Consider the following 56,184-nt stretch of genomic DNA (forward strand, 5'->3'; position numbering starts at 1 on the left):
ACAAAGCCGGTGCAGAAGCCCCGGCTTGCACTTTTTTACGCGAAAACTCAGCTGAACTGGCGGATGCGCGCGATAAAGGATTCCACATCACTGATGTGCGGTGCCGTCAGAATCAGCCATTTTCCGAGACTCAGCGCGTGGCGCTGGCAGTCAGCACGCATTGCGTCGTCTTTGATGGAATCAAGATCGGCCACGTGCGCCAGCCCGATGGTGCGACGGATTAATTCCGCGCCGCAATATCCGACCGCATCGTGCCAGACTTCCTGCAAGAAAATACCGGCGTAACCCGCTTCGGCCAGCGCCGGATCCTGTGATTTTTCACGCGCCAGTTGCAGGAAACGTTCGGAAAAGCTCAGCCACAGTTCGCGCACATCTTTCAGGCGCTGCTCGCGACCGTCAGCCGCTTCACGCACGCCCACCAGCCCCGGCAAACCGCAATAGTTCAGCAGCAAATTACCGATAGCCGAACCCGGGTCAAAACCGACAGGACCGTAATAACCGAACTCGGCATCAATGGCTTTCAGCTTGCCTTCGGCCACAAAAATCGAACCGCTGTGAATATCGCCGTGCAGCAACGCTTCGGCTTTGCTCAGGAAACGATGCTTGAGCGCCGCCACCGCCAGTCGCAAAGGTTTATCGGCACGCAGCGCATCGACTTCAGGCTGCAAAACCGGATCATAATTATTCCGTTCATGATCGACATAAGGATCGGTGAAGAACAGATCTTCGGTGATCTGGCAAAGTTCCGGGTTGGTAAAGCGTGAAACTTCGGCTTTCTTGGTCTGCGCGTTCTGATAGAAATCGGAGGTATGGAAAAGTGTCTGCGCCAGATATTCACCCAGCTGGCTGGCGGCCTGCGGGAAGTATTTGCCCTGCACCAGCTCGCTGCGCCAGATCTGATGATCCGACAAATCTTCCTGAACCATCACCGCCAGTTCGGCGTCGTGATGCAACACTTTCACCGTATGCTGCGGGCAATACTGACCGTGAATAATCAGCGTTTCGGCTTCGATGCGCGCGCGGTCAAGCGTCAGCGGCCAGGATTCCCCGACGCAACGCACATAAGGCAACGCCTGTTTCACGATCACCCGGCTTTTGCCCGTGGTATCACGAATTTTAAACACCAGATTCAGGTTTCCGTCACCGATTTCATCGGCAGTGACCAGAGATTGCGGATCTGCTACGCCACCGTATTTACGGGCATATTCAACAGCATCTTCGGCGGTAAATGTGTAGTAGCGCGACATCCTGACCTCTCGAAATTTTCTTTTAGCCTTAAAAGTGTTTAGACGTCTATACATCCATAAAACATGTTGGCAGAATAAGTGAACAGATGCAACCGGGCAACAAGGATTTAACCAACAATGCAAAGCCTCACAACCACCAGTTTACGTATTCGCGAAAACCAACTGTGGATCCTCGATCAACAGGCCCTGCCACAACGTTCCGACTGGCGCGAATGTCGCGATGTCAGCGATCTGGTGGATCACATCCGTACCCTGCGCGTGCGCGGTGCGCCGCTGATTGGTTTATCCGCCAGCCTGCTACTGGCGTTGCTGGCTGAACAGGGCATGAAGCAGGATGAACTGTCGCATTCGCTGAACATCCTTCGCGCCTCACGCCCGACGGCGGTGAATCTGATGAACAATCTCGACCGCATGAAAATCGCGTTACAGCAGCCCGATTTCGTCACCGCGCTAACGGCCGAGGCGCTGCGCCTGGTGGATGAAGACCGCGCGCTGTGTGAAAGCATTGCAACGCACGGCGCAACGCTTGTGACGCCGGGCAGCCGTTTGCTGACCCACTGCAACACCGGCGGGCTGGCGACAGCGGGCGTCGGCACGGCCATTGGCGTGATCCGCCGTGCGCATGAGCAGGGAAATGTTGAACAGGTTTGGGTCGATGAAACGCGCCCGTTATTGCAGGGAGGCCGCCTCACGGCGTGGGAGCTTGGCGAACTGGGCATTCCCTATCAGCTGATTTGCGACTCGATGGCCGCCAGCCTGATGGCACAAAAACGCGTTGACGCCGTCTGGGTCGGCGCTGACCGCATCGCTGCCAACGGCGACGTGGCCAACAAGATCGGCACTTACAGCCTGGCGGTTCTGGCGAAATACCACGGCATCCCGTTCTACGTCGCCGCGCCGCACACCACGCACGATCCGCTTTGCCCGAACGGCGCAGACATTCCTATCGAACAACGCGACGCCCGCGAAGTCACCGGCGTTTCCGGCAGTTTTGGTTCCGTGCAGTGGGCTCCGGAGGATGCAAAAGTTTATAACCCGGCGTTTGATGTGACACCGGCAGAGCTCATCAGTGGATGGGTACTGGATGTGGGGGTGGTGACGCCTGCGCAGGTGCGCGAAGGGGTCTTCGCGGCTTCCTTGGCGGCTGGGCTGAGCCGCGGGCAGCGCTAAAGGCGGTATTGCGGAAATTTCGGTTTTTCATGTGCAGCATGTAGCGCTAAAGGCGGTACTGCGGAAGTTTCGGTTTTTCATGTGCAGTGATCGCTCAGCGGCTTGCGCCGAAACCGACCAAAGAGGCCCAGGACGGGGCCTCTTTGGAATCTCCGCGTCTTTCTAACTGCGCGCTATCGCTCGCTGGCTATGTTTCAGACACAAGAGTGATTGCCGCGAAAACTTGCCGCTGCGCGGTTCCCTTACTCGGTTTCGGGCCATTGGTCTCGAAACACTTCGCTCGGCAAGCTTTCTGAAAGCGGCCACTGGCTATGTAAGTCAGCATGCTTTTTGAAAGCGGCCGGAGGCTTATCAAAATTCAAAATCAGACTGGTTTTGTTTTTTAGATAGGTGAGATGGCGCGCTCAGAAATTTTGCTGACCGAGGGTTCGAGACCGCAAGGCTCGAAGCCCGTAGGGAAGGAACCGCGCAGCGGCAAGATTTCGCGCCACATTCGATTGTGCCAGAACATGTCCATCGACCCAGCGGTAGCGCGCAGTTTAAGAGCCCGGGATTCTCAAGGGGCGCGGCGACAGGCGCTCCTTGAGGCCGGTTTGGGTGGCAACCCAAGGTTTTGACCTTAAAAAGAAATTTTAAAAGCTTTTCTAAAAAGCTTATTCCCCCATCCTCGGGTACTTATCCGCGATACCATCGCCTGTAAAATGCGCCACCCATCCTTCCGGATTATCAAACACCCGAATCGCCGTAAACGACGGTGAACCGCCCATATCAAACCAGTGACGGGTATTCGCGGGGACGGAAATCAGATCGTTCTTCTCACACAAGATCTGGAAAATCTTACCGTTCAGATGCAGGCAGAACAGCCCGGCGCCTTCCACGAAGAAACGCACTTCGTCTTCGCCGTGGGTATGCTCGGAGAGGAATTTGGTGCGCAGCACTTCACGCTGTTCGTTGTCCGGGCGCATGCTGATCACATCCCAGCTCTGATAGCCCTTCTCTTCCACCAGCTTGTCGATTTCATGCTGATACGCGGCGATCACGTCCTGCGGCTGTGGGTTATCGCCTAAATCACGGTCGGCCTGCCAGCGCTCGAAACGCACGTCAATCTTGTTCAGTTCCGCAGCGATGGCCTCTCCGTCACGGCTTTCCCAAACTGGCGCGGAAGGATCCTGGTCACTAAAAATCGTCAATGCACTCATGGTCAACCCTCTTATAAGAATGTTTCTAAGGCTATCTGATCAAAACGATTCACTTGCAGGTGGTCGCTGAGTTCGTCAGCGTCATCACGGATCAGCTGACAGGTGTGCCAGCCCGCTAAGCGCGCAGCGTCCAGTTCCTGACGGATGTCCGATAAAAACAGCAAATCAGCGGGCGGTAAAATCAGCTGTTCGGCGATGTTCTGATAGGATTCTGTTTCACGCTTGCCGCCAACGCGGGTGTCGAAATATCCGCTGAACAGCGGCGTGAGGTCGCCCGCATCACTGTAACCAAACAGCAGTTTTTGCGCGTCAACGGAACCGGAAGAATACACGCAAAGCTGCAAACCATCGGTTTTCCAGGCTTCTAATTGCGGCGCGACATCCGCGTACAGATGCCCGCGGAAATCACCGTTCTCATAACCGGTGCGCCAGATAATGCCCTGCAACACTTTCAGCGGCGTCGATTTGACGTCGTTGTCCATGTAGGTAAAAAGCTGCTCAATCAGGGCTTCGACGCTGGCCTGCGGGCGGTCGATGTCGGCCCTCAATGCGTTCAGCGCAGCTGCCACTTCCGGCTCTTCGTGCTGGTGGCGCAGAAATTCGGCGAGGCGCTGACGGGCATAGGGGAATAACACCTGATGCACAAAACGGATATCTGTGGTGGTGCCTTCAATATCAGTGACGATGGCGCGGATCATTTGGCCTCCAGCAAGCGGCGTTGCAGTTCACACTGGAACAGAAATTCCAGCCCTTCCAGATGGCGGCGTGCTTCCGCCACATCCCGTCCCCAGCAGGTGAGACCGTGGCCGCGCAGCAGAAAACCATACTGCAACGGCGTGTGCTCCGTGCTGGAAATAATCTTCTGCACCAGCGCAGAGATGTCCTGGCTATTGTCGAAAATCGGGATCACCACCTGATCAAGGTGCGTCGTCTGGCCGCTCAGCGATTTTTGCATTTCGTAGCCTTCCAGCACCAGCGACCCGCTGCGTTCCACGCGGGACAAAACGGTCGAATTAACCGAATGTGTATGCAGCACCGCACCTGTTTCAGGATAGCGGGAATAGAGCATCGTGTGCAGGCCAGTTTCCGCCGACGGGCGGCGTCCGCTTGGCGCGAGGCCGCTTTCCAGCTCAACCAGCAGAAAATCATCTGCGGTCAGCGAGCCTTTGTCCTTCCCCGATTCGGTGATCAGGCAATGTTTGTCGCCCGAACGCACCGACATATTCCCACCTGTCGCCGGGCTCCAGCCCTTCTGACCAATCCAGTGACAGGCCGCCAGCAGCGCGCCCGGTTGCAAATTCTCTGTCATCGTAATCCTAGAAATCGTGCGTTGAGGGCCTGAGTTCGGAGTGAAAACCGCGATATATAAATAATTGATATGGCCTAGATTGAATTAGCATTTAGCCATCTAAGCGTCTCGATTGCCAAATATTAACATCGTGTTATATTGTGAGCAACATCGCTATCTGCACCGGTCCAGGAGTATTGACCCGCCATGAGCACAGCCGCACTGATCCCCGAAAGTAAGCTTCCTTCCCTCGGCACCACCATTTTTACTCAGATGAGTGCCCTGGCGCAGAAGCACAACGCCATTAACCTGTCTCAGGGTTTCCCTGATTTCGATGGCCCCGAGTATCTGCGCAACCGTCTGGCGTATCACGTCAGTCAGGGCGCGAACCAGTACGCGCCGATGACCGGCACCGCGCCATTGCGTGAAGCGATTGCCGCAAAAACCGAACAGATTTACGGCTACGCGCCGGATGCCAATACCGACATCACGATCACCGCCGGCGCCACCGAATCTTTGTACATCGCTATCACCGCGCTGGTTTCGAAAGGCGACGAAGTGATTGCGTTTGACCCGAGCTACGACTGCTACGCGCCTGCGGTAGAACTGGCGGGCGGCGTGATGAAGCGCATTCAGCTTCAGCCGCCGGAGTTCAAAGTGAACTGGGCGGAATTTGCCGACCAGATTACGGATCGGACAAAGCTGGTCATCATCAACACGCCGCACAATCCGTCGGCCACGGTCTGGAGCCACAGCGACATTGAGCAGCTCTGGCAAACCATTGCTGATAAACACATTTTTGTGCTCAGCGACGAAGTATACGAACACATCTGCTTTGCGCCGGAAGGCCACGCCAGCGTGCTGCGCCACCCGCAACTGCGTCAGCGCGCCATCGCGGTGTCTTCTTTCGGCAAGACTTATCACATGACCGGCTGGCGCGTGGGTTATTGCATCGCTCCGGCGATTATCAGCGCCGAATTGCGCAAAGTTCACCAGTATCTGACGTTTTCGATCACCACGCCGGTTCAGCTGGCGCTGGCGGATATGCTGCGGGAAGCGCCGGAGCACTGGCAGGAATTACCGGCGTTTTATCAGGCCAAGCGTGACCGTCTGGCGCAAGGGCTGGCGAACAGCCGTCTGAAAGTGTTGCCAAGCCAGGGCACGTATTTCCTGCTGGTGGATTACAGCGAAGTCTCGGATCTGGACGATGTTGCATTCTGCCACTGGCTGACTGAACATGTGGGCGTTGCGGCCATTCCGATGTCGGTATTCTGCGCCGCGCCCTTCCCACATAAACTGATCCGGCTGTGCTTTGCCAAACAGGAAACCACGCTGGACGCTGCTGCGGAGCGCCTGTGTCAACTTTAAAACTGTCCGTGTTGCAACAGCCGCTGGTGTGGCTGGACGGCGAGGCCAACCTCGCGCATTTCGACGGTCTGCTGGGATCACTGACCGGCCGCGACCTGATTATTCTGCCGGAAATGTTCACCACCGGTTTCGCCATGCAGGCTCCGGGCAGCGCACTGCCGCAGTCCCGCGTGGTGGACTGGCTGCATCAGTGGGCGAAAAAACTCGGTGCAATGATTGGCGGCAGCGTGGCGCTGAGCACGACGGAAGGCGCGGTAAACCGTTTCCTGCTGGTCGAGCCGCAGGGTAAAGTGCATTCCTACGATAAACGCCATCTGTTCCGCATGGCGGGCGAACACAATTATTACGTGCCGGGCAAACGCCGTGAAATCGTCGAATGGCGCGGCTGGCGTATTCTGCCGCAAGTCTGTTACGACCTGCGTTTCCCGGTCTATTCGCGCAATCAGCAGGATTACGATCTGGCACTGTACGTCGCCAACTGGCCTGCCCGCCGCAGCCATCACTGGCAAGCGCTGCTCATGGCGCGTGCAATCGAAAATCAGGCCTACGTCGCCGGTTGCAACCGCGTCGGGGATGACGATAACGGCCATCATTACAGCGGCGACAGCCTGATCATTAATCCGCTGGGTGAAGAACTGGCGCGCGCCGAGCCGGGTTCGGCAATGATTATCGACGCCGAACTGTCTCTGGAAGCGTTACAGGAATACCGCGAAGCTTTCCCGGCGTGGCGCGATTCCGATACGTTCCTTCTGCACGATTAAAGAAAACGGCAACACATAAACATCAGAAAGCCCACCCGCTGTATTTGCAGCCGGTGGGCTTTTATTTATTGATGATTATTTACAGGTGATTGCTGAGAGGAAATTACGGTTTCGGCAAACCGGCAATCAGCGCGTTGATCAGATCCGAGTTTGCCACCTGCTGCGGATGAATCTGGATCTCCTGGCTGTATAGCGGTGGCAGTGTCTGACAATAGGCATCCAGATCGGTCTGGGCAATCGTCGGCACGCCATACTGGAACGAGTTCGGATTTTCCGGCGGCAACGCCCCTTCCATGGTGGAACCGTAGGCGCCGAGTTCAATCAGGCTGTGCGATGACTCATCCGGACCATGCGCAAACACAAACGTGCCGTATTTAGGATGGCCGAGATAAGGCAACACTTCATCATCACTCAGGCTGCTTCGCAGGTTGTAACGCAGCTGTGCATAATTACGGGTCACCAGCAAAAACGCCGTCTGAATTAGCGAGGCTTTTTCGTTCCCCGACAAACACATCAGCAAGTTGCCGTAATAATCGAGAAACGCCACGGCATTCCCTGCGCCACCCTGCGCAATATCCTGATTTGCGGCCGCAATGAGATAAGGCGCAAGCCCTTCATCCGGCTGCCCGCGGGATGGCGCGGTATAGCTTAGCGCGTCCGGATAAAGGGCTTTTAACGCAACCACAACCGGGTTATCAGCTGGCAGCAATTTGATATCTTTGAGAGAATCAGGCGTTAAATCCGTATTGATACTGGCTTTAACCTGCGTCAGCGTGGCATCGAAAGCCGTTTCACACAGCGCCACCGTCTGAACATCCATAACAGCGTCGGTGAAGAAAGCCGGCACCGGCGCTGAACTGGCATCGCGGGTAAAACAGTTATTCCCGTTAACTGCCGGATAGCTGAAAGTATTTTTTGCCACCTGCGCCAGCTCAGGCGAAAGCGTCGGGAAATCTGCTTTGGTATCCCAGTTAATACCAGAATATGTATCGAAAGCGGCAGAGATAACGTTAAATCCTCCGGTAATAATAGAACCGGTACACATACAGCACGGATCCAGCGACGTCACAATGGTAATATCAGACGGCGGTGGCATATCGACACCCGCTTCAATCTGCGCATAATACCAGTCAATTAACTGACGTTCACCGTGAGCCGTCGGATCGCTGGTCATATTATTTTTAACCACGTTATTATTAATCGCATTCAGCACATTACCGCTGGCATCGAGCATAACGCCACCCACGCTGAATGTATTCTGACAATAGGCCACCAGTGCCTGTTCTGCCGCCGCAGTGGCCGCCGTTTCGACCGTCACATACGTTTCACCCGCTTTAACTGCTGGGGCTTTTAATGAATTACAGTTGCAATTACACATATTAATTCCTTCCGTTAGATTAAGTGTATTGATTAAGATTCAGTAATTCGCGAAGCGTGATTTTATAAACACGCCGGAATTAAAGAGACTGCATCGTGACAAATTAATCTGAATTAAAAAAACGGAAGGTGTTGTGCCAGCGATGACACCGGGTTTATTTTATAAATCTGAAGTTATTTAGAGAGGGATTCATTTTATTATAATTCGGGTGAATATAGATTTCACAATACCGCCCTGAATTATATATTTCAGGGCGAATATTTAATTAGCGATTCAGGTAATTAAATAATAACGGACTTAAACCTGCCCGATAAAATCGAACTTGCCGATATTCACGCCCAGATGGCGCAAAATATTGTACGCGGTAGTGATGTGGAAGTAGAAGTTCGGTATCGCAAACGTAGTGACGTAGCTGTGTGCGGTAAAGGTCAATTCATGGTTTTTGCCTTTTACCACGATGGCGCGGGATTCATCGCCTTCCAGCTGTTCCGGTTTTACGCTTTCGATAAAGCGCAGAGTTTTCGCGATACGCTCCTGCAAATCCGCGAATGTGACTTCATTGTCTTCCATCGCAGGGGCGGTGACACCGGCCAGACGGGCGATTGCGCCTTTCGACATATCGCTGGTGATTTGCACCTGACGCGCCAGCGGATACATGTCCGCCGCCAGACGGGTATTCAGCACTTCTTCTGCAGATTTTCCGTTTTCCTGCGCCCACGCCGCGCCTTTTTCCAGCAACGCCGAAAGATTCTTTAAACCACGTACAAACTGTGCCGCCGTGCTGCCATACAGAGATGCTGACATGATGCTTCCTTAATGAATGGGGTTAGAACAACCGGCGATACATTAGCGCGTTATGGTCTAAACAGCGTGACGTTTTGTAGTAGTCCGTGGCGGCTAAAATTCGCCTTTGCGACGTAGCCTGCCCTTTTTGTCAAAGCATGTAAACACCGGTCGGGGTGGATCGCTTCTTGCATTTAATTCCCCCGCAAAAACATCTGACAGAGGACTCCTGATGACCATCACCTTTATTGCACACTCCACGCCCGAACCTGCGTTGTACGGCGCGATGGCAGCGATACTTGCTGAATTACGCGCTTTGCCGCTCTGTCACTTTCCCGTCAGTCATGATGTAAAACATTATCCGAATGCGCGCCAGCACGTCACGGCGCAGGGCCATGCGCTGACCTGCGGACTGGTCTGGCTGGAGCGCCTGACCGGGCGTGGCGCGGGTGAAGAATCCGGTCTGGAATCACTGATTTATCGGGCACTTAAGGAAGACATCGTGGTGCCGCTGCGCGAACCGTTATCCCCGGCGTTGGCCGCCAAAATCGCCGGGCACGGCATCAGCGTGGAGTCATTAAGCGTGGTGCGCAATCAGGAAAAATTTCAACTCGTAGACAGCGAGTCCGGAAAAATTCGCAGTAACGGCTGGGGGCGCGATGCGTTTGGCCGCTGGGCACTCGGCTCAGTTTCGCAGCCGGTCATGCGCGCCGGAAAGACCCTGCGCATGGCGATAGTCGGCGATTTTTGTGAGCAGCGCGACAGCTATCCGGCGATGCTCGCTGCACTGGGAGATGCCGCCGATGCACTGGCAATGAACATTGACATCGTCTGGGTGACGCCTTCGCTGCTCGGCAGTCAGCTCGATTCCACGCTATATGACGTTGATGGCATTATTTTGCCGGGCACCACACTGACGTCCGGCGATCATCCGGTCAGCCAGCTGGCAAGCGCAGTCTGGGCGCTGGAAAACCAGACGCCGCTGCTGGGGATTAATCAGGGTATGCACCAGATGGTGACGGCCTTCGGGCAGCGCGTTCTCGGCCAGGAGCGCGTGGTAATGCACGGGCCGTCGAGCCTCAACAGCCTGCAAACCAGTTTGCCACTCAGCCGCCATCAGCAACAACGTCTGGGCAACCATACGGTGCTGAGCCGCAGTGGCACGTTACTGGCAAACAAGATGGGCGAGGAATTTACGCTGCGTTATAACCAGCGTCGCTGTCTGAATCCGCATTTGCTGGCGGAGCTGGAAAGCGCCGGGCTGAAAATTTCAGGGACAGACGAAAGCGGGGAACAGGCGCAGGCCATTGAGCTGAATAATCACCCGTTCTTCATGGGCGTACAGGGGCAACCGGAGCTGATGTCGCGCCGCGAACGCCCCAATCCGTTGCTGATGGCCTTTCTGCAACAAGTCCGCCAGAGCAACCGCGACCACGACGTCAGCCATTCTGCGCTGACCAAAAGCGTACGGCTGCGCCACCCGCATTTATCGATGGGCTGAATAACCTGGAAAATCAGGAGCCTCTGTACGTCGAATACGAATAGGGGCTGATTAACAAAGGCAGATGATAGTGATCCTGCTCGCCGGAAATCACCACGTCGATAATCGCCGAGTGATAAAGGGTTTCGCGGTTTGTGGCGGAAAAATACGCGCCGATGTCTGCACAAAGCCGGTAATGACCGGAGGGCACCGGCTCCGGCGTGAGTTTTGCGGCGCGGCCATCGGCATCAGTTTGCGTTTCAGCGATGAGCGTGATTTTCTGTCCGTCGAGTTTTTCAAGCCAGACGCGCACGCCAGCTGCGGGCTGGCCGAGCGACGTATCAAGAATATGCGTGGTGACTTTCGTTTTGGAAACAGACGTCATGATTGCAAACTCTCCTTAAAGCGTAACAGTGTGATTTCTTTCAGCTGCTGCGCGGTTTCCTGATATTCGGCTTCCGGTGAATTCTGTAAGCGCCGTTGCAGGTTCTCGAGAATTTCCTCTGAACTGCGGCCTTTGACGCGTATCAGAAAAACCCGCCCGAAACGCTGTTCGTAACGCTGATTGCCGTCATGCAGCGCATCAATAACAGCCTGCTGGCTGATATTGAGCGTCGCCTGCTCGCCACGGGAAAGTTGCGCTTCTTTACCGCTGCCGTTCGCCCGCTCGCCGATACGCGGATGCGCGGACAACGCCCGGATGATGTCGTCCGGCTGCCAGCTTTCGCAGGCTGCTTCGGCGCTTTGCAGCGCCTGTTCCACCGAAGAATACGGACGCCCGTCGCTGACTTTCTGCGCCCAGCCGGGAATATTCACCAGCGGGCGGAGCAGCGCGACAGCTTCGAATTCAGACAGCGCATTAAATTCCTCAGGGGTCACAGATGGCCTCCGTCGAAACTCAGTACCGTATTGATATACGCCTGCACCGCATACGCCACATCGCCGGTAGTAACAGATTCATCAGGATGATGGCTGATGCCATCTTTGCAGCGCACAAACAGCATGCCGACCGGCCAGCATTCGGCCATCGCTATCGCGTCGTGCCCGGCGCCGCTTGGCAGCGACATCGCCTGCCCCTGCAAATGCAGAATGCTCTGGCTCAGGCGGTGCTGCAAACTTTCGTCGCACTCTGTCGCGCTGATGCCGTAAAACTGCTCGGCGGCAAACGTCAGGCCGCGACGGGTGGCGATCTCATGCCCCTGCGCCAGCAGGACTTTCAGCAGCGCGCATAGATCCTCATCGCGCGGCCCGCGCACGTCTAGGGAGAGTTTCACCTGCCCCGGAATGACATTCACCGCACCCGGCAAACATTCCAGCGTGCCGACGGTAGCCACCAGATTACGACCGGCCGTGGTTGCGAGGGTTTCAATCGCCAGCGTCCATTCGGCGGCGGCGGTCAGGGCGTCCTGACGCTGCCCCATCGGCACGGTTCCGGCGTGACCGGCGTGGCCGGTGAATTCGCAATTCAGGCGACGTGCGCCGTTAATCGCAGTGACAACGCCGAGCGGAACATTGGCCGTTTGCAGACACGGCCCCTGCTCGATATGCAACTCCAGATACGCGCAAAAATCGCTGACCGCACGCTGTGATGCGCCGATCGCCAGCGGGCTGAGCCCGACATTTTCCATCGCCTGCGCGACAGTGATCCCCTGCGCGTCCTGACGTTCCAGCCAGTCAGCAGGCCAGGTGCCGGTCAGACCCCGGCTGCCCAATAATGTGATGCCAAAACGTGTGCCTTCTTCATCGCAGAACCCGACAATTTCCACAGCCATCGGCAGGCGGATCCCGTTCTGATGCAAATGTGAAACCACTTCCAGCGCCGTCAGCACGCCCAACGGGCCGTCATAGCGCCCCGCATTGCGTACACTGTCGAGATGCGAACCGAGCAGCAGCGCAGGCGCGGAAGGATCCTGCCCTTCGTAGCGCCCGCAAATATTGCCGACGCTGTCCTGCCAGACGCGCATTCCGGCCTCCGCCATCCATTCACCGACCTGACGGTTAGCCTGTAAATGTTCAGCGGAAAGATACACGCGGGTCAGCTGACCCGGCGTTTCGCTGATGGCGGCCAGCGTATCGCAGCGCGCCATCACCCGTCCGGCTGCGCGGGCAGCACTGTGGGAAACCGCGGCCAGCGTAAGGGCTTCTGCCATTACTGACCTCCTGCGTAATGATCCCAGGCTGCCTGCGCGCCCGCGCCGTATTTCGACGCAAAGCCCAGACGGTTCAGCACCGCTTCCAGCGCCACCAGCGTCTGCAATACGCAGTCTTTACGCGCGTTGTAACCCATCGTGCCGATGCGCCAGATTTTCCCGGCCAGCGGACCAAACGAGGTGCCGATTTCAATGCTGAAATCATTGAGCATCATCTGACGCACCTGCTCGCCGTGAATGCCTTGCGGGATCACCACGCCCAGCACGTTATTCATGCGATGATTCAGGTCGCCAAAGACGTCCAGCCCCATTCCCTGAATCCCCGCCAGCAGCGCGCCGCCGTGCAGTTCGTGGCGGGCGATGCCGTTATCCAGCCCTTCTTCCAGAATGATGCGCGCGCACTCGCGGGCGGCAAACAGCATGCTGGTCGCTTCGGTATGATGGTTCAGACGTTCCGGGCCCCAATAATCCATGATCATGCCCAGATCGAAATAGTTGGAGTAGATCATCTCTTCGTCGCCATCGGCGTGATCGGCAGTGCGGATCCCCTGCTCGACGCATTTACGGCGGCGGATTTGTTCTTCGAAGCGCGGGCTGATAGTGACCGGCGAGCTGCCGGACGGACCGCCGAGGCATTTCTGCAAACCGGCAGAAACCGCGTCTAAACCCCAGGCATCGGTTTCCATCGGGTTACCACCCAGCGAAGCCGTGGTATCGGAATAGAACAGCACGCCGTGACGGCGGCAGATCTCACCCAGTTGCTCCAGCGGCTGCAACATGGTGGTGGACGTATCGCCCTGCACGGTCAGCAGCCAGCGCGGTTTCACCGATTTAATGGCGTCTTCAATTTGCTGCGGATCAAACACTTCGCCCCACGGCGCTTCGATAGTATGCACTTCGGCCCGACAACGGCGGGCGATTTCACACAGCAGATGCCCGAAACGACCAAACACCGGCACCAGCACTTTATCGCCCGGGCGGATGCCGGAAAGCAACACGGCTTCGATACCGGCGCGCGAGGTGCCGTCGATCAGGAACGTCCACTGATTTTCGGTTTTGTACAACGCGCGATACAGCGCCATTACTTCGTTCATGTAGCCGGTCATTACCGGGTCATATTGCCCGACCAGCTGGCTCGCCATCGCCCGCAGCACGCGCGGATCGGCGTTGATTGGTCCCGGCCCCATCAGCAGACGGGTTGGCGGGTTGATTTGTCCGAGTGTTTGAATGCCTGACATAGTTAATCCTTTAAAATGTTAACTTGCGGTGGCTTCGTTTAAGCCACGAACGGATGCGATAAATTGTTTTAACTCCGGCGTTTGCGGATTGGCAAACAGCGCGCGGCTTTCGCCCTGTTCCCACACGGTGCCCTGATGCATAAACACCACGCGGTCGCCCACTTCGCGGGCAAAATTCATTTCATGCGTCACCAGCACCAGCGTCATGCCCTCTTTCGCCAGTTGCTCCAGCACTTTGAGGACTTCACCCACCAGCTCCGGATCCAGCGCGGAAGTAATTTCATCGCACAGCAACACTTTCGGGTTCATCGCCAGCGCACGGGCAATCGCCACACGTTGCTGCTGGCCGCCGGAAAGGTTCGACGGATAATAATCCATGCGATCCGCCAGCCCGACTTTCGCCAGCATCTGCGCGGCCAGTTCACGGCATTCCGCCGCGGATTTTTTCAGTACGCGGCGCGGCGCTAACATGACGTTTTCCAGCGCGGTCATGTGCGGGAAAAGATTGAAACTCTGGAATACCATGCCCACCGAGCGGCTGATATCGCGTGCCTGAGAATCACGGTCGGTAATGGTCATGCCGCCAAGTTTGATGCTGCCTTCCTGATAGCCTTCCAGCCCGTTTATGCAGCGTAAAAGCGTACTTTTGCCGGAACCGCTGCGGCCGATGATAGAGATCACTTCGCCGCTGTCGATGTCCAGATCCACGCCTTTCAGCACATGGTTCTGGCCGTAAAATTTCTGAACCTGATTGATGGTGATCAGTGGCATTACTGTTTCTCTCCACGCAGTGATTTTTCTAAATGCTGGCTGTAACGCGACAGCGGATAGCACATCAGGAAGTAGCCCAGCGCCACTAATCCGAACACTTTAAACGGCTCATACGTCACATTGTTGAGCATCGTTCCGGCTTTTGTCAGTTCGACAAAACCAATAATGGACGCCAGCGCCGTGCCTTTAACCACCTGAACGGAAAAGCCTACGGTCGGCGCAATCGCAATCCGCAACGCCTGCGGAGTGATCACGCGCCACAACGTCTGGCCGAAATTCAGGCCGAGGCAGCGCGATGCTTCCCACTGACCTTTTGGCAGCGCCGCAATGCTGCCGCTCCAGATATCAACCAGATACGCGCTGGTGTAGAGAGTCAGCGCCAGCGCCGCCGCGGTCCACGGGCTGACGTTTATGCCAAACAGGCCGAGACCGAAGAACGCCAGAAACAGCTGCATCAGCAGCGGCGTGCCCTGGAATAATTCTGAATACAGGCGCACAAAGCGCGTCGGCCAGCGACGTTTGGTCAGACGCATCAGTAACAGCGGCAGCGTCACCAGCGTACCGCCGATAAATGCCGTCAGTGAAAGCAGTAACGTCCAGCGCGCCGCCAGCAGCAGGTTGCGCACAATGTCCCAGTCGGTGAACGTCATCATCAGTTTGCACTCCCAAAGAAGCGGCGTCCGGCCAGTAGCAATAACTGACGCATCGCCACTGACAGCAACAAATAGAACAACGTGGTGACCAGATACACTTCAAAACTGAGGAACGTGCGCGACTGAATCAGGTTCGCCGCAAACGTCAGTTCTTCATAGGACACCTGCGAAACCACGGAAGATCCGAGCATCACGATAATGCACTGGCTGACCAGCGACGGATAAATGCGTTTCAGCGACGGCGGCAGGACAATGCGTAAAAAGGTCTGGCTGCGGCTCAGCCCCAGCACACGCCCCGCTTCCCACTGGCCTTTCGGCGTCACCTGAATGCCCGCGCGGATAATTTCGGTGCTGTACGCGCCGAGGTTAATCAGCATCGCCAGCAGCGCGGCTTCTCCGGCAGTCATTTTCAGGCCGATGGCCGGCAGGCCAAACACGATGAAAAACAGCTGCACGACAAACGGCGTATTGCGGATGGCTTCGACATACACGCCCCAGATCGTCCGCAAGGTTTTGTGATTGCCACAGCGAATGGCCGCGCCGCAAATACCGATCGCGACGCCGCCAATCGTTGCCATCACCGTCAGCTCAATAGTGGTCCATAAACCGGCCAGCAGTTCCGGCATATAAGGCCACAGCGCGCTAAAGTTAAGCTGATAGGTCATGAAAGTTCTCCGTCAGTCAGCTGATTACGCGCCAACAGATGCAGGCAGCGGCGCCTTCATCCATTTTTCAGACAGCGAATTCAGCGTCTTATCTTTGATACCTTCGGCAATCAGTTCATTCACTTTGTCTTTCAGCGCCGGTTCGTCCTTACGCAGGCCGACGTAGCACGGCGAATCTTTCAGCATCACTTTGGAGACCGGCGCTTTTTCCGGGTTCATCCGGGCAATCGCAGCGACCACCAGATTCCCGGTGGCGATGTATTCCACCTGGCCGGACAGGTACGCCGACAGCGTGGTGTTGTTGTCTTCATAACGCTGAATTTTGGCGTCTTTCGGCGCCACGTCGGTCAGTGCAAGATCTTCCACCGCGCCACGGGTTACACCAATAGTTTTACCAGACAGTTCTTTCAGATCCGCCAGTTTGTCGCCCTTCGCGCCAAATACGCCGAGGAAGAACGGCGCGTAGGCGTTACTGAAATCAATCACCTTTTCACGCTCAGCGTTTTTACCGAGGCTGGAAATCACCAGATCCACTTTGTCCGTTTGCAGGTAAGGCACGCGGTTGGCGCTGGTCACCGGCACCAGTTGCAACTTAAGTTTCATCTTATCGGCCAGATAATGCGCCATATCGATGTCATAACCTTCCGGCTGCAAATCTTTGCTCACCGAACCAAATGGCGGGAAATCCTGTGGAACCGCCACGCGCAGCACGCCGCGTTTCTGAATATCCTGCAACTGATCGGCCATTGCGCCAGATGCCTGAAGCACCAGCATTGCAGCACCTGCCCACGCCAACAGCCTTTTGTTCATGTTCATAGATTATCTCCGGTGAAAAGTTTTTGGAACGATAGATTCTTATAAAGTGAACTTTGCAACGAATGTGCCAAAAGCGATTGTCCTGAGAAATTGTGCACAAAGTCACGGCATGACAAGGAATTAACGTAACGGACAGAGAAAGCGGGAGGATTTTTTTGCCCTGAAGGAGGGCAAAATAACGAAACGGAGGAAAATACTTTGCACCCTGATTGTGCGCACGCACCAAAAAAGCGCCTGCTTTGTTCGTAAAACGGGAATCAGCGCTGTTCCAGTTCGTCGAGTTCGTTGTACAGATCGCTGATTTGATGAATTCTCTGACGGCCCGACGCCAGTATTTCGTGCAGCAACGCATTGCTGAGTAAATTCGCCAGACTCATGGCGGAAGAATAGCTGTCGAACGCCGACACGCTGTCGAGCGGCGCCGCCAGATGCCACGCCGCCAGCGGGATCAGTGTCTGCGCCTGGGGTTCGCAAATCAGTAACACCGGCACGCCAAGTGTCTGTAATTGTGTGAGAATCGCCTTCGCCATGCGCGGCCTGCGGCGAAACGCCACAAAAATCACCACATCGTGCGCGGTCAGATCCACCAACTCTTCCGCCAGTGTCTGCCCCGGTTGCGGCATCATCATCACGCCCGAACGCACCTGGATCAGCTGCTGACGAAGGTGCAGCGCCACCGGGTAACTGTTGCGAAAACCCAGCAAACGAACCTGCCGAGCCTGACTAAGTGCGGCAATCAGCTCGCCAAACGCCACGCCGTCAATCTGGTTAATCCACTGCGTCAGATTCGCCATTTCCTGTTTATAGTGCCGTGATAACAAGGTGTTACCTTGCACCGCATCGCGGCTGTCGGTCAGCGGCATTCCGCTCTGGCGCAGCGTGCGCATTTCATCGCGCATATCGCGGTAACTCGGATACCCCAGACGCTTAAACAGGCGGCTCACCGTGGCTTTCGAGACGCCGCTAAGCCGCGCCAGCTCGGCGCTGTTGTAGCTCATCAGGTCATCGATGCTGGCGAAAATAAAATCCGCCACCCGCTGCTCCTGCGGCGTCAGTTCGGCGTAATGTTCACGCAGACGCTCATCAATCTGTTTCATGTTTCTCCTCATGTCCTAAATAGTTCGAATTGCAGGAAGGCGGCAAGCGAAAGAGTCCCGATGAGCTTACTGAAGTCAGTGATTCGGGCGACTGAGAGCAGCCAACGCATCTGAAATTTGAAATATGACAGACATTGTAACGAAGGTTTCAGCGGAACATACCATGCACTATGCTTGCCAATGCAAGCGAATTTATCCGCGGATGCGGCGGGAACCTGCCGATGTGGAACACGTCTTGCTTAACCTAATGACATCGCGCCCTTATCCCTGCAGGCCGGGCAGCATAAAAACAGAGTCGTCAAAAAGGACATCGCATGATTAACAGTAACAGCGCCCCGCTCGGTATGGCGGTTACCCCTCATCATCTGGCCAGCCAGAGTGCACTTGCGGTATTGCGCGAAGGCGGTAATGCCATCGAAGCAATGGTGGCCGCCGCGGCAACCATTGCCGTGGTTTACCCGCATATGAACGGACTTGGCGGAGACGGCTTCTGGCTGATTGTGCCGCCGCAGGGTAATCCGGTGGCCATCGACGCCAGCGGAGCTGCCGGTTCGCTGGCGTCTCTGGATTTCTACGCCGGAGAAAGTCACATTCCGCACCGTGGCCCGAAAGCCGCGCTGACCGTCGCCGGCACCGTGGGCGGCTGGCACGAAGCGCTGAAAATCTCGGCTGAATCCGGCGGCGAGCAAAAACCGCTGTCCCGCCTGCTGCGTGACGCCATCCGTTACGCCGCCGACGGCATTCCCGTGACGGCGTCTCAGGAAGCCGCGACCCGCGCCAAGCAGCATGAACTGAAAGATATCCGTTCGTTTACCGACGTCTTTTTACCGAACGGCGATGTCCCGCGCGCAGGAAATCGTTTCACCCAGCCGCAGCTGGCGAACACGTTATCAATACTGTGCGAAGACGGGCTGAACAGTTTCTACCGTGGCAAGCTGGCCGATAATATGGCGGCGGACATGGAAAAACTCGGTATGCCGCTGACGCGCGCTGATCTTGCCGCTTATCAGCCGCAGCGCCGTGTGCCGTTACGGCTTAAACACAGCAAGGGCGAAATTTACAACCTGACGCCGCCAACGCAGGGGCTGGTTTCACTGGCCATCCTCGGCCTGACCGACCGGCTGCCGCTGGAAACCATGGATGAGAGCGCCACCATTCACAGAGTAGTTGAAGCCACCAAACTGGCCTTCGGCCTGCGCGACCGTTTCATCACCGACCCGCGCATGATGACGCAGGACGCCCAGAGCCTGCTGGATCCGCAGTATCTCGACGCCCTCGCAACCCGCATCAAACCTCACAGCGCCGCCGACTGGGGAAAAGGCAAAGGCCCGGGCGACACTGTCTGGATGGGCGTGATGGACAGCAGCGGGCTGGCGGTGTCGTTCATTCAGAGCATTTATCACGAATTTGGCAGTGGCGTGGTCCTGCCGGGCAGCGGCGTGCTGTGGCAAAACCGCGGTGCGTCTTTCAGCCTTGATGCCGATCATCTGCTCGCACTCGCACCGGGCAAACAACCTTTCCACACGCTGAACCCGGCGGCGGCGCGTTTATACGATGGCCGCACGATGGTTTACGGCTCAATGGGCGGCGACGGCCAGCCGCAAACGCAGGCGGCAGTGTTTATCCGCCACGTCGTGCAGGGGCAATCGCTTCAGCAGGCGATCAGCGGCCCGCGCTGGCTGCTGGGCAGAACCTGGGGCGAAAGCTCCGATTCCCTGAAACTGGAAGGCCGCTTCGAGTATCAGACGCTGGCCGGGCTGCGCCAGCGCGGTCACGACGTCGAGTTGTTACCGGATTTCAGCGAAGCCGTCGGCCATGCGGGTGCGATTGTGCGCCACACCAACGGCATGTTTGAAGGCGCTTCCGACCCGCGCAGCAACGGCAGCGCGGCCGGTTTTTAAACTGAGGAACTGATCATGAAAAAAAAACCTGCGGCCACCGACTGGGCCGTTTATATCAGCCAGATGGAATCCGTTCTGGCACTGGAACTCGACGATGCGCGCCGTCAGGAACTGCTGTTGCAGTTTGGCCGCATCGCGCAGATGGCACAACCGCTGATGGATTTATCGCTCGACCCGCGTCTGGAAATCGCCGGGGTGTACAGAGCATGAAATCGTTTGATAGCTTCACGATTAACCAGCTGCATCAGGCCATTACGCAGGGCGAAGTCTCTGCCACGGAAATCGCCAGTACCACACTGGATGCGGTTGAACAGGCCAACCCGGTCATCAACGCTTACACGCACATCACCCGAGAACGCATGTTAAGCGAAGCGGCGAAAGTCGATAAAACCCGTGCCAGCGGGATGAAGTTGCCTCCGCTCGCCGGGATCCCTTATGCGGTGAAAAACCTGCTGGACGTCGCCGGTGAAATCACGCTGGCCGGTGCCAGTCTGAACAGCAGCAATGCCGCCGCGCGTCAGGATGCGTGGGCCGTTTCCCGCCTCGCCGCACAGGGCGCAACCCTCTCCGGCATGCTGAATATGGATGCCTACGCCTACGGTTTCACCACGGAAAACAGCCATTACGGCGTAACACGAAACCCGCGCGACCTGTCGCGCGTTGCCGGTGGTTCGTCCGGCGGGTCGGCTGCGGCCGTGGCCGCCGGTCTGGTGCATTTCACATTGGGCAGCGACACCAACGGTTCGATCCGCGTTCCGGCTTCGCTAAGCGGCATTCTCGGCCTGAAACCGACGTTCGGGCGGATCTCCCGCCGCGGCAGCCAGCAGTTTGTCGCCAGCCTGGATCACCTCGGCCCGCTGGCGCGGTGCAGCGAAGACCTCTCACAGGTGTATGACGCGATTCAGGGTACCGATCCGCAGGATCATTTTCAGGCGGACAAACCGGCTACCGAAACATTTTCCCGGCTGACCCGCGGGCAGGAAGGCCTCCGGACTGCGATCCTGGGCGGATATTTTTCTACCTGGTGCGACGACAACGCCAAAGCGTCGGTTTTGCAGATTGCCCGGGCACTTGAGGCTCAGGAAGAAATTGAGATGCCTCAGGCTGAACTGGCGCGCTCTGCCGCGTTCATCATCAGCGCTTCCGAAGGGGGAAATCAGTATCTGCCGAAACTGCGCAGTATCCCGGAACAGTTCGAGCCGCTTTCGCGCGAACGCCTGCTGGCAGGCGCCATGATCCCGGCGGCGTGGTATGTGCAGGCACAGCGTTTTCGTCAGCAATTTCAGCAACAAATCTTGCCCTTGTTCGAACATTGGGACATCTTGATTGCGCCAGCCACGCCGTGCCCGGCCACGTTAATCGGCCAGGAGACCATTCATATCAATGGTCAGAACCTGCCGACGCGCGCCAATATGGGCATGCTGACCCAGCCAATTTCATTCCTCGGCCTGCCGGTGGTGACAGTTCCGGTGACCACCGCAAGCGGCCTGCCGATCGGGTTGCAACTGATTGCGCCGCCGTGGCGGGAAGACCTCTGCCTTCGTGCTGCCTGGGCGCTGGAGCAGCAAGGCATTGTGAATGTCAGCAGTTCGCCGGTGATGCCGGTCTGATTATTCCGGCCATCGTTTTCCAGGGTGACGTTAAGAGAGTAAAAAATGAAAACTGAACATATCGACCGCCCGGCGATCCTCGCCGAAATGAATGCGGCATTTTATCGCTACGAACAGGCGCTGATTACCAACGATACGGCAGTGCTTGATGAACTGTTCTGGCATGACCCGCGCACGGTGCGCTTCGGCGCGGGTGAAAATCTTTATGGCATCGACGCCATCCGCGAATTCCGCGCTGCGCGCCCTTCTCAGGGGCTGGATCGCGATTTGATCAACACGACGATCACCACGTTTGGCGATGACATGGCGATCGCCAGTACCGAGTTTCGCCGCGAAGGTACGGACAACATTGGGCGACAGCAGCAGACGTGGGTCAAAATGTTGAGTGGATGGAAGATTGTGGCAGCGCATGTGAGTTTGATGGTTTGATCGAGAAAATTTCGGTTTTTCAATAACGGTGATCACCTGGCTTTTCGCGCCGAAACCGACCAAGAGAGGGAAGTGCTTTCCCTCTCTTGGATCTCTCCCCGCTTTTTCAAACACGCGCTGTCGCCAGACCGATGGACGTGTTCTGTGACCTCCGTGGAGGCGCAAAATCTTGCCGCTCCGCGGTCCCTTCGTTCGGTCTTCGAGCCATAGGTCTCGAAACACTCTCTCAGCAAAATTTTTTTATCGCGCCTTGGCGGGATCTTAAAAGCATCGCTGGGGTTTGGGGTTTGGGGGTTGGGGGTTGGGGGTTGGGGTTTTATTTGTATGTTGCTGTTATCGCCATTCGTCATAGCTGCTCGAGTCATTTCGAAATTTTAACAGGCTTTTTTCTCATTCTGAGCCGGTGAAGTTGTGACCTAAAAACTTCTGGCCGCTTTCAAAAATCACGCCGGAGGAAGAGGTGGAAAAACGCGCGGCGTTTTGGCTCGGGTTGTAACCCGACCGGAGGGCACCGCACAGCGGCGGGATTTTGCGGCAATAGCGGTGGCTGCTGAAACATAGCCCGTTTGCATGGCACGTGTTTTAAAGAGCCCGGGATTCTTAAGGGGTGCGGCGATAGGCGCCCCTTAAGGCCGGTTTGGGTGGCAACCCAAGGTCTTGACCTTAAAGCCCCTTCTTCGCCGGGTGCGTTGCGCCCCAGTGATCCGCAATTTCCTGCCGCTTACACACCCAAACACGATCATGTGATTCAACGTAATCGAGAAACCGCTGTAATGCCCGGAACCGTCCCGGACGGCCAAGGATCCGGCAGTGCATCCCAATTGACATCATTTTCGGGGAGGTTTCCCCTTCTTCGTACAGCACGTCGAACGTGTCTTTCAGGTAAGTGTAAAACTGCTCGCCGGTGTTGAAGCCCTGCGGTGAGGCGAACCGCATGTCGTTGGTTTCCAGCGTATAGGGGATCACCAGGTGCTGTTTAATTTCACCATTTTCAAGCCTTACCGGCGTCCAGAACGGTAAGTCGTCGCCGTAATAATCGCTGTCGTACTGGAAACCACCGGATTCAGCAACCAGCTGGCGGGTATTCGGGCTGTCGCGTCCGGTGTACCAGCCGAGCGGCGCTTTGCCAAACAGGTCACGCAGTACGGTGATGGCTTTTGCCATGTGCTCCGCTTCTTCAGCTTTGCTCATGTTCTGATAATGGATCCAGCGCCAGCCGTGGCTGACAACGTCGTAATCCGCCGCTTTGATGGCGCTGACGATTTCAGGGTTGCGCGCCAGTGCCATCGCGACACCGAAAACGGTGAGCGGCAGGTCGCGCTTCTGGAATTCATTGTGGATGCGCCAGAAACCGGCGCGTGAGCCGTATTCATACAGTGAATCCATCGACATATGACGGTCGGGGAAACTGGCTGCGCCGATAATATCCGAAAGAAATTGCTCCGAACCGGCGTCGCCGTGCAGAACGTTATTTTCCGCGCCCTCCTCATAGTTGAGGACGAACTGCACCGCTATCCGGGCGTTGCCCGGCCAGTTTGCGTGTGGCGGGCGACCGGCATAGCCAATCAGGTCGCGCGGGTAATTTTCAGTAAAACCGTTATCGAATTCAGACATGGTTATCTCTCAGATTTAGTCCGGCAAAGCGGCCAGACAAGGGTTTTTCCAGCGGATAATCCAGATCACCGTGTTTACTGGTGGTCAGGCGAAGGGCGGCCAGTGACTCGACCATTTTGACCGCCGCGCTGACGCCGTCGATCACCGGAATATCCAGCTCCCGCGTCAGTTCCTGCGCCAGATCGGCCATACCGCCGCAGCCCAGTACAATCGCCCCGCTGCCATCCGATTTTTTCGCGGCAATGCATTGCTCACGTACTTTCTGCTGCGCCAGCCCGCTGCCGTCTTCAAGCGAAAGCACCGGAAGATCGATCGCATGCAGCGCCGCGCAATGACGCTCGAAACCGTACTGATGCAGTAAATGGCGGGCAATAGTGAGGGTTCTTGGCAAAGTGGTGACGATGGAAAAACGCGTCGCCAGCATCGTGGCCAGATGCATGGCCGCTTCGGCAATGCCGATGACCGGCGCATGCGCCAGCTCACGCGCAGCCAGCAAGCCCGGATCGCCAAAACAGGCAATGATGTGGCCGTCCACACCAGCTTCGCGCCCGGCTTTCACCTGCTGCAAAACACCGAGCGTGGCAATCGCCTCGTCAAAATGCCCTTCTATAGATGGCGCGCCTTCCTGCGGACAAACCGCCACAATTTGCGTGTCCATAGCGGCAACAGAGCGCGCGGTTTGCGCCATGACTTCCGTCATCGCCAGACTGGTGTTCGGGTTGATCAGTTGTATACAAAGCGGTTTTGCCATCACTCTGGCTCCTTTCCGGCGACCAGAAGATGAGATGAAAAGATATTCGCGAAATCAGGCACCTGCCCTTTATTTTGCTCAAAACGCAGGCTGGAGACGATGCTGTCGAAGTGATGCGACATGCTTTGCGTCAGCCCGGCAACGTCCCGCTTTTTCATCAGTTCCAGTAAATCATCGTGATCATGACACCGGCAGCCCTGCTGCCACGGTGCGCCCCAGGCTGCAATCGCCAGTGAAGAACGCAGCGTGAGCTGAGAAACCGATTCTGTCAGCACTTTGTTGCCGGAAATCGCCTGAAGCTGAACGTGGAAAGCAGCAGAAAGCCGTATTGCGGCCGGGCCATTACGCTCGTCGTGGGCGCGCTTTTCTTCCTGTACGAGTTTTTTCATCGCCACCAGATGCGTGGACTGGCAATGCGCGATCACCAGCGGCAGGTTGGCGCATTCAAGAATTTTTCGGGTGGCGAAAACGTCGCGGGATTCTTCTGCGTCCGGCGTGGTGACATGCGCACCACGCTTGGGCAATAGCGTGACCAGTTGCACTGCGGCAAGGCGCTGCAACACACGCCGGATGCCTGTGCGGCTGACAGAAAACACTTCAGCCAGCGCCTCTTCCGGCAATTTACTGCCCGGCAAAAGCTGGTGTTCAACAATCGATTTCACCAGCGCGTTGTAAATGTGGTCGTCCTTATCCTCGGTAAAATAGGCCGTATTCAGCCCGCTCCAACTGGTCATTGCCGTTACTCCGTATACCGTTCGATAGATTAATCGTATACATGAAAATTATTTTTTGTATACAAAAAATGAAATATGGCCTGATTCGTGCAGTGCTCCTGTGACTGCTTTTCACCTTTGGGCAGCCGGTCACCGGCTTCCGACTTTTACATATTGTTAATGACAGGAGCACGATTTATGCCAAATCAGGAAATCACCTCCGCCACGGCGTCCTCAGAACAGAGCGCCGGGATCATCAAACCTTATTACAGCCCGCGGCTGTGTAACGATGATTTAGCGCCCACTCGTGACCAAAACTGGAGCTGGTACAACATTTTTTCTTTCTGGATGTCGGATGTGCACAGTATGGGCGGCTATGTGGTGGCGGCGAGTTTCTTCACGCTCGGCCTGACCAGCTGGCAGGTTTTGCTGTGTTTGCTGTGCGGGATTTGTATTGTGCAGATTTGCGCGAACCTGGTGGCGAAACCTAGCCAGCAGGCGGGCGTGCCTTATGCGGTGATTTGCCGTCAGGCATTTGGCGTGTTTGGCGCTAACATTCCGGCGGTGATCCGCGGGCTGATCGCGTTTGCGTGGTATGGCATTCAGACGTATCTGGCGGCCAGCGCATTAATGTTGGTATTGCTGAAATTCTTCCCGTCCCTGACGCCACTGACCGTGCCGCACTGGCTGGGTTTATCTGCGCTGGGATGGATTTGCTTCGGCATTATGTGGGTGTTGCAGGCGATGGTGTTCTGGCACGGCATGAGCGCAATTAAGCGTTTTATCGACGTGGCGGGTCCGGCAGTGTATGTCGTGATGCTGATGCTGGCAGGATGGATTTTGTATAAAACCGGGCTGAGCAATATCTCTTTCACGCTGTCGACAAAAACGCTGACCGTCGGCCAGCAAGGCTGGGAAATGCTGACCGCGACGGCGCTGGTCGTCTCTTACTTCTCCGGCCCGCTGCTGAACTTCGGTGACTTTTCACGTTACGGCAAAAGCATGGGTGAAATCCGTCGGGGAAACCGCTGGGGTCTGCCGTTTAACTTCCTGCTGTTCTCAATTGTGACCGTGGTGATTGTATCCGGTACACAATCCCTGTTTGGCCAGATGATTACTGACCCGATTGAAACAGTCAGCCGCGTGGGTAACAGCGTCGCGGTCGCGCTCGGTTTACTGACCATGATCATCGCGACGATTGGTATCAATATTGTGGCGAACTTCGTGTCACCGGCGTTCGACTTCTCCAACTGTTCACCACAGAAAATTAGTTTCCGCACCGGCGGGATGATTGCCGCCGTCGGCTCTGTTTTACTGACACCGTGGAACCTGTTCCAGTCACCGGAGCTGATCCACTACACGCTCGACGTTCTCGGGGCATTTATCGGGCCACTGTTCGGCATTTTGCTGGCGGATTATTACCTCATCAAACGCGGTCATATGGATGTCGATGCGCTGTTTAACGCCTCGCCTTCCGGCCGTTACTGGTACCGCAACGGGTTTAACCCGAAAGCCATTGGCGCGCTGGTGCCTGCGGTGCTGATTGGCCTGGTTATCAGCTTTACGCCAAGCCTGCATCAGGTGGCGAATTTCAGCTGGTTCATCGGGGCATTTCTGGCGGGCGGTTTTTATCGCTATATCGCCCGTCATGACCGCGCGACAGGTAACGCGATGGGCTATATGAAAACAGAAGTGGAATAAATCGTTGTAACAGGGAGGAAAAGAGCCAGGAAGGCAGAAACGACGAAGCCCTGAGTGATTTCTCACTCAGGGCTTCTGAATAGTGGCGGAACGGACGGGGCTCGAACCCGCGACCCCCTGCGTGACAGGCAGGTATTCTAACCAACTGAACTACCGCTCCGCGTTTTGTTCTGGTTAAGAACGAGGCGGATATTAAGGAATGCCCGGCATTACGTCAATGCTTTTCCTGATATTTTCTACCGACTGCACAGTTTTTCCACACACCGGATATTTTCAATACAAATTGCAGAAAATACGCGTCAGGAACGCCATAAACAGCTGCCGCCCTTTTTCACCACTAAATCTAAACGTTCTTCATGCCACGCAAGCTCCTGCTCTGAAGCCGTAATAACTTTCAGCCCGGACGCCGGACGCGCCACACGCTGGATCCCCAACCCGTCAGCCCCGGTATTTTGCTCACCTTCGTGAGTGAATTTGATACTGGTCTGCCCGCCGGTCATCATCAGATAAACTTCTGAAAGAATTTCGGAGTCAAGCAATGCGCCGTGCAGCGTTCGTTTGCTGTTGTCGATCAGGTAGCGATCGCTCAGCGCATCGAGGTTGTTACGCTTGCCGGGAAACAACTTACGCGCCATCGCCAGGCTGTCGGTGATTTTGCAAAAGGTTTCGGTTTTCGGCAGATTACGGCCGAGCATGTCGAACTCGTAATCCATAAAGCCGATGTCGAACGTTGCGTTATGAATGACTAATTCTGCACCACGAATGTATTCGATAAAATCGTCGGCGATGTCGGCAAACACCGGTTTGTCAGCCAGGAACTCGTCGCTGATCCCGTGAACGCCAAAAGCTTCAGGATCGACCAGACGATCGGGTTTGAGATAAACGTGGAAGTTGCGCCCGGTCAGGCGACGGTTAATCACCTCAACCGCCCCGATCTCAATAATCCGGTGCCCTTCATAGTGAACGCCGAGCTTATTCATACCGGTGGTTTCGGTATCGAGAACGACGATCCTGTTAGATGTGTTTTGTAAATCCATGGTTTTTTACCCAACCCTGCCGATCATTTTTGAAACGAAACCCGGACGATAGAGACATCGTGAATGCGTCACAGAGTACCATCAGATGGAGGCTTACGTCATTTCGCCGGAGAAGTTGATAAGCCCGCAGCACAGCGCCACGGGCATTTTATCTTACGCGGGGATTTGCTGAGTGATACAGTGAATGTTGCCACCGCCCAGCAGGATTTCGCGTGCAGGAACGCCGGTCACTTTGAAATCGGGATACATTTCAGCGAATACCGCTTCGGCCTGTTTATCCGTTTGCGGGTCCAGCAGCGGAAAGATGATGTGCTGGTTGCTGATGAGATAGTTGACGTAAGACGCCGCCAGGCGGTTACCTTCGTGGCGTTCAATCGCCGTTCCCGGCAACACGTCAATAGTCTCTTCCGCGCTGGCAAACAGCGTCGGCGGCGACGGCATTTTCCAGACTTTCAGGCTGCGCCCCTGCGCATCTTTCGTCGATTCCAGCACTTTCAGAGCGGCAGCAGAACGTGCGTACTGCGGGTCGTTCTGATCGTCAGTCCAGTGCAGGGCAACTTCACCCGGACGAACAAAGCAGCACATGTTATCAATATGGCCGTCGGTTTCGTCGTTGAACACGCCTTCTTCGAGCCAGATGATTTTCTTAACACCCAGATATTCCTGCAATTTCGCTTCAATTTCTGACTTCGAAAGATCCGGATTACGGTTGGGATTAAGCAGGCATTCCGCCGTGGTCAGCAGCGTACCTTCGCCATCAACATGGATTGAACCGCCCTCAAGCACCAGGCTTGTGGAAAGGTAAGGAATGTGATGATAGTTCGCCACCTGACGGGCTACGAGCTGGTCGCGATCCCAGCGGGAATACAGGCCGCCATTAAGACCGCCCCACGCATTAAACGTCCAGTCGATCGCCAGACGCTCGCCTTTTGCATTGACCACAATGGTCGGCCCGGTATCGCGCATCCAGGCGTCATCACTTTCCATTTCCACCAGCGTAATCTGCGAAGGCATCAGGCCGCGAGCCTTCTCCATTTCCGCAACAGGGACAGCCATAATGACTGGCGTTGTGCTGGAAATGGCCGCCGCAACAGCAGAAAAGGCCTGTTGCGCAGGGCGTCCGTTTGAACGCCAGTTGTCCTGACGGTAAGGCCAGATCATCCAGACAGCCTGCTGCGCCGCCCATTCGGCTGGCATCACAAAACCTTCACGCTGCGGTGATTCAGGAATAGAGGACATCAGTTATTTCCTCGTTGAACCGTCAGAGGTCGCAATTGCGCCATACATTTCCGGACGACGGTCGCGGAACAGGCCCCATGACGCGCGCTGCGCGGCAATCGCATCCAGATCAAAAGTATGAACCAGCACGGTTTCTTCTGTTTTACCGGCCTGAGCAACCAGTTCGCCAGTCTGATCCGCAATGAATGAAGAACCGTAGAAGGTCATTTCATAATCGGGGATGAATTTACTCTTTTCCGTACCGATGCGGTTCGACGCAATCACCGGCACCAGGTTTGCCGCGGCGTGGCCTTGCTGAACGCGGGTCCAGTGCGGCTGGCTGTCGATTTCCGGATACGCTGGCTCTGAACCAATCGCCGTCGGATAGAAGATGATTTCCGCGCCCTGCAAGGCCAGGCAACGTGCGGTTTCCGGGAACCACTGATCCCAACAAATCCCTACGCCGATTTTCGCGTAGCGGGTATTCCAGACTTTGAAACCGGTATCGCCAGGAATGAAGAATTGTTTTTCCTGATAGGCAGGGCCATTCGGAATGTGCGTTTTGCGGTAAACATCCAGCACGCTGCCGTCAGCATCAATCATGACCAGCGAGTTGTAATAAGCGTTGTTGCACTTCTCGAAGAAGCTCAGCGGCAGCACCACTTCCAGTTCTTTGGCGAGTGCTGAGAAATGACGGATGAGCGGACTGTTAGTCAGCTCCTGCGCCAGGCCGTAGTGTTCCGGGCTCTGATCGATACAGAAGTACGGTGCGGCAAAAAGTTCCTGAATCAGAATGACTTGCGCGCCCTTGGAATGTGCCTCGCGAACCAGTTTTTCGGCATTAACAATATTCTTTTCCAAATCCCAGCTGCAGCTCATTTGTGTTGCAGAAACCGTTACATTTCTCATCAGACATCCTTAAAGCATTGAAAAATTTGCAGTGAAAAAACCATGAAAGACGGAACTCACTCAGAGTTTTGAACTGCCACTCTGCCTTTTCCTATTATATTGCAAAAGACAGCGCTCTCCAGCCTAAAGAGTGATGAATGCCCAGATATCCTACGGCAAAAGCCTCTGTTCGCCCCTCTTTCAGACAGTTGCACCCCAAGATATTACTGTGCCCGGCAGGACGGTTTATGTCAGACTTGGTTTTTATATTTGATGAAAGAGCCTGCCAGAGATGACCAAACAGGTAGAAATTTTCACCGACGGCTCCTGCCTCGGCAATCCCGGCCCCGGCGGTTTCGGTGCAATTTTACGCTATAAGCAGCACGAAAAAGAGTTCAGTGCGGGATTCCACCTGACCACGAATAACCGCATGGAAATGATGGCGGCCATTGTTGCGCTCGAAGCCCTTTCCACACCGTGCGAAGTCACGTTAAGCACCGACAGCCAGTATGTGCGCCAGGGAATTACCACCTGGATCCATAACTGGAAAAAACGGGGCTGGAAAACTGCGGATAAAAAGCCGGTGAAAAACGTCGATTTATGGAAGCGTCTTGATGCCGCAATTCAGACTCACCAGCTGAACTGGATGTGGGTAAAAGGTCACGCCGGTCATCCTGAGAACGAACGCTGCGACGTGCTGGCAAAAGAGGCGGCGGGCAATCCGACGCTGGAAGATGTGGGTTATCAGGCTGAGAATTGATTTTCTGCGACTTCCCTCCCGCCGGGGAAGTCGCCTTTTGCCCCGGACAACCTTCATCTGTCAGTTCGCGTGCAATAAAAAAGTGGCTCATTGTTATGAAAGAACAGATAGCTGAATCTGTTTACTTTTACCAGCCTCACGCTAATTCCACGTCCACCATAACTAAAGAAGTCAGGCAAATGAGGTATGAGTAAATCCAACTGCTCCGGCTCTGGGCTATTATCAACGGACATCAATACTAAGCTATCACCCTGTCTCGAATATTTAAAATCAAAGGCTTTATTGACGGTGAGCTCAGATTTATCTTTTTCCTGTATGACGCCGATGGCGTGATATCTACCTAAACCTCTCGAAAAAGAGTAATTCATAATGACATTATAACGACCTTGATGCGTAATGATTTCCAACTCGCTTTCACAAGAAAAGTAATTATTTTTACAGTAAAGATAGTATAGCGACAACGCCAATATAGAAAGCCCAGAGATGACAGCCCACAAAACGGTATGATATCTATTTTTCATTCAGCACACCGCTGAACAATAATGACTTGCATTGCGCATCATTTTCAGTGATTGCTTTATCGCAAATGATAACTGAAGAAACCTCATACATTCTGTTGACTGTCATATAGGCTATACTCCCAGGCTGACATTGAATCGGACGGTGACTGAGCAGCATCGAAAACAATTCTATACTTTTTTTATCTCCAGGATAGGATGAGTAAAGTTCACAACCACTTACTTTGCCTGCGGAACTATATCCGGCATAATATGCACGACCTGTAGGATATTTTTGATAGTATAAATTAAACATAGCGACAGAGACAAAAACAACGATTATAAAACCCAGTAAAAACATTTTATTTACACCTGCAAAAACAAAAAAACGCGGCTGATGAACGTTATTTCCTCCCTTAACGCTTGCCTTCATTCCATTTTCAGTGATGCCTTCCGTTTCAATTTCACTCACTTCTGATGGGATTATAGCTGTCTCGCAGTCTGACTCTTTAATCGACACAGAGATTCTGAATCCTATTTTTGGCAGCGTTGTGACGACATCCTCAGCTATACCCGCCAATTTTAAGCCTTTCCTCACAGAGCCAATATTTTGGTATAGCGTATTAACAGTAACAAAAGCACCATTTTTCTCCCAAACATGTTCGAACAAAAATTTTTGGCTGACCACTTGGTTATTATGCAAAAGGAGCTGGCGCAAGCATTCACTGGCCGGTGTATGCAAGATAATTTTTTGTACCGGCTTCGCATGGATTGAGGTAAGGCTGTTTTTTTCCGGTTCAAAACGCACGGCATCATTGAGTATGAATTCTTTCTTCATTTCTTCCACTCCCCGCAGAGCCGTCTCGGGCCCGGTCAGGAACCCATCTTCTAAAGTTAAAAGTATAGATGATTAAATTCTATTTATTTTTCAATCAACAAATTAGCGCACCTTCTGAGGAAAACGCGGACTCAAAAAATTGCAGTTCCACTTCGTGAAAGTTCTGATTCAGCATGCTTCACACAAGATCACTACTCCTTTTCAGCCACCGGGATTAATCTCACTCCTCAAAAAAAAGCACCTCGTAAAAAAGAGTCTGATGAACTGATAGACGATTTTTGAAGAATTTTCTGAAGGTTTTTACTTTTATTACTTTCGGATATTTCAATAAAAACAGTCGACTGGCCTGACTTGCAGATTAATATCCTGAAATTTTTATTAATTAAACTTTTTATATTGCACTTAAGACACATCGCCACCTCAGACAAAAAGAGAGGAAATTCATTAAAAGAACGGAAAAAATCGCATTCAAAGGTAAATATAAAGAATATAAATCTGAAAAACTCACCACTGATAGACGGCAGGTACCGTTTGTCGATGTATTGAAAGTATTCGCCACACCAATATAATCCACACAAATCACTGTGGTTTTTATAATTTTGAGCGCGACCCCATATTCAAAAATTCTACTGTGAGCACCAGAAACATGAATTATCAGCTATGTGGATTCCTTATTGGTCAGGAAATTCAGCTAGATTTCAAGAAAAAACGTTTATACCGTCTGCCATCTGAAAAACTGGACAATGGTGTTATTTTTGCAATGGTCGAACTCAATGAAACAACACTTCATTTTTTTCATTATCTGTTGCTACATGCTCATCATAAAAAAATTTCTAAGGATGAAATTTTGAAAACACTGTGGGAAGAAAAAAATTTAGCACCATCTACTCAGCGATTGTGGAAGATATTGAAGGATCTGAACAGAAAATTATGTTTGTTAGGTTTACCTGAAAACTTCATACAAAACATTAGAGGAAGTGGTTATGTTATTACATACTGCGAAATCACACCTCTTTATTTAAGAACTCGAGAAATCCTGGTAAATGCCGGTGATAAATACTGGGATACAGAAGATGAGACCTTTATTTTTAACACTTAAAAATAAAGCTCATAGTTCAATTAACCCACACATCCCTACACACTGGCATAAAAACAATACGCATTTAACTCTCTATTACGGGCACCTAAATGAAAAAAAATATTTCTGACTATTTTTCTAATTTAAAAATCAGCAAAAAACTCTTTTTGGGTTTTTCTCTTATGCTATTAATTGTCATTATAACACTGATATTGACAATCATTAGCTTCAGAGAGATTGAGTACAGATCCCAAAAAACATCAGTCGCCATTCAGTTAAAGACAGCTCTTGAAGAAGCCAGCGTGAGCCAGGTTAATTACAAATACACACATAAAATGGATTATTTTAATCAAAACAATGAAGCCATTCACAACCTTTCAACAATCGTGAGCCGGCTAAAAGAATATAGCTGGTCGCCAGAAGGTTTAAGACGGCTAAAAATTACTGATGAAGCTGTAAAAAGGTACCTAACTGATTCGGGACCATTCCTCGATACTTTAGAACAGAAGACTCAGATATTAAAAAATATGAACTCCAAAGGAATATATGAAAAGTCGGTTAAAGCTGACTCGTTAGGTCGTGAGCCCTCTCTGAGCCCAGATATAGCGGTTAAAGCCACTCAGTTTGCCTTTGTATTGAATGATATTGACTCAATGATGAGCGACTACAGAGATAACCCGACGGTCAAGGCACAACAGGATATACAGGAGCGCATCAAAAACGGCGTGGATATTGCGCAAAAACTGTCGCCATTGATCCCGATAGAACAGCAATCGTGGGTAAAACAAAGCATTCAGGATATGCAGGATTTAGCTGTGCAACTGCCACACTATGACACTCTGTGGAAACAGCAGGATTTCGCATCAATACGATTAAATACCCGGGCGACTGAGGTCTCTGATGCAATAACCAATATCTATGCATTTCAAAAGGAACAGGCAGCAAAAACCATTGCGACAGCTGAAACCATTATTGTCCTCGTGTCGCTGATAGGCATTTTCTGTGGAGTGTTGCTCGCTTATCTGATCACGCTTTCCATCACACGGCCACTGAATGAAACACTTTCTGTCGCACAAAAAATTGCCAGGGGCGACTTGACCAGTACGTTAACAAGTCAGCGCCACGATGAGCCAGGCTTGCTGATGCAGGCCGTATCGACCATGAATCAAAATCTAAAAGACATTATTCAAAATGTACAAGCTGGTGTTGAAAGCGTGGCTCGTTCATCTTCAGAAATCGCGGCGGGGAACGTTGACCTCTCATCCCGTACAGAACAGCAGTCTGCAGCGGTTGTAGAAACTGCCGCCAGTATGGAAGAGCTGACATCCACCGTGGAGCAAAACGCTGCAAACGCTAACTATGCAAGACAGCTTTCAGAGCAGGCCACGTTGAAAGCCACTCAGGGTAGCGAGATTTCTCAGCAAGTTATTGAAACAATGGAGAACGTTCGCCGCAGCTCTCATCGAATATCTGAGATTATCTCTGTCATCAACGGCATTGCTTTTCAAACCAACATCCTAGCACTTAATGCCGCCGTGGAGGCCGCACACGCAGGAGAACAGGGCAAAGGTTTTGCCGTTGTCGCCGTCGAAGTCCGCAATCTGGCGCAGCGTAGCTCTCAGTCTTCAAAGGAGATTGAAGCCCTCATAAAAGAATCTGCAGCGTATGTTGACAGCGGATGCAGCCTTGTGGAAAACGCAGGGGTTGCAATGGATGAAATTGTCACTTCAGTCAGTCAGGTGCGCGACATCATGGGCGAAATTGCTATCGCAACCGATGAGCAAAGTCGCGGGATTTCTCAGATAGCCCAGGCAATGACCGAGATGGATACCACAACCCAACAGAACGCCGCACTGGTAGTACAGTCATCTGATGCCGCCAGTTCGTTAGAGGAGCAAGCTGTCCAACTCGAAAAAATAGTTTCGGTATTTAAAATCAGCGAAAACGAAAGGCTCAAAAAACCCGTGGTCAGTTATAAGCTACATGTACGGTCAAAGGCAGTGAAAGCTCCTGCAAAGTCTGCCGAAGAAGGCTGGACCACTTTCTGAATTGGGCTATTACTTGATCGTAGCTATACCGTGAACTGAGGTCATTTTGTTGGGAGTGCCTTCGGCGGTATTTCCAACACTTCCGTATAGGCATAGAAAAATTTTTTTCAGGTAGACCATGATGATTGAAAATTCCGTTTCTGTTTCTGCGCAGGCATTACTGAGGGCGTTCCTCACACGTAAAATTAATGTATGGCAGTCCGTTTACAGCCCTTCAAAAGGGTCTGAACTGAACTGGCGCATTCTCAGTGCCAACCTGTATCACAAAATTTTGGAACCGATGTGGTGGTGCTGCCGTGGGCCGAAACCGGTCGCGAACATAGAGAAAGACTCGTTATATTGGTTATGTCTGTTAGTTCAGGATCCGACACCCTCTGCGGAGGCTCTCTGGATCTCTTCTACAAAGTTCAGGTACCAAAAACAAACAGGCTCCTCACTTTACCCGGAAATCGATAAATTCCTGATAGTGTGTTTTATGGACTTTGTTTCGATCAATAAAATGTACGACGCCCGGGGATACGAGAACTGGAGTGAGTAAACGCACCAGATTAGTCCTGATGCTCTTCCCGATAGCTTTTTGTCGCCCCGACAGCCTGCTGTATTTTCTGTTTCTGCGCGTGAACTTTTTTCGCCGTTGGCGTCAGCGGGAACGTGCGTTTGCGCGCGATAATTAACGTCATACAGCCCAGCGCGGGCAGATGCGTACTCAGCAATTTGCCGCCATTCTTTTTCCACGGCAGCACATGAAAACGCCGGTGAACCATCACTTCGTAATTGAGCAACGATAGCCAGTCGAGCAGTCGCATCTGTGTAAACAGACGGCTGCTGTAGGGCTGACGCTTGCGAAAGAACGGCATCAGTTTCCCGATACCTAACAGACTCAGTGGATTAAAGCTGCTCAGCACCATCCAGCCATCATCAATCAGCACGCGATCGACTTCACGCAGTATGCGATGCGGGTCATCGGCATATGCCAGCGTATGGCTCAGCAGACACGCATCGACCGATTTCGCGGAGAACGGTAAATAGTAGGGATCGCCCCTGACATGCAGCCCTTCGCCTTCCGGCGCGAAATTGACCTGATGCGAGATAGGACAGGCTTCAGCGTTGATTTCGGCACTTAATGCGCCGATTTTCAGCAGGTGAAAACCGTAAAGTTTTCCCCACCAGGGTTGCAGTTGTTGCTCAAGCGCGGCACGGTAATAGTCGCCGCAGGGGATATCTTCCCAGGATGCCGGTGCAACAATGGTCTTACGGGCGCGGGCTGGTCGCATATTTTATTATCTTCTTTCAAGCAGTTGCCAAAGAGAGGTTGCCATGAATCTTATCAGTATTCCTGCCCTGCAGGACAATTACATTTGGGTGCTCGATGACCAGAAAGGCCATTGCCTGATTGTGGACCCCGGTGAAGCGGCGCCTGTTTTAGCCGCACTGAAAACGGCGAATTTAACGCCAGCAGCCATCCTTCTGACGCATCATCATCACGACCATGTGGGCGGCGTAAACGAAATTTCCGACCATTTTCCGGGTCTGAAAGTGTACGGACCTCACGAAACTGAGAACAAATTTAGTCAGATTAGTCTTAAAAACGACGATAAATTGGTAATTGGCGGTCTGGAATGGCAGATCTTTGCTACGCCCGGTCACACACTTGGTCATATTTCATACTATAGCGCGCCTTATCTTTTCTGCGGAGACACGATGTTTTCCGCCGGATGTGGCCGTCTGTTCGAAGGAACGCCGGAGCAAATGTACCAGTCGTTTCAACGGTTAGCGGCGCTCCCTGACGAAACATTAGTCTGTGCGGCGCACGAGTACACTCTCTCAAATCTTAAGTTTGCACGCTCCATTTTACCGGAGGATCATGATATTCATTCTCATGAGCACAAAGTGCAACAAATGCGTGAAAAGGGACAATCTTCCCTGCCTTCCACCCTCGGTATTGAGCGTAAAATTAATGTCTTTTTACGCTGTGATGATATTGATTTACAAAACAAATTAAACCTTAACGATCCCTTAAAGACAGGCTCACAGGTTTTCGCCCATTTAAGGGCACTCAAGGACACCTTCTAGACCCAAAGGTTGTGTTTTTTATCTAAGCAAAGTATTATCGCTCGTCTTTTAAGCAACTATGACACACACATGAAGGCAAACGCGATCCTAATAATCGCCTCCATGTTGCTCACAGGTTGCCAGGCGTCCAGGCAGGGCGTGAAGGTACCCGAGCAACATGCACAGAGTTTGTCTTCGGCAAGTCAAAGTGAAGCAGGACAGTACACAGATGATGGCCGAGCGGCCTCTGGGGGATGGTTGGATGGAAACGACGCCGTCTCCCAACAAAATCTGTGGAACTTCATAGGCGACGAGCTGAAGATGAAGGTTCCGGATAACCCCCGGATCCGCGAGCAAAGAGTTAAATATTTAAAAAATAAGAGCTATCTCCACGATGTAACATTACGGGCAGAGCCGTACATGTACTGGATCACCGAGCAGATTAAGAAACGTAATATGCCGATGGAACTGGTACTGCTACCCATAGTGGAGAGCGCTTTTGACCCAAAAGCAACCTCATCAGCTAACGCTGCTGGGTTGTGGCAGATCGTGCCACAGACGGGTCGCAACTATGGTTTGAAACAAAACCAGTGGTATGACGGACGCCGCGATGTTGTGGCTTCGACGACCGCTGCGCTTGATATGATGCAACGCCTGAACAAAATGTTTGGTGGTGACTGGTTACTGACCATTGCCGCGTATAACAGTGGTGAAGGCCGCGTGATGCAAGCGGTGAAAGCCAATAAAGCCAAAGGTCGATCGACTGACTTCTGGGCGCTGGCGCTTCCTCGTGAAACGTCAATTTACGTGCCTAAGATGTTAGCGCTGAGCGATATTTTAAAGCACAGCAAAAAATACGGTATCAGCCTGCCGCAACCGAGTGAAGACCGTGCCCTGGCGCGTGTAGAAGTCGGTCAGCAGATGCAGTTGACCCAGGCCGCTGAAATGGCTGGGATGTCCCTGACGAAGCTGAAATCGTTTAACACTGGCTACAAGAAGAATGTGACGGCACCGAATGGCCCGCATTACATTGTTCTGCCGAAGGCGCATGCCGACCAGTTGAAAGATTCTCTGGCTGATGGCGATATTGCCGCAGTGCAGGAAACGAAACTGGCCAGCAACACTCCGTCAGGTGCAAAAGCGTACAAGGTTCGCTCCGGCGACAGCTTGTCCAGCATTGCAGCCCGGCTGAATGTGAAAACCCGTGATTTACAGCGTTGGAACAATTTGCGCTCAGCAGGCGCGTTAAAAGTTGGGCAAACACTGCAAGTGGCGGATAACAGCGTCAGCAGCACCAGCATAAACGGTGGCGGCATCACTTATCAGGTACGTAAAGGCGATTCGTTGTCGAGCATTGCCAAGCGTCACGGTGTGAACATCAAAGATGTGATGCGCTGGAATGCAAATGCCGATAATCTGCAACCGGGCAACAAGTTAACGTTGTTCGTCAGCAATAAGATGAGCCCGGATACCTAAAAAGTACCGACCATAAAAAAGCACCCTGAACATTCCGGGTGCTTTTTTTATGCCTGCATTTTTTGACTGATGAAATAAGCGCTAATGTGTCAGAGGCTTACTGGCAAACTATTTACTCGCAACTTATTTACTGGCAAGAAACTCCACCCGTAACGGGTTATGGTCAGACGCGCGGGTTTCCATGACGGACGCGCTGGTCACGCTAAGGTCGCGGTAGAAGATAAAGTCCAGCGGCCTGCCGAATGCCCGTTTGCGGTAATCGGATGGGAAACGCACTTCCTCCAGATGAATATTCCCCGCAAAGCCAAACAGCGCATTGATGCGTTGTTTGCTCCAGGCGTTGAAATCCCCCGCCATAATCACCGGCCCTTTATGGTTGGCAATTTGCTCACCAATCGGGTCAAGCTGCTTACTGTAGACGTCAATACCGATACTGAAATTCACCGCGTGAATGTTCACAACCATCAGCAACCGACCATCAATCAGCGGATAAACCGTCACCAGCGCCGATTTTGCCAGCCTCAGAAGCGGCTCACGCTCACGCAGCGGGCAACAATAAACCGGATGCGCCGCTGACAGCGTCATCACGCCAGAGGGGTGCTGAGGCAGCATAAATGCTGGCACCTGATCGGCCGCCAGAAAGTTGGATGTGGCAAAATGGATCAGTTCCGGCGTCGTTTGCGCTTCCTGAAGTAACACCAGTTGTGCGTCTTTGCCGTAATCCCGCAGGACTGACAACCAGTCAGCCCGCTGCTGTTTGAAGATATTCCACACCATGACGCGTAAAATATTTGAGTTGGGTAGCGCGGCTCCCGGCGGCAAATCCGGTCCAAGATGTGCAAGGACTCCAGGGAAGATTTGCTCTGCGGGCTGACCTGCGACATACCTCATTGCATATGTTTTTTTCCGCACGCTTATCGCCTGTTTACCCGTTGTATCGATGCTATATGAGAGAGCTTCTCACAGCGAAAGTTCAGTATACGCCCGCAGACGCTCACGCCAAACCTGTTTACATTCGTATACAACCCGCTCACATCTGCGGTCAGCGGAAATAAAAACGGCCCGCAAGAGGCGAGCCGTGCAGACACAGAACGTTGCTAAAATCAGGCTACCGCAGGTTTTAGATTTCTGTCCAGATGACCGCTGAGGCGAATCAGTACCAGGGCGCCAAGGACGATCACCGCGCCGATCCACGGCGTTTGCGCCAGCCCTATCGTGGAAACCACCTGCCCGCCTATCACAGAACCTAATGCGATACCGACGTTAAACGCGGCGATATTCAAGCCCGACGCCACATCGACGGCGTTAGGCGTCACTTCTTCCGCCTTCTGCACCACATACACCTGCAAGCCCGGCACGTTACCAAACGCAAAGATCCCCATCACCAGCAGCGTGATTAACGCCGGAATGCCAAAGCCGGAGGTAAACTGGAAAATCAGCAACAGAGCCGCCAGCGCAGCGAAAATAAGTGTCAGGGCTTTCACCGCGCCATGACGATCGGCCAGTTTACCGCCCCAGATGTTCCCGATGGCTACTGACACGCCGTAGGCGAGCAAAATCCAGCTGACCATACTGGCCGAAAAACCGGCCTGTTCCTGCATCATCGGTGCCAGGAAAGTGAACGTGGTGAACACGCCGCCGTAGCCCAGTGCAGTAATGGCGTAAATCAGCATCAGGCGCGGGTTCATCAGCACTTTAACCTGATCGGAAATACGCGCTGCCGGTTTATTTTTGATGTTGCCAGGCACCAGGATCGCGCTGGCAATAATGGCAATCACGCCAATCATTGAAACCGCGAGGAACGTCTCACGCCAGCCAAAATGCTGCCCGATAAATGTCCCCAACGGCACGCCCGTGACCAGTGCCACGGTCAGCCCGCCGAACATCAGCGCAATGGCCGAAGCGGCTTTTTCTTTTGACACCAGACTGGTGGCAATCGTCGAGCCAATCGAGAAGAACACGCCATGCGCCAGCCCGGTCAGCAAGCGAGCGATAACCAGCGTGTTGTAATTCGGTGACTGCCACGCCAGCAGATTACCCAGCGTGAACAGCGCCATCAGGCCGATGAGCAGCGCTTTACGCGGCACGCGCCCTGTCAGCGCCGTCAGCACCGGTGCGCCGATCGCCACGCCGAGTGCGTAAATAGACACAAGTAAACCCGCTGACGGGGCGCTGACGCCCAGCTGTTCGGCGATTGTCGGCACTAGACCCACGATGACGAACTCTGTCGTTCCTATAGCAAACGCACTGATGGTCAGTGCTAATAGTGCAAGCGGCATAACCTTTACTCCACAATGAATTTCGATTTGATGGCGGCTATTATCGGCTTGTGCTTAAATGACAGAAATAACCAAAGTATCAAATCATTTATGCTGGAGTAACAACAATGCGAGCCAGTTCAGAAGAGTTGATTACCTTCGTCACCGTGGTGGAAAGCGGCAGTTTCAGCCGCGCGGCGGAACAGCTGGGGCAGGATAATTCGGTGGTCAGCCGGACGCTGAAACGTCTGGAGCAAAAACTGGGGATCACCCTGCTCAACCGCACCACGCGCCAGATCAGCCTGACGCACGAAGGCGAGCGTTATTTTGTCCGCGTACAGAAAATCCTGCACGAAATGGCTGCCGCCGAAGATGATTTGCTGGAGAACCGTGACGATCCGCAAGGTCTGTTGCGCGTCGACGCTGCAACGCCGGTGATCCTGCACGTCATTTCCCCGCTGGTGGCAGAGTTTACCGAGCGCTTCCCTAAGATGTCGCTGGCGCTGTTTTCGTCCGAGAGCAACATCAATCTGATCGACCACAAAGTGGATGTCGCCATCCGCGTCGGTGAGCTTGAAGATTCCAGCCTGCGGGCGCGCAAACTGATGATGAGCCACCGGAACGTACTGGCATCGCCGGAATATCTGAAAAAATGGGGCACACCCAAAACCGCCGATGAGCTGCTGAAACACCGTTGTCTGGGCTTTAACGAAGTGGTCGCACTGAACAAATGGCCGCTGCTGTGTGCTGACGGCCAGCAACTGACGGTCATACCGTTTATTAGTTCAGGCAGCGGCGAAACCCTGCGCAGGCTGTGTTTGCAGGGAAATGGTATTGCCTGTTTGTCCGATTTCATGACTGACGAGGATGTACAGCGCGGGGATCTGGTGAAGTTGCTGGTACCGGATGTCATGCGGATTGCGATGCCGTTGCATGCGGTTTATTACAGTGACCAGACCGTGAGTACGAGGATTCGGTGTTTTATTGATTTTCTGAGCGAAAAATTAGGGCAAGCCCAGAGTTAATCTGGATCGAGACTGTTTCGGTTTCTCACGTGCGGTGATCGCTTCAATCAGGTCAAGACCTTGGGCTCGCCGCCCAAACTGGCCTCAGGTCAAAATCAAGACCTTGGGTTGCCACCCAAACTGGCTTTAAGAGGCGCCTATCGCCGCGCCTCTTAAAAATCTCCGGCTCTTTCACTGCGCGCTGCCGCTGGCTGGCTACGTTTCAGAAACTTTTGTTATTGCCGCAAAATCTCGCTGCTGCGCAGTTCCCTCCCGTCGGGTTACAAACCGCGCGAAAAGATTCGCGGTTTTTCACCTCTCCATACGGCGCGATTTTTGAAAGCGGCCAATGGCTATGTAATTCGGAGGATTAATGCAAGATGGGTTTTGAATTTAAAAAGCCTCTGGCCGCTTTTAGAAAGTTTGCTGAGTGAGTGTTTCGAGACCGTGGGCTCGAAGACCGAAACAAAGGAACCGCGCAGCGGCAAGCTTTCGCGGCAATAGCATGAGTTTCTGAAACATAGTCAGCGAGCGACAGCGCGGGTTGAAAAAGCGGGGAGAAGTCCAGAGGAGGGAAAGCACTTTCCTCCTCTGGGCGGTTTCGGCGCAGCGCGTCAGGCGATCACTGTTCTTGAGAAACCGAAACTTTCTCGATCCAGCCCACGCGGCAAGTGAGAAACCGAAATCATCTCGATCCAGCCCACACGGCAAGTGAGAAACCGAAATCATCTCGGACAAGTCCTCAGCCCGATCGCAGATGAATAAGCCCCCACTGACGAGCAACCCGCTGAATAATCCGCCCGCTTAGTGCATCAAAACCATACTCTTCACACGCCGTCACGCTCATCGGCAATGCCATTGCCGACATCACGGTTTCTCCAGTGGCCCACCACAGTTTGCTGTCCGTTGCGGATTCGGGGGAAAATTGCCCGGCAGCGGGATCCAGCCGGATCCGTTCCATTTGCCACACACTTCCGGCCTGCTGTTTCAGCCAGGCTTCGCGCAGACACCATAATTGCCAGAACGCATTTAGCGGGTTTTTCTGTTCCGTCAGCCAGCAAAATTCGGTTTTGCTGAATGCCTGCCTCGCCACGTCCAGATACCGCGCCCGTGGCCGTATCTGTTCGACGTCACCGCCCGTTTCGCCCGCGGCACAGAGCACCAGTTGCAGGCTGTTAACGCTGTGACTGAGGGAAAAATAGGGCAACGAAGGATCGGTAAAAGACGGTTTACCCAAAGAGGAAATCTGGATTGCGGGCAGCGTTTCCCGTTCGTAAAAAGCAAACAGGGCTTCTGCCAGTAACGCCCTGCCCGCACGCCATTGCTGACGACGGGCAGGATGCCAGTTTTCACTTTCTGCCAGCCGTTCTGCGGGCAGGCGTGACAGCGGAAAAGTGTCGTCCAGCGACGCGGTGATAATGCGCGCAGAATTTTTCATTTACGGCCAGCGGCGGAAAACCAGCGACGTGTTAATGCCGCCAAACGCAAAGTTATTCGACTGGATAAACTCGGTCTGAATATGACGCGATTCGCCCATGATGTAGTCCAGATCGCCGCAAAGCGGATCTGGCTGAGTCAGGTTAATGGTCGGCACAAAGCGGTCTTCACGCATCATTTCCAGCGACATCCAGGCCTCGAGCGCGCCGCAGGCACCCAGCGTATGACCGAAATAACTTTTCAGCGACGAAATCGGCGTCTGATTGCCAAACACGGCAGCCGTTGCATGGCTTTCAGCGATATCGCCACGGTCAGTTGCCGTGCCGTGCGCGCTGATATACCCGATTTCAGCCGCCGGGATCCCGGCATTTTTCAGCGCTTTTTCAATGCAAATCTGCATGGTGGATTGCTGCGGCTGGGTGATATGCGCCGCGTCACAGTTGGTTGCAAAACCTGTGATCTCCGCGTAAATCTTCGCACCACGCGCCTGCGCATGTTCGAGCGATTCAAGAATTAACGCCCCGGCACCTTCGCCAATCACCAGACCGTCGCGCTGCGAATCAAACGGGCGCGGCGATAATTCCGGGTGATCGTTTTGCTGGCTGGTGGCAAACAGCGTGTCGAATACCGCCGCTTCCGACGGGCAAAGTTCTTCTGCACCGCCTGCCACCATTACGGTCTGGTAGCCGTGCTTAATGGCTTCGTACGCATAGCCGATGGCCTGACTACCGGACGTACAGGCGCTCGACGTCGGGATAACCCGCCCTTTCAGGCCAAAAAACAGTCCGGCGTTCACCGCTGTCGTGTGCGGCATCATCTGCACATACGTCGTGCCGGTAATGTTGTTGGTATGTTTTTCCGTCAGCATGGTGGCGAATTCGCTGACCGGCCCGGTGCTGCCGGTGGATGAACCGAAAGCAATGCCCGTTTCGCCGTTGGTCAGGATCGGATCATCCAGCAAACCAGCCTGTTCCAGCGCCAGTTCGGTCGCACGGGTTGAAAGCAGGGAAACGCGCCCCATCGAACGGATGCGTTTTCGGGTGTAATGCGCAGGCAGTTCGAAATCATCAACGGGCGCGCCGAGATGCGTATTCAGCCCCTGATAAATCAGCCATTCATCCATATGGCGGACAGCATTTTTGCCCTGTTGCAGACGCGCACTCACGTCATCCCAGTGGTTGCCGAACGCCGTGATGCCTTTCATACCCGTAATAACAACACGCTGAGTCATACCATGCCTCCGTTAATGGAGATCACCTGACGGGTGACATACCCCGCGATGTCGGACATCAGATAGCTCGCCAGCCCGGCCACTTCTTCCGAACTGCCCATGCGTTTCAGCGGGATCATGCTCATCGCAGCGTCGAGCGCCGGTTTTTCCATATCAAGCATGCCGGTATCAATCAGCCCCGGCGCGATGCAGTTGACGGTAATTTTGCGTTTCGCCAGCTCCAGGGACAGCGCTTTGCACGCGCCAATAATCCCGGCTTTGGCCGCGCTGTAATTCACCTGCCCGCGGTTGCCCGTTACGCCAGAAACCGAAGACAACGCGATAATGCGTCCGCCCGCGCGCAGACCAATCATCGGCATGATGCAAGGCTGCAATACGTTGTAGAAGCTGTCGAGATTAGTGTGGATCACACCGTCCCAGTCTTCATCCGTCAACGCCGGAAACGCGGCGTCACGGGTAATTCCTGCATTATTGACGACGCCGTAGTAAGCGCCGTGCGCCTCAATATCGGCCTCAATCACTTCGCGGCACTGCGGACGGTTGCTGATATCGAACTGAATCAGGCGACCGCTGCCGCCAGATGCCTGCACCTGTTGCAGCGTGTGTTCTGCCCCGTTTTTATCGCTGTGGTAATGAACCACAATCTCAAAGCCGTCCGCCGCCAGCTGGCAGGCAATCGCTTGACCGATCCCTTTGCTGGCTCCGGTCACTAATACCGAACGCGTCATTCCTTTTTCCCCTGTGTGAGCGTAATAAGTTCGTCCTTTGCTGGCTGATACGTGTTCAGCCTTCCCTGAGCAACCTGAAGGTTGTCTTTTTCCTGTTTAATACTGATAACACCTTCAAAGCTCGCGAGTTTTTCATCGCGTAATACCATTGAAACGCTGATAAGCAGTTCACTGCCCGCTGTAAATTCAGGCACGCTGCATTTTATCGCCCGGCCGCCCAGCAACATGCCAACCTGCGGTGGCTGGCCAGATTGCGCACCGTGCCAGCCGCTCCAGACGCCGATGGTCTGTGCGATAAGTTCAAGGGCGTACCAGGCGGGCAATGCGCCGTGTGCATTCAGAAATGGCGCCAGCACACCGTCAGGTGAGACCACAACGTCACAGATCGCGGTTTCTTCCGTCACGCTGACAACGTTTTCCAGCAACACCATCGGCATGTCGTGCGGCAGATAACCGGCGGCGGTCAGCGCGCTCATGACGGCCTCCCGATCACAATGCTGGCGTTGTTGCCACCAAAGGCAAATGAGTTAGACAAGATGATCGGACGTTCCAACCTTTGTGGCACATCAACCAGCCGGATATCGGGCAGGCTGGCATCACGCGGTGTAATACCGAAATCCTGAGTTGGCAGATTGAGGTTTTGCGTCAGGATAAGCCAGCTCAGCGCCGCTTCTGTCGCACCGGCCGCCCCCAGCGTGTGGCCGGTAAGATGTTTGGTCGAGCTGCAGGGGATCTGGCTACCGAAGACGCGGTGGATCACCGCCGATTCCACCTGATCGTTGAGCGGCGTCGCCGTGCCGTGCGCATTGATGTAGCCGACGTTTTCAGGCTCAAGCCCGGCCTGTTGGAGCGCCAGACGGATTGCACGTTCTGCACCCGCGCCTTCCGGATGCGGCGCGGACATATGCCAGGCATCGGAAGACTCACCTGTGCCCAGCAGCGCGACATCCGCCGGTTCACACGTCAGCAAAATCAGCGCCGCCGCTTCACCAATATTAATGCCATCGCGATCCTGTCCGAAGGGCGTACAGCGGCCACGGGAGAACGACTCCAGGCTGTTGAAACCGTTGACCGGCATCCGGCACAAGCTGTCTGCCCCGCCGACAATTGCCGCATCCACCAGACCGGATTTAATCAGGCGCATCCCGCTGATAATGGCTTTCGCACTGGATGAACAGGCCGTCGATAAGGTGTACGCCGGGCCTGTCAGCTCCAGCAGTTCCGCCATAAATTGCGAAGGATCGCCGAGTTCCTGCTGCTGATAGTCATAGCCTTGCGGGAAAGCCCCCTGCAGATGCAAATGGCGAACCGCGTCTTCCCCTTCAGCAATGCCGGAGGTGCTGGTGCCCATAATCACAGCCACGCGTTCGTGGCCATAACGGGCAATAACCTCGCTGACCGGCGTTTCAATTTGCGCCAGCGCCGCCAGCAGCAGCTGGTTATTACGGCTGCGGTGCGCGGAAAGCGAATCCGGGATCTCCGGTAAATCACCCGTGACAGCCCCGAGCCAGACCGGACGGTTTTCCGTCAACCAGCCTTCCTGCGCAGACATGCCCGGCGAAACGTCCGCCGAGAGGCTGGCCGCAATCTGCGCGTTGTTGTTTCCCAGCGCGTTAACCATGCCCACGGCCGAAAAGTAAATCATGTTATTCACCGACATTCTGAATAGTGATCTGGTAATGGAACGCCAGCTGGGTAATCGAAACAGGTCGCCGCGTTTTTCCTTCCGGCAGATAGTCAATCCGGGTGATCGCGTTGCCTTTGTTATCCGATAACGTACGGCGCAAAGGCTGGTCTTTCAGTGTCCAGCCCGGCGGCAACAGCGGCTGCCAGCTTTCCACCGGCCAGTAGCTGAACATAATATCGGCCAGAACCTGATTTGCTGGAGGCAAACCCTCAATCTTTATTGCCTGTTCAGTATGGATGCCGGTTTGATCGTAGACCACTTTAAAGAGACGGATCCCCAGCGGCGAGAGCCCGGCCAACTGTAAAGAGTTGCCGTCGGCGTTGAGCAGCACCAGCAAAGACTGCTGTTTTCCGTTGACCGTAGCCGTCAGCAATTGCTGCTGACTGACCGGCGTTGCCAGCACCGGCGCGGGTAATTTCACCTGCACGCCCGGTTTCAGCCACGCCTGAGGCAGTGTTTGTGCAGGAGGGCGCGAGGCGCAGCCGCCAGACATCAAAATCAGCAGTGCCAGAACCGGCAGCGTGAAGCGGATCATTTCTTACGTCCTCTTTTTTTAGCGGGCAATGTCAGCGGCGACAGCAAAAACGCCGTCAATATGCCGTAACTCAGCACAATACCAAAGCTGCTGATCGCCTGCGTGGAGCTGAATACCAGCATGCCAAACGTCAGTAACGTGGTCGCGACAGCCATAAAAATGGCAAACATCGAAGTGGTCGGCGTCCCGCGCGGATTGGTGAAAAACAAGGTGTAGTTGATGCCAATCCCCAGAACCAGAATCAGCGCCAGCAATGAAAACAGGTTGAGATGATGACCGCTGTAACCGAGCGCGGCGATGCCCGTGCCGAGCGAAAGCAGGGTCGGCACCAGGCAAATCAGCCCGTGCGGCAAACGGAAACGCCAGAGGTAAATCGCGGCAATCACCGCCACCGCCAGCCCGAGCAGATAAGTGAGGTAAACGCGGTACTGAGAAAATAGCTCACTGAATTCAGACTTGCGGTCAATCCAGCCTGTTCCCGGGGACGCCGCCGCCAGCGCCGCCACGGCAGCGGTGTCGTGAACGCCGTTGACCGGAATTAACGTCGCGCTTCGCCCGTCCGGCAATGACAGCCACAGTAAGCGCCAGCCCTGACTGATCACGCTGTTAAGCCAGAGCGGAACATCCACTGTTTGCTGGCTAAGATCGGGCGTAGCGACCGAAATCCCCGCCTGCTGCAACTGCGCCATAATCTGCGGCGCACGATGGCGAAGCAACGAGAGATCTTTTTGTTGCTGTAATTGCGACGGCAGACTGAGCGCCCGGTAACCGGCAATCACACCATCTGTTTTCGCCTGCTCCAGTTTTGGCCGCAAATCTTCAAGACGCCGAAGTGTCTGCTCCGCCGTATCGCCGTAAACGATCAGCCATTTCTGATCATTGGTTTGCCCGGTCAGCGCGGCAATCTGTTGTTCCTGCTGCTGTAAATCTGCCGGCAGCGTTTGTAAATCGGCAATATCGTCATTGATTTTAAGCTGATAAATTCCGCCCGCCGCCAGCAAAAAAATCAAAACCGGCAGCCCGATACGAACCGGTTTACGGCTACGCCATGCCAGCAACCATTTCAAGATAAGCGTCAGTCCGGGCGTCGGCCCGACCGGCAAATGCGCAGATAAATAGGGATACCAGCACATGACGGTGATACAGGCGGCGCTCAGTCCGGCGGCGGCAAAAACCGCCAGCTGTTGCAGGCCGGGGAACGGCGCAATCAGCAGCATCAGGTAGGCCGCAACCGTTGTCAGCAGCGCCGCAGACAACGCCGGGAACAGCTTTTTCAGGCTGTCGAGCGGCGTGCTGGTTTCACCGTGAACGCGGCGTTCGGTGAGGAAGTAGAGGGTGTAGTCGGCGGAAATTCCGACAATACTGGCGCTCAGCACCAGCGTCATCACGTGTATTTCACCGAAGACCCACAGGGTAAATACCGTGCCCGACAGCGCGCCAATACCGATTGAAAGCAGACTGAGCAACAACGGCAGCACAGACCGGAACATCAGTAAAATCAGCAGAAACACGCCGATAACCGAGGCCGCGCCAATGGTAGATAAGTCATGTTCAGCCTGCTGGCTGGCATAATTGCTGTAAAAAATCGTGCCGCGCTCAAGCACTTTCGCGCCCGGCCAGCGCGCTTCAAAGGCGTGTCTGGCCGCATTCAGCTCAGCGACAGTGTGCTTCGCGCGGGTGATGTCATAGGACGACGCATTCAGCTCGCCGTGAAGTAAATACCAGCTGCGCCCCTGCGGATCGCGCGTCATCAGCCAGCCCTGATCGAGGCTCATGCCGCCACTGCTTTGCTGCTGCGCCATTTGTGAGGCACGCACCAGCAACAAAGGATCATTAGCCAGCTCTTTTCCGCTGACACCGGCAAAGGCGGAATAGACCTGTGACATGATCCACTGGCTTTGCTGTTCGGCACCAGCGCTCAGGCGCTGACGGGTGGCGTCATCAAGCAAAGCATTACGATGCCGGAAAAAGAACGCGCCCCATTCCTGCTGACGCACCTCATCCATCGGCCCTTCCACCTGACTCAGTGCAGGAAGCGATCGCAGCTGTTTCAGCCAGTCTTCAAGAGGTTTTGTTCCCGCGCCTTCCGGTGGGCTGACCAGCCACATTAACTGGCGATCAAGCCGCTGCGTAAAGCCGTCAGAAATCGCCGGAGGAAGACCTGCCGTCTGTTGCTGCGGCAAAAGCGCCAGCACGCTGCTGTTAATCTGGCTGCGCGGTAGCAACCAGAACAGCACGGCGACGAGCAACACAATAATCAGCAGCCAGATTTGCGCCAGCCGGCGGTGAAGATCAGGATGCAAAATGGCGTTTCTCGGCGTCGGTCAGTTCAGGGGGAGTCGTTTTCTGGTTAAAGAAACGGATATGCGTCGCGTCGCCCTGCATGTCATCAATATCAATATTGTTCAGGAAGGTTTCCCCATTCAGGGTAATGCGGCGGAAAAGGCGGTTCAGCGGCGAGACTTTTGGCACCAGCACCAGCGTCCAGGCGCCCTGCCCTTTATCCGTGAAATCCAGCGTGAAGTTTTCTTCCAGCACGCGGCGGTCTGCATGAAACAGCGCGCTCAGCAGGGAGTTGAACTGGAACATTTGCGGATTATTGCTGGCCGTAACCACCTGCGGTTGCTGACCTGCCATGATTTGCACCATGCGGGTTTCCGTCAGAAGTAACGTCAGTGGAAACGGTTTTTCCTGCTGCCACCAAAGCCCCTGTTTCTGCGCAATTAATAAATTGCCGCCGGAGTTCAGCGGCTGCGCCATCCCGCTGATGGTTCTTTGCTGGGCGAAATCGGCACGCAACACCGGCACCTGGCTGAAACGCTGCTGCAAATCATCCAGCGTTACGGCCTGCGCGGCCACGCAGAATACGGCGAGCAAAACAAACAGAAGTGATTTCACAGGCTGACTCCGGTTTTATCGAAAAGAACCTGCGGCGAGACAAAACACATCTCTTTGGTTTCAGCATCCACGGCGACCTGTAACGTGTAGCCCGTCGTTGTCCGCTTTCCGGTTTCAATATCATAGATTTGATAGCTGATACGCAGACGATTTTCGATTTCTTCAAGCTGCGCGTGAACGGCAATGCGCTGTTCGAACAGGACGGGCGCAATGTATTTCACGCGCGTATCTACGATCGGCCACACATAACCGGAGGCTTCCATCTGACGATAGCCATAATCGAACTGCTTCAGTAATTGCTCGCGCGCAACTTCCAGATAACGGAAATAATTGCCGTGCCAGACCACACCCATTGCATCGGCATCATGAAAAGGCACGGTGATTTCCACCACGGTGGAAAAGCGTGGGTCATTAAAGCGCGGATCAAGTTTGGAAGTCATATCAGTCAGGTTTCCTGTCAGAGGCGTCATCTGCGGGATGCTGCCAGAAATCATAAAAATTAAACCAGTCATGAGGTGCCAGCAGGCTGTAATGCTCAAGACGTGCGGCGTAGCGGTTGACGGTTTCCTGCAACGCGGGCAGACGATTTGCGCGGGGCAGAATCAGCGGATCGGCAAAAGATTCGCAGTAAATACGCAGCCGTCTTTCCTGCCTGATGCCAAACATCAGCATCACGGGGGCTTTCAGTGCGGCGGCCAGAATAAAAGGTCCCTGTGGGAAAGCCGCCGGTTTACCGAGAAAATCACTCCAGATAACGCGGGAATGCTCGCCGCGCTGATGGCGGCTGGCGGATGTTCTGTCGCCGACAATCGCCACCCATTCACCGGCATCGAGTTTTTCCTGCAATAACATGGCGGTATCCGGCCCCATCTGGCTCACCTGAATCAGATTCACCAGCGCCTGCGGGTTAATTTCTTTCATCACCTGATTAAACCGTTCGGCGTGTTCGGTGAAAACCAGCGCATTCACGGTTATCCGGTGATTCAGCGCACCCATCGCACGGCAGGATTCGATGTCGCCAAGATGCGAGGCGAGGATCAGCGTGCCTCGTCCGGAGGCAATATGCGCTTCGCAGACGTCGGAATTTACCAGCACGGCGTCATTCAGCGTTTTATCGCCCTGCCAGCTCGCCAGTTTGCTCAACATCGATTCGCCAAATCGCATGAAATGCCGGAATGTACTTAACGGATAAGGCAACGCAATATTGCGCTGTGCCGCAACGTCGCGTACGCGTTCAAGCCACGCTGCCGAAGCCTTGCGCTGCTTTCCGCCTGTCATCCAAAAGTAGCCGATCACCGGATAAAGCAGTAATTGAAAAGCGCGGTAGCCCAGCACGCGGTAAATTTTCAGCATCAGGCGAATGCCCCACAGCCCTTTACGTTCGCGCGTTACCGACCAGTGCGGATCGCTTTGCTGCGTTTGTCTCTGGCGCAGCAAAAAAGGAATGCGCGGCAACATGCCGAAGAACAGTCGGGTATGCATCCACGAGATTTTAATGTTGTCTTTCACCGCATCAAAATGCGAAACGCCGTCTTGCGGATAGGTGACGCGCGTCGGCAGAAAGCGGCTGCGCGTCCCCTGCCAATAAAGCCGCACCATGATTTCGGTATCGAAATCCATGCGTAAACCCAGTGGCTGTTTGTCCATCAGCCTCAGGCAAAGTTGCAAAGGATAAACGCGAAATCCGCACATAGTGTCTTTGAGGGAAAATGACAGGGTTTCGACCCAGACCCAGAAATGTGTGACATAACGACCATAAAGACGCGATTTCGGCACGCTTTCGTCATACACCGGCTGACCGGAGATCAGACAATCCGGGTGTTTTTGTGCGTCCTCCAGCATAAGAGGAACGTCGGAAAGCTGGTGCTGACCGTCTGCGTCAACCTGCATGGCGTGAGTAAACCCTTTTTCAGCCGCAAGCCTTAAAGCGGCCATGACGGCGGCACCTTTGCCCTGATTCGGCGACAGGCGCGTCAGGCTCATCCATGGCGTTATCTGCGCCAGACGCTTCAATTCATCCGCCGTTTGCACGTCGCTGCCATCATCAACCACAATGCACGGCAACCCGAAAGAGCGGAGTTTATCCAACACACCGGCCATCATCGGCCCGTGGTTGTAACACGGGATAATCAGACAGGGCGAAAATAGCGCTGAGGACGTTACGGGCATAATGTGATTTTTCCACTGCTGGCAATGGTTTCGCCGAGGGCGTAGCGGAAAACCAGCCGGTGTTTTTCTTTCAGCCAGTCAATGTGCAGGCTGACAGTTTCATCCGGCAAAAGTGGCCGCTGAAACTTCACCACTTCCATCCCCGAAAAAGCTTTATCCAGCCGCAAAATCTCGCCCGCATACTCCATCACCCAGTTCACTTGCGTGACACCCGGAAGCAGCGGATACGTGGGAAAGTGCCCGCGAAACCACAACAAATCCGCAGAGAGCCGTAATTCGAGGATCAGGCTGGTGTCACTGCTTTTATGCAGGCTCAGGACTTCAGGCTTCATCATAAAAACATTTCCTTTAATTCAGCGGCTGCGCGTTTGCCTTGCTGATTGAGTGGGATCGCCGGAACAATACGCCAGTATCGCGGCAGTGAAACCGGCGATAACCATTCCCGCAGAGCATGGCGGATCTGGCCAAAGAGGACATTCCGGTTTTCAGCCTGCAACAGCGCATTCCCCGCAGGGCTCAGTACAATCACCGTTGCGACCGACACCCTGCCCTGTTTTTCGAGAGTCAACACGCAGGCGTCAGCCAGAAGATCCAGCGCACACAGACGCTGCTCAATTTCATCCAGCGAGATCCGCTGCTCAGCAATTTTAACGATCCGATCTTTACGGCCCAGAAGATCAAAATGACGCGAATTGTCAGACGACAGTTTTATCTCATCACTGAGAGCAATACCTTCCGGCTGCGGAATAATTCGAGAAATCAGCGAAATACTTCCATCCGACTGAGGCCGTAAATCTACGTTGTCGAACAGCGTCCAGGATTCACCGGGCTGGGTTTGCTGGCGAAATGCAATGACACCACTTTCTGTCGTACCATAAATTTCTGTTGGCAGGCGTCCACACGTTTCTTTCACTGACTGCGCCGTATCGCTTTCGAGAGGGCCGCCTGCGGAAAAGACTTCGCGCAGCGTGATCGGCGCTAAAGTGGCGTCCAGACGTTTGAGAAAGGCCGGGCTGCTGACAAACGCCAGCGGAGATTTTACTGCGAGCGAATGCAGTTGCTCGTGATATTGGACGCTGCTGGCCGCAAACGGCAGGCCAAGCGACAGCGGCAACATGAACGCGAAGCTCAGGCCGTACATGTGATGAGGCGCGACCGTGGCGGCGAACCGGGAACCGGCAAGTTCTGCGCCCCACCGGGCGCAGAGCCACTGGCTTTCACGCTCAAGACAAGAGACCGGTTTGGTAATCTTCTGCGGTTTTCCCGTTGATCCGGACGTGAAGAGGACGAGCGATGCATTTTCCGGAAATGCAGGTAAAACAGAAAGCGGCTCAATGGCAACAAATGGAAAGCGGAGAACAGGACAATTGAGCTGCAATGGCAGGTCGGTAATCATCGCATCGAATGCATCGCATTGCTCAGAGAGCAGTGCCTGACGAAAATGACCGGGCAGAACAGGCGTTTTTCCGCTGTAAAGGACGGCCAGTATGGCCACAGCGAACGAATAGTTATCTTCCAGACACAGCGCCCAGCGCGAACAGGGAGTCGCGCTGACACTGGCAAACAACGTCGCGACATCACGGCGGAAATCGCGCTGCCGGTGCTCGCCGATCTCACTCCAGGCAACCAGATGATCATCTGCTCTTTCCGTGCTCAGCCATTGGCACATTGGCAGCGTCACGGCTTGCGCAGACGCTTTCTGACTATCCATTCAATACCCATTAATAAGCCAATAAGCAGATAACTGAACCCGCCGTTGTAAAGCGCCCACAAAGACACATCGCCTTTCAGGCAGGTATATAAAGCAAAAGATCCATTACAAACAAAAAACAGGCACCAGACTTGTGTTACGCGTCGCGTATAGACAACCCCTTCGGGCGATAAGTCGGGCTCGCTCAACCGGGCAAGGCGCTCAACCAGTGATTGCCGGGCGAACAATGAACTAGAAAACAGGCCCAGAAGCAGGACATTCACCGCCACGGGGTAATACAACAGCATCGACGTTTCGCGCAGTACAACGCTGGTGATGACCAGCACAATGCCAGCGACGGCCATCGCTTTGCCGAAAAAAGTGAGCTGACTTACTTTTCCGCGAAAGGTGAGCAACCGCAGAATAAACGCAATAATCAGAAGGGGAGCAAGAATACTCATTCCCCAATTTTTTAAGCCACACCAGACCGCTACCGGATAAGCAATAATCGCCACGGGCATTGCCCAGCGAGCGAACGCTGCGACAAGCTGAAGGGAAAAGCGCCGGGTTTCAGACACAACAACTATTGCGCTGGCGTGTTGAGTAATTCATCGATGGCATCAACAACATCCTGAACGGTTCGTACTGATTTGAACATTTCAGGTTTAATTTTTCTGCCCGTCGATTTCTGCAGATGAACAACCAAATCCACAGCATCAATACTGTCTAATTCCAAATCTTCGTAAAGTTTGGCATCTGGGCTGATATCACTTTCATCAATTTCAAATAGCTTGATTAATAACGCGCTAATCTGCTGATAAATTTCTTGCTTCTGCATAGGAATCTCTTTAACCACGCTGAACTGATATAAACTGGCTAAGGCTTTCAACGGAATAAAAATGCTCACGCATTTCCTGACTTTCAGCCGAAAGGATCACGCCATAATGCTTTTTCAATGCCAGGCCTAATTCGAGGGCATCAATAGAATCCAGCCCCAACCCGTCGCCAAAAAGAGGCGCTTGCGTATCTATCTCGTCTGGCGTCATTCCCTCCAGATTGAGCGTCGCGATGATAAGTTCTTTAATGTCGTTATTTAATGAATCCATGACTTATTTCTCGTTATTTTGAGTATTGCCGTGCATCAGTTCAGAGCGCAAATGCTGTGTCAGACGCCTTGCTGCCAGTGCAGGCGAAAGATCCTGTTCATCAAAAAAATCCTCAGCCTTTACCTTATCGGCAACAGTGATGACAAACTGAGGTTTTACTCGCGGAATTTCGTGCCATTTTCCCTGTTTGGTCAGCATTGGTGGCTGGCAGGAAATATGAACAATCCGCACATCACAACCTGCTCTCAACGCGATATTTGCCGCACCACGCTGTAGCGTTATCGGTTTCTCAGGTAAAGAACGCGTCCCTTCAGGGAAGATCAGCAACGTTCCCCCCGCCTCGAGGCGCGCCTCACAAGCCTGAAGCAACTCATCAGACCCTGAGTTCACCAGATATCCGGCGGCTTTGATAACGCCGGATAAAAATGGGTTCTTCAGCAATGCCTGTTTGACGATGCAATCACAGCGCGGCATCCGCGAAGCCAGAATGACATAATCAAGAAGGCTGGGATGGTTCGCAACAATCAGGCATCCGGTGTCCTCCTGAAACTTTTCGTCGCCGACAAACCGGTAATCCATCACACCAAAAAGCCGTAATCCTCCAAGGAAAAGTCGAAAGCTATTACGAATGCTGTTCAGTGTCATCCGATGTAATCTTTCCGGCTGACGGATAATTAACCGCAACAGAGTAAACCAGAACAAAGAAAGCAACAGTCCGCCAATTCCGAAAAACACGAAAAAAATGCCTGTAACAGACCATCGCCAT

At 53.9% G+C, this 56,184-nt stretch carries 58 protein-coding genes and 1 tRNA gene (1 of these 59 only partly in view); 16 read left to right on the forward strand and 43 right to left on the reverse strand.

Going from position 1 to position 56,184, the window contains the following annotated elements; all coding sequences use genetic code 11:
* Positions 1-47: 47 nt before the first annotated feature.
* A complete protein-coding gene (gene mtnK / locus ACLBVC_RS22190) occupies positions 48-1,247 on the reverse strand; it encodes an S-methyl-5-thioribose kinase (RefSeq protein ID WP_410151428.1) in 1,200 nt (399 codons plus the stop codon).
* Positions 1,248-1,364: 117 nt separating this feature from the next.
* Between mtnK and mtnA the strand changes: the two genes are divergently transcribed.
* Positions 1,365-2,417, forward strand: coding sequence for an S-methyl-5-thioribose-1-phosphate isomerase (mtnA, locus tag ACLBVC_RS22195; protein ID WP_410151429.1), 1,053 nt, complete (start codon positions 1,365-1,367; stop codon positions 2,415-2,417).
* A 653-nt stretch (positions 2,418-3,070) separates the two neighbouring features.
* On the opposite strand, the gene ACLBVC_RS22200 is transcribed toward mtnA, so the two are convergent.
* The 3 genes from ACLBVC_RS22200 to ACLBVC_RS22210 are packed head-to-tail and all read right to left on the reverse strand — an operon-like array spanning position 3,071 to position 4,925.
* Entirely contained in the window at positions 3,071-3,616 is a 546-nt protein-coding gene (locus ACLBVC_RS22200) for a 1,2-dihydroxy-3-keto-5-methylthiopentene dioxygenase (protein ID WP_410151430.1), read from the reverse strand.
* A gap of 11 nt (positions 3,617-3,627) precedes the next feature.
* Positions 3,628-4,314: an acireductone synthase gene (gene mtnC, locus ACLBVC_RS22205; RefSeq protein WP_410151431.1), complete on the reverse strand. Its 687-nt coding sequence runs from the start codon at positions 4,312-4,314 to the stop codon at positions 3,628-3,630.
* Positions 4,311-4,925, reverse strand: a complete 615-nt coding sequence (locus ACLBVC_RS22210) for a methylthioribulose 1-phosphate dehydratase (protein ID WP_410151432.1) — start codon at positions 4,923-4,925, stop codon at positions 4,311-4,313. Before ACLBVC_RS22210 ends, mtnC begins: the two co-directional genes overlap by 4 nt.
* A gap of 186 nt (positions 4,926-5,111) precedes the next feature.
* Here ACLBVC_RS22210 and ACLBVC_RS22215 point away from each other — a divergent pair, with 186 nt between their 5' ends.
* Together ACLBVC_RS22215 and ACLBVC_RS22220 are read left to right on the forward strand one after the other, a co-directional pair.
* Positions 5,112-6,272, forward strand: coding sequence for a pyridoxal phosphate-dependent aminotransferase (locus tag ACLBVC_RS22215; RefSeq protein WP_410151433.1), 1,161 nt, complete (start codon positions 5,112-5,114; stop codon positions 6,270-6,272).
* The gene (locus ACLBVC_RS22220; protein ID WP_410151434.1) at positions 6,260-7,033 is read left to right on the forward strand and encodes an amidohydrolase; all 774 of its coding nucleotides are present in this window, start codon (positions 6,260-6,262) and stop codon (positions 7,031-7,033) included. Before ACLBVC_RS22215 ends, ACLBVC_RS22220 begins: the two co-directional genes overlap by 13 nt.
* A gap of 103 nt (positions 7,034-7,136) precedes the next feature.
* Here ACLBVC_RS22220 and ACLBVC_RS22225 read toward each other — a convergent pair whose 3' ends face one another.
* Positions 7,137-8,411 (reverse strand): nucleoside deaminase, encoded by a 1,275-nt coding sequence (locus ACLBVC_RS22225; RefSeq protein WP_410151435.1) that lies wholly within the window; start codon positions 8,409-8,411, stop codon positions 7,137-7,139.
* A gap of 297 nt (positions 8,412-8,708) precedes the next feature.
* A complete protein-coding gene (locus ACLBVC_RS22230) occupies positions 8,709-9,215 on the reverse strand; it encodes a DUF1993 domain-containing protein (protein ID WP_410151436.1) in 507 nt (168 codons plus the stop codon).
* A 211-nt stretch (positions 9,216-9,426) separates the two neighbouring features.
* Here ACLBVC_RS22230 and ACLBVC_RS22235 point away from each other — a divergent pair, with 211 nt between their 5' ends.
* Positions 9,427-10,695: a glutamine amidotransferase-related protein gene (locus tag ACLBVC_RS22235; protein ID WP_410151437.1), complete on the forward strand. Its 1,269-nt coding sequence runs from the start codon at positions 9,427-9,429 to the stop codon at positions 10,693-10,695.
* A 13-nt stretch (positions 10,696-10,708) separates the two neighbouring features.
* Here ACLBVC_RS22235 and uraH read toward each other — a convergent pair whose 3' ends face one another.
* The 9 genes from uraH to ACLBVC_RS22280 all read right to left on the reverse strand — a co-directional run bounded on the left by uraH (position 10,709) and on the right by ACLBVC_RS22280 (position 18,064).
* Complete coding sequence (gene uraH / locus ACLBVC_RS22240) at positions 10,709-11,059, reverse strand: hydroxyisourate hydrolase (RefSeq protein WP_410151438.1); 351 nt, start codon at positions 11,057-11,059, stop codon at positions 10,709-10,711.
* On the reverse strand, positions 11,056-11,553 hold the full coding sequence (gene uraD / locus ACLBVC_RS22245; protein ID WP_410151439.1) for a 2-oxo-4-hydroxy-4-carboxy-5-ureidoimidazoline decarboxylase: 498 nt from the start codon (positions 11,551-11,553) through the stop codon (positions 11,056-11,058). Before uraD ends, uraH begins: the two co-directional genes overlap by 4 nt.
* Positions 11,550-12,824 carry an allantoate amidohydrolase gene (hpxK, locus tag ACLBVC_RS22250; protein WP_410151440.1) on the reverse strand — a complete coding sequence of 425 codons (1,275 nt, stop codon included), beginning with the start codon at positions 12,822-12,824 and terminating at the stop codon, positions 11,550-11,552. Before hpxK ends, uraD begins: the two co-directional genes overlap by 4 nt.
* On the reverse strand, positions 12,824-14,062 hold the full coding sequence (locus ACLBVC_RS22255) for a pyridoxal-phosphate-dependent aminotransferase family protein (RefSeq protein WP_410151441.1): 1,239 nt from the start codon (positions 14,060-14,062) through the stop codon (positions 12,824-12,826). Before ACLBVC_RS22255 ends, hpxK begins: the two co-directional genes overlap by 1 nt.
* A gap of 18 nt (positions 14,063-14,080) precedes the next feature.
* Positions 14,081-14,833 carry an amino acid ABC transporter ATP-binding protein gene (locus ACLBVC_RS22260; RefSeq protein ID WP_410151442.1) on the reverse strand — a complete coding sequence of 251 codons (753 nt, stop codon included), beginning with the start codon at positions 14,831-14,833 and terminating at the stop codon, positions 14,081-14,083.
* Positions 14,833-15,483, reverse strand: a complete 651-nt coding sequence (locus tag ACLBVC_RS22265) for an amino acid ABC transporter permease (RefSeq protein WP_113877997.1) — start codon at positions 15,481-15,483, stop codon at positions 14,833-14,835. The genes ACLBVC_RS22260 and ACLBVC_RS22265 overlap by 1 nt, the downstream gene beginning before the upstream one ends.
* Before the next feature lie 2 nt (positions 15,484-15,485).
* The gene (locus ACLBVC_RS22270) at positions 15,486-16,151 is read right to left on the reverse strand and encodes an amino acid ABC transporter permease (protein ID WP_410151443.1); all 666 of its coding nucleotides are present in this window, start codon (positions 16,149-16,151) and stop codon (positions 15,486-15,488) included.
* Between the two features lie 24 nt (positions 16,152-16,175).
* On the reverse strand, positions 16,176-16,967 hold the full coding sequence (locus tag ACLBVC_RS22275) for a transporter substrate-binding domain-containing protein (RefSeq protein ID WP_195824932.1): 792 nt from the start codon (positions 16,965-16,967) through the stop codon (positions 16,176-16,178).
* 257 nt (positions 16,968-17,224) lie between these two features.
* Positions 17,225-18,064 (reverse strand): MurR/RpiR family transcriptional regulator, encoded by an 840-nt coding sequence (locus ACLBVC_RS22280; protein ID WP_410151444.1) that lies wholly within the window; start codon positions 18,062-18,064, stop codon positions 17,225-17,227.
* Between the two features lie 314 nt (positions 18,065-18,378).
* Here ACLBVC_RS22280 and ACLBVC_RS22285 point away from each other — a divergent pair, with 314 nt between their 5' ends.
* Genes ACLBVC_RS22285 through hpxZ form a run of 4 tightly spaced genes read left to right on the forward strand, consistent with a single transcriptional unit; the run spans position 18,379 to position 22,004 of the window.
* Positions 18,379-19,965: a gamma-glutamyltransferase family protein gene (locus ACLBVC_RS22285; RefSeq protein WP_410151445.1), complete on the forward strand. Its 1,587-nt coding sequence runs from the start codon at positions 18,379-18,381 to the stop codon at positions 19,963-19,965.
* A gap of 15 nt (positions 19,966-19,980) precedes the next feature.
* Positions 19,981-20,175, forward strand: a complete 195-nt coding sequence (gene hpxX / locus ACLBVC_RS22290) for an oxalurate catabolism protein HpxX (RefSeq protein WP_410151446.1) — start codon at positions 19,981-19,983, stop codon at positions 20,173-20,175.
* The gene (locus ACLBVC_RS22295) at positions 20,172-21,575 is read left to right on the forward strand and encodes an AtzE family amidohydrolase (RefSeq protein WP_410151447.1); all 1,404 of its coding nucleotides are present in this window, start codon (positions 20,172-20,174) and stop codon (positions 21,573-21,575) included. The genes hpxX and ACLBVC_RS22295 overlap by 4 nt, the downstream gene beginning before the upstream one ends.
* A 45-nt stretch (positions 21,576-21,620) precedes the next feature.
* Positions 21,621-22,004 carry an oxalurate catabolism protein HpxZ gene (hpxZ, locus tag ACLBVC_RS22300; RefSeq protein WP_410151448.1) on the forward strand — a complete coding sequence of 128 codons (384 nt, stop codon included), beginning with the start codon at positions 21,621-21,623 and terminating at the stop codon, positions 22,002-22,004.
* 663 nt (positions 22,005-22,667) lie between these two features.
* Here the strand turns inward: hpxZ and puuE are convergent.
* The 3 genes from puuE to ACLBVC_RS22315 are packed head-to-tail and all read right to left on the reverse strand — an operon-like array spanning position 22,668 to position 25,103.
* The gene (gene puuE, locus ACLBVC_RS22305) at positions 22,668-23,618 is read right to left on the reverse strand and encodes an allantoinase PuuE (RefSeq protein WP_410151449.1); all 951 of its coding nucleotides are present in this window, start codon (positions 23,616-23,618) and stop codon (positions 22,668-22,670) included.
* Positions 23,611-24,369: an allantoin racemase gene (hpxA, locus tag ACLBVC_RS22310; RefSeq protein WP_410151450.1), complete on the reverse strand. Its 759-nt coding sequence runs from the start codon at positions 24,367-24,369 to the stop codon at positions 23,611-23,613. The genes puuE and hpxA overlap by 8 nt, the downstream gene beginning before the upstream one ends.
* The gene (locus ACLBVC_RS22315; RefSeq protein WP_410151451.1) at positions 24,369-25,103 is read right to left on the reverse strand and encodes a GntR family transcriptional regulator; all 735 of its coding nucleotides are present in this window, start codon (positions 25,101-25,103) and stop codon (positions 24,369-24,371) included. The genes hpxA and ACLBVC_RS22315 overlap by 1 nt, the downstream gene beginning before the upstream one ends.
* 177 nt (positions 25,104-25,280) lie before the next feature.
* On the opposite strand from ACLBVC_RS22315, the gene ACLBVC_RS22320 reads away from it, so the two are divergent.
* On the forward strand, positions 25,281-26,783 hold the full coding sequence (locus tag ACLBVC_RS22320; RefSeq protein WP_410151452.1) for an NCS1 family nucleobase:cation symporter-1: 1,503 nt from the start codon (positions 25,281-25,283) through the stop codon (positions 26,781-26,783).
* Between the two features lie 83 nt (positions 26,784-26,866).
* Here ACLBVC_RS22320 and ACLBVC_RS22325 read toward each other — a convergent pair.
* The 4 genes from ACLBVC_RS22325 to aguB all read right to left on the reverse strand — a co-directional run bounded on the left by ACLBVC_RS22325 (position 26,867) and on the right by aguB (position 29,947).
* A tRNA-Asp gene (locus ACLBVC_RS22325) sits at positions 26,867-26,943 on the reverse strand.
* Between the two features lie 139 nt (positions 26,944-27,082).
* Positions 27,083-27,820 carry a DNA polymerase III subunit epsilon gene (gene dnaQ, locus ACLBVC_RS22330; protein WP_195815389.1) on the reverse strand — a complete coding sequence of 246 codons (738 nt, stop codon included), beginning with the start codon at positions 27,818-27,820 and terminating at the stop codon, positions 27,083-27,085.
* Positions 27,821-27,973: 153 nt separating this feature from the next.
* Positions 27,974-29,059 (reverse strand): agmatine deiminase, encoded by a 1,086-nt coding sequence (gene aguA / locus ACLBVC_RS22335; protein ID WP_410151453.1) that lies wholly within the window; start codon positions 29,057-29,059, stop codon positions 27,974-27,976.
* A 3-nt stretch (positions 29,060-29,062) separates the two neighbouring features.
* Complete coding sequence (gene aguB, locus ACLBVC_RS22340) at positions 29,063-29,947, reverse strand: N-carbamoylputrescine amidase (protein ID WP_152324680.1); 885 nt, start codon at positions 29,945-29,947, stop codon at positions 29,063-29,065.
* 271 nt (positions 29,948-30,218) lie between these two features.
* Here aguB and rnhA point away from each other — a divergent pair, with 271 nt between their 5' ends.
* Positions 30,219-30,686, forward strand: coding sequence for a ribonuclease HI (rnhA, locus tag ACLBVC_RS22345; RefSeq protein WP_410151454.1), 468 nt, complete (start codon positions 30,219-30,221; stop codon positions 30,684-30,686).
* Between the two features lie 53 nt (positions 30,687-30,739).
* On the opposite strand, the gene ACLBVC_RS22350 is transcribed toward rnhA, so the two are convergent.
* Both ACLBVC_RS22350 and ACLBVC_RS22355 read right to left on the reverse strand, forming a co-directional pair.
* The gene (locus tag ACLBVC_RS22350) at positions 30,740-31,207 is read right to left on the reverse strand and encodes a hypothetical protein (protein ID WP_410151455.1); all 468 of its coding nucleotides are present in this window, start codon (positions 31,205-31,207) and stop codon (positions 30,740-30,742) included.
* Positions 31,197-32,021, reverse strand: a complete 825-nt coding sequence (locus ACLBVC_RS22355; RefSeq protein ID WP_410151456.1) for a winged helix-turn-helix domain-containing protein — start codon at positions 32,019-32,021, stop codon at positions 31,197-31,199. Before ACLBVC_RS22355 ends, ACLBVC_RS22350 begins: the two co-directional genes overlap by 11 nt.
* Positions 32,022-32,667: 646 nt before the next feature.
* Between ACLBVC_RS22355 and ACLBVC_RS22360 the strand changes: the two genes are divergently transcribed.
* From ACLBVC_RS22360 to ACLBVC_RS22370, 3 genes are all read left to right on the forward strand, one after another.
* Entirely contained in the window at positions 32,668-33,120 is a 453-nt protein-coding gene (locus tag ACLBVC_RS22360) for a winged helix-turn-helix domain-containing protein (protein WP_410151457.1), read from the forward strand.
* A gap of 89 nt (positions 33,121-33,209) precedes the next feature.
* Positions 33,210-35,147: a methyl-accepting chemotaxis protein gene (locus tag ACLBVC_RS22365; protein WP_410151458.1), complete on the forward strand. Its 1,938-nt coding sequence runs from the start codon at positions 33,210-33,212 to the stop codon at positions 35,145-35,147.
* Between the two features lie 118 nt (positions 35,148-35,265).
* On the forward strand, positions 35,266-35,685 hold the full coding sequence (locus ACLBVC_RS22370; protein ID WP_410151459.1) for a hypothetical protein: 420 nt from the start codon (positions 35,266-35,268) through the stop codon (positions 35,683-35,685).
* 10 nt (positions 35,686-35,695) lie between these two features.
* Here ACLBVC_RS22370 and ACLBVC_RS22375 read toward each other — a convergent pair whose 3' ends face one another.
* On the reverse strand, positions 35,696-36,421 hold the full coding sequence (locus ACLBVC_RS22375; RefSeq protein ID WP_410151460.1) for a methyltransferase domain-containing protein: 726 nt from the start codon (positions 36,419-36,421) through the stop codon (positions 35,696-35,698).
* Between the two features lie 43 nt (positions 36,422-36,464).
* Between ACLBVC_RS22375 and gloB the strand changes: the two genes are divergently transcribed.
* Positions 36,465-37,220, forward strand: a complete 756-nt coding sequence (gene gloB, locus ACLBVC_RS22380; RefSeq protein WP_410151461.1) for a hydroxyacylglutathione hydrolase — start codon at positions 36,465-36,467, stop codon at positions 37,218-37,220.
* 69 nt (positions 37,221-37,289) lie between these two features.
* Positions 37,290-38,675 carry a murein transglycosylase D gene (gene mltD / locus ACLBVC_RS22385; protein ID WP_410151462.1) on the forward strand — a complete coding sequence of 462 codons (1,386 nt, stop codon included), beginning with the start codon at positions 37,290-37,292 and terminating at the stop codon, positions 38,673-38,675.
* A gap of 123 nt (positions 38,676-38,798) precedes the next feature.
* Here mltD and ACLBVC_RS22390 read toward each other — a convergent pair whose 3' ends face one another.
* Together ACLBVC_RS22390 and ACLBVC_RS22395 are read right to left on the reverse strand one after the other, a co-directional pair.
* Positions 38,799-39,587 (reverse strand): endonuclease/exonuclease/phosphatase family protein, encoded by a 789-nt coding sequence (locus tag ACLBVC_RS22390; RefSeq protein ID WP_410151463.1) that lies wholly within the window; start codon positions 39,585-39,587, stop codon positions 38,799-38,801.
* A 191-nt stretch (positions 39,588-39,778) separates the two neighbouring features.
* Positions 39,779-40,954 (reverse strand): MFS transporter, encoded by a 1,176-nt coding sequence (locus ACLBVC_RS22395; RefSeq protein ID WP_410151464.1) that lies wholly within the window; start codon positions 40,952-40,954, stop codon positions 39,779-39,781.
* A 107-nt stretch (positions 40,955-41,061) separates the two neighbouring features.
* Here ACLBVC_RS22395 and yafC point away from each other — a divergent pair, with 107 nt between their 5' ends.
* Positions 41,062-41,958 (forward strand): DNA-binding transcriptional regulator YafC, encoded by an 897-nt coding sequence (gene yafC, locus ACLBVC_RS22400; RefSeq protein ID WP_410151465.1) that lies wholly within the window; start codon positions 41,062-41,064, stop codon positions 41,956-41,958.
* Positions 41,959-42,679: 721 nt separating this feature from the next.
* On the opposite strand, the gene ACLBVC_RS22405 is transcribed toward yafC, so the two are convergent.
* From ACLBVC_RS22405 to ACLBVC_RS22480, 16 genes are all read right to left on the reverse strand, one after another.
* Positions 42,680-43,375 (reverse strand): 4'-phosphopantetheinyl transferase superfamily protein, encoded by a 696-nt coding sequence (locus tag ACLBVC_RS22405; RefSeq protein ID WP_410151466.1) that lies wholly within the window; start codon positions 43,373-43,375, stop codon positions 42,680-42,682.
* Positions 43,376-44,605: a beta-ketoacyl-ACP synthase gene (locus tag ACLBVC_RS22410; protein WP_217152619.1), complete on the reverse strand. Its 1,230-nt coding sequence runs from the start codon at positions 44,603-44,605 to the stop codon at positions 43,376-43,378.
* The gene (locus ACLBVC_RS22415) at positions 44,602-45,333 is read right to left on the reverse strand and encodes a 3-ketoacyl-ACP reductase FabG2 (protein ID WP_410151467.1); all 732 of its coding nucleotides are present in this window, start codon (positions 45,331-45,333) and stop codon (positions 44,602-44,604) included. Before ACLBVC_RS22415 ends, ACLBVC_RS22410 begins: the two co-directional genes overlap by 4 nt.
* On the reverse strand, positions 45,330-45,809 hold the full coding sequence (locus tag ACLBVC_RS22420; protein ID WP_410151468.1) for an ApeP family dehydratase: 480 nt from the start codon (positions 45,807-45,809) through the stop codon (positions 45,330-45,332). Before ACLBVC_RS22420 ends, ACLBVC_RS22415 begins: the two co-directional genes overlap by 4 nt.
* Positions 45,806-46,978 carry a beta-ketoacyl-[acyl-carrier-protein] synthase family protein gene (locus ACLBVC_RS22425; RefSeq protein ID WP_410151469.1) on the reverse strand — a complete coding sequence of 391 codons (1,173 nt, stop codon included), beginning with the start codon at positions 46,976-46,978 and terminating at the stop codon, positions 45,806-45,808. The genes ACLBVC_RS22420 and ACLBVC_RS22425 overlap by 4 nt, the downstream gene beginning before the upstream one ends.
* Position 46,979: 1 nt before the next feature.
* Positions 46,980-47,555 (reverse strand): DUF3261 domain-containing protein, encoded by a 576-nt coding sequence (locus ACLBVC_RS22430; protein WP_410151470.1) that lies wholly within the window; start codon positions 47,553-47,555, stop codon positions 46,980-46,982.
* Positions 47,552-49,858, reverse strand: a complete 2,307-nt coding sequence (locus ACLBVC_RS22435) for an MMPL family transporter (protein WP_410151471.1) — start codon at positions 49,856-49,858, stop codon at positions 47,552-47,554. Before ACLBVC_RS22435 ends, ACLBVC_RS22430 begins: the two co-directional genes overlap by 4 nt.
* Entirely contained in the window at positions 49,848-50,453 is a 606-nt protein-coding gene (locus ACLBVC_RS22440; protein ID WP_410151472.1) for a LolA family protein, read from the reverse strand. Before ACLBVC_RS22440 ends, ACLBVC_RS22435 begins: the two co-directional genes overlap by 11 nt.
* Positions 50,450-50,893 (reverse strand): acyl-CoA thioesterase, encoded by a 444-nt coding sequence (locus tag ACLBVC_RS22445; RefSeq protein WP_195815373.1) that lies wholly within the window; start codon positions 50,891-50,893, stop codon positions 50,450-50,452. Before ACLBVC_RS22445 ends, ACLBVC_RS22440 begins: the two co-directional genes overlap by 4 nt.
* Position 50,894: 1 nt before the next feature.
* Complete coding sequence (locus tag ACLBVC_RS22450) at positions 50,895-52,622, reverse strand: glycosyltransferase family 2 protein (protein ID WP_410151473.1); 1,728 nt, start codon at positions 52,620-52,622, stop codon at positions 50,895-50,897.
* A complete protein-coding gene (locus ACLBVC_RS22455; RefSeq protein WP_410151474.1) occupies positions 52,613-52,957 on the reverse strand; it encodes a 3-hydroxyacyl-ACP dehydratase FabZ family protein in 345 nt (114 codons plus the stop codon). Before ACLBVC_RS22455 ends, ACLBVC_RS22450 begins: the two co-directional genes overlap by 10 nt.
* The gene (locus tag ACLBVC_RS22460; RefSeq protein WP_410151475.1) at positions 52,954-54,333 is read right to left on the reverse strand and encodes an AMP-binding protein; all 1,380 of its coding nucleotides are present in this window, start codon (positions 54,331-54,333) and stop codon (positions 52,954-52,956) included. Before ACLBVC_RS22460 ends, ACLBVC_RS22455 begins: the two co-directional genes overlap by 4 nt.
* Positions 54,300-54,833 (reverse strand): COG4648 family protein, encoded by a 534-nt coding sequence (locus ACLBVC_RS22465; RefSeq protein ID WP_410151478.1) that lies wholly within the window; start codon positions 54,831-54,833, stop codon positions 54,300-54,302. The genes ACLBVC_RS22460 and ACLBVC_RS22465 overlap by 34 nt, the downstream gene beginning before the upstream one ends.
* Before the next feature lie 62 nt (positions 54,834-54,895).
* Entirely contained in the window at positions 54,896-55,150 is a 255-nt protein-coding gene (locus tag ACLBVC_RS22470) for an acyl carrier protein (protein ID WP_152324699.1), read from the reverse strand.
* A 10-nt stretch (positions 55,151-55,160) separates the two neighbouring features.
* A complete protein-coding gene (locus ACLBVC_RS22475) occupies positions 55,161-55,418 on the reverse strand; it encodes a phosphopantetheine-binding protein (protein ID WP_410151476.1) in 258 nt (85 codons plus the stop codon).
* A 3-nt stretch (positions 55,419-55,421) separates the two neighbouring features.
* Positions 55,422-56,184, reverse strand: the 3' portion of a protein-coding gene (locus ACLBVC_RS22480) for a lysophospholipid acyltransferase family protein (RefSeq protein ID WP_410151479.1). The gene runs 50 nt beyond the window's last position; only the last 763 of its 813 coding nucleotides appear in the window; its start codon lies off the right edge, out of view; its stop codon occupies positions 55,422-55,424.

It is taken from the genome of Rahnella selenatireducens (genome assembly GCF_046449555.1).
Taxonomy (GTDB): domain Bacteria; phylum Pseudomonadota; class Gammaproteobacteria; order Enterobacterales; family Enterobacteriaceae; genus Rahnella; species Rahnella selenatireducens.

Coding starts and splice junctions, on each gene's coding strand:
- mtnK (WP_410151428.1), bottom strand. CDS start 1,247: ATGTCGCGCTACTACACATTTACCGCCGAAGATGCTGTTGAATATGCC.
- mtnA (WP_410151429.1), top strand. CDS start 1,365: ATGCAAAGCCTCACAACCACCAGTTTACGTATTCGCGAAAACCAACTG.
- ACLBVC_RS22200 (WP_410151430.1), bottom strand. CDS start 3,616: ATGAGTGCATTGACGATTTTTAGTGACCAGGATCCTTCCGCGCCAGTT.
- mtnC (WP_410151431.1), bottom strand. CDS start 4,314: ATGATCCGCGCCATCGTCACTGATATTGAAGGCACCACCACAGATATC.
- ACLBVC_RS22210 (WP_410151432.1), bottom strand. CDS start 4,925: ATGACAGAGAATTTGCAACCGGGCGCGCTGCTGGCGGCCTGTCACTGG.
- ACLBVC_RS22215 (WP_410151433.1), top strand. CDS start 5,112: ATGAGCACAGCCGCACTGATCCCCGAAAGTAAGCTTCCTTCCCTCGGC.
- ACLBVC_RS22225 (WP_410151435.1), bottom strand. CDS start 8,411: ATGTGTAATTGCAACTGTAATTCATTAAAAGCCCCAGCAGTTAAAGCG.
- ACLBVC_RS22230 (WP_410151436.1), bottom strand. CDS start 9,215: ATGTCAGCATCTCTGTATGGCAGCACGGCGGCACAGTTTGTACGTGGT.
- ACLBVC_RS22235 (WP_410151437.1), top strand. CDS start 9,427: ATGACCATCACCTTTATTGCACACTCCACGCCCGAACCTGCGTTGTAC.
- uraH (WP_410151438.1), bottom strand. CDS start 11,059: ATGACGTCTGTTTCCAAAACGAAAGTCACCACGCATATTCTTGATACG.
- hpxK (WP_410151440.1), bottom strand. CDS start 12,824: ATGGCAGAAGCCCTTACGCTGGCCGCGGTTTCCCACAGTGCTGCCCGC.
- ACLBVC_RS22255 (WP_410151441.1), bottom strand. CDS start 14,062: ATGTCAGGCATTCAAACACTCGGACAAATCAACCCGCCAACCCGTCTG.
- ACLBVC_RS22260 (WP_410151442.1), bottom strand. CDS start 14,833: ATGCCACTGATCACCATCAATCAGGTTCAGAAATTTTACGGCCAGAAC.
- ACLBVC_RS22265 (WP_113877997.1), bottom strand. CDS start 15,483: ATGACGTTCACCGACTGGGACATTGTGCGCAACCTGCTGCTGGCGGCG.
- ACLBVC_RS22270 (WP_410151443.1), bottom strand. CDS start 16,151: ATGACCTATCAGCTTAACTTTAGCGCGCTGTGGCCTTATATGCCGGAA.
- ACLBVC_RS22275 (WP_195824932.1), bottom strand. CDS start 16,967: ATGAACATGAACAAAAGGCTGTTGGCGTGGGCAGGTGCTGCAATGCTG.
- ACLBVC_RS22280 (WP_410151444.1), bottom strand. CDS start 18,064: ATGAAACAGATTGATGAGCGTCTGCGTGAACATTACGCCGAACTGACG.
- ACLBVC_RS22285 (WP_410151445.1), top strand. CDS start 18,379: ATGATTAACAGTAACAGCGCCCCGCTCGGTATGGCGGTTACCCCTCAT.
- hpxX (WP_410151446.1), top strand. CDS start 19,981: ATGAAAAAAAAACCTGCGGCCACCGACTGGGCCGTTTATATCAGCCAG.
- ACLBVC_RS22295 (WP_410151447.1), top strand. CDS start 20,172: ATGAAATCGTTTGATAGCTTCACGATTAACCAGCTGCATCAGGCCATT.
- hpxZ (WP_410151448.1), top strand. CDS start 21,621: ATGAAAACTGAACATATCGACCGCCCGGCGATCCTCGCCGAAATGAAT.
- puuE (WP_410151449.1), bottom strand. CDS start 23,618: ATGTCTGAATTCGATAACGGTTTTACTGAAAATTACCCGCGCGACCTG.
- hpxA (WP_410151450.1), bottom strand. CDS start 24,369: ATGGCAAAACCGCTTTGTATACAACTGATCAACCCGAACACCAGTCTG.
- ACLBVC_RS22315 (WP_410151451.1), bottom strand. CDS start 25,103: ATGACCAGTTGGAGCGGGCTGAATACGGCCTATTTTACCGAGGATAAG.
- ACLBVC_RS22320 (WP_410151452.1), top strand. CDS start 25,281: ATGCCAAATCAGGAAATCACCTCCGCCACGGCGTCCTCAGAACAGAGC.
- dnaQ (WP_195815389.1), bottom strand. CDS start 27,820: ATGGATTTACAAAACACATCTAACAGGATCGTCGTTCTCGATACCGAA.
- aguA (WP_410151453.1), bottom strand. CDS start 29,059: ATGTCCTCTATTCCTGAATCACCGCAGCGTGAAGGTTTTGTGATGCCA.
- aguB (WP_152324680.1), bottom strand. CDS start 29,947: ATGAGAAATGTAACGGTTTCTGCAACACAAATGAGCTGCAGCTGGGAT.
- rnhA (WP_410151454.1), top strand. CDS start 30,219: ATGACCAAACAGGTAGAAATTTTCACCGACGGCTCCTGCCTCGGCAAT.
- ACLBVC_RS22350 (WP_410151455.1), bottom strand. CDS start 31,207: ATGAAAAATAGATATCATACCGTTTTGTGGGCTGTCATCTCTGGGCTT.
- ACLBVC_RS22355 (WP_410151456.1), bottom strand. CDS start 32,021: ATGAAGAAAGAATTCATACTCAATGATGCCGTGCGTTTTGAACCGGAA.
- ACLBVC_RS22360 (WP_410151457.1), top strand. CDS start 32,668: ATGAATTATCAGCTATGTGGATTCCTTATTGGTCAGGAAATTCAGCTA.
- ACLBVC_RS22365 (WP_410151458.1), top strand. CDS start 33,210: ATGAAAAAAAATATTTCTGACTATTTTTCTAATTTAAAAATCAGCAAA.
- ACLBVC_RS22370 (WP_410151459.1), top strand. CDS start 35,266: ATGATGATTGAAAATTCCGTTTCTGTTTCTGCGCAGGCATTACTGAGG.
- ACLBVC_RS22375 (WP_410151460.1), bottom strand. CDS start 36,421: ATGCGACCAGCCCGCGCCCGTAAGACCATTGTTGCACCGGCATCCTGG.
- gloB (WP_410151461.1), top strand. CDS start 36,465: ATGAATCTTATCAGTATTCCTGCCCTGCAGGACAATTACATTTGGGTG.
- mltD (WP_410151462.1), top strand. CDS start 37,290: ATGAAGGCAAACGCGATCCTAATAATCGCCTCCATGTTGCTCACAGGT.
- ACLBVC_RS22395 (WP_410151464.1), bottom strand. CDS start 40,954: ATGCCGCTTGCACTATTAGCACTGACCATCAGTGCGTTTGCTATAGGA.
- yafC (WP_410151465.1), top strand. CDS start 41,062: ATGCGAGCCAGTTCAGAAGAGTTGATTACCTTCGTCACCGTGGTGGAA.
- ACLBVC_RS22405 (WP_410151466.1), bottom strand. CDS start 43,375: ATGAAAAATTCTGCGCGCATTATCACCGCGTCGCTGGACGACACTTTT.
- ACLBVC_RS22410 (WP_217152619.1), bottom strand. CDS start 44,605: ATGACTCAGCGTGTTGTTATTACGGGTATGAAAGGCATCACGGCGTTC.
- ACLBVC_RS22415 (WP_410151467.1), bottom strand. CDS start 45,333: ATGACGCGTTCGGTATTAGTGACCGGAGCCAGCAAAGGGATCGGTCAA.
- ACLBVC_RS22420 (WP_410151468.1), bottom strand. CDS start 45,809: ATGAGCGCGCTGACCGCCGCCGGTTATCTGCCGCACGACATGCCGATG.
- ACLBVC_RS22425 (WP_410151469.1), bottom strand. CDS start 46,978: ATGATTTACTTTTCGGCCGTGGGCATGGTTAACGCGCTGGGAAACAAC.
- ACLBVC_RS22430 (WP_410151470.1), bottom strand. CDS start 47,555: ATGATCCGCTTCACGCTGCCGGTTCTGGCACTGCTGATTTTGATGTCT.
- ACLBVC_RS22445 (WP_195815373.1), bottom strand. CDS start 50,893: ATGACTTCCAAACTTGATCCGCGCTTTAATGACCCACGCTTTTCCACC.
- ACLBVC_RS22450 (WP_410151473.1), bottom strand. CDS start 52,622: ATGCCCGTAACGTCCTCAGCGCTATTTTCGCCCTGTCTGATTATCCCG.
- ACLBVC_RS22455 (WP_410151474.1), bottom strand. CDS start 52,957: ATGATGAAGCCTGAAGTCCTGAGCCTGCATAAAAGCAGTGACACCAGC.
- ACLBVC_RS22460 (WP_410151475.1), bottom strand. CDS start 54,333: ATGGATAGTCAGAAAGCGTCTGCGCAAGCCGTGACGCTGCCAATGTGC.
- ACLBVC_RS22465 (WP_410151478.1), bottom strand. CDS start 54,833: ATGCCCGTGGCGATTATTGCTTATCCGGTAGCGGTCTGGTGTGGCTTA.
- ACLBVC_RS22470 (WP_152324699.1), bottom strand. CDS start 55,150: ATGCAGAAGCAAGAAATTTATCAGCAGATTAGCGCGTTATTAATCAAG.
- ACLBVC_RS22475 (WP_410151476.1), bottom strand. CDS start 55,418: ATGGATTCATTAAATAACGACATTAAAGAACTTATCATCGCGACGCTC.